Here is a 56,683-nt window from a genome sequence, read left to right as displayed (position 1 = left end):
ACAACTATGCAGTCGCTCTGCGCCTCAGAGATAACAGTGCACTTGGAAGCTGGAGCATATCTCGCGGCATTGGAAAGCGTCTCCTGAAGGAACCGAAAAACGCACAGCTTGTCGGACAATGACAACTCTGGGGCCTGACTACCCAGGAATGATATATCCGGTCGCAACGGGCTGTGTTCAGCGTGATCCTCTACGGCTCTCTTCACGACATCGACGAGCGCCAGGTTGTCGATATCCGGCGCGGACAGCCCTCGCGAAATTGCACGAATTTCAGCCAGAGATTTTTGCAAAGACTGCTGAATTTCCTCTGCCTCTTTAGGCCTTTCGGACTCTTTGGAAAACGCCGCCTCCAGTCTAAGAGCGGCGAGGGACAGGTATTGCGCAGGACCATCATGTAGCTCAGCACCAAGCTTCTTGAGGAACCGATCTGTTTGCGTGGCATATCTTTCTGACGCCTCGACGACACGCGAGCGCAGCCGGGCATTCTGCTCGGCCATCCTCTCACTTTCTGTCAGGCGCTGTTTAAGAAGAGCCCCTTGTCGTCGAATTGTTTTGTCACCAATTGCGACGATGGAATACAGAACAATAGTACTTGCGAGAAATGCGGAACCGACGACCAACCAACTTGTTCGCCTGGCCTTGGCTAAGTCTAACTCAAGCTGATCAGCTCTTTCGTAGAACTCCGCAACTGCGATGATTTCGCCGGACCAGAGTTCGCGGATGGGGCTGTAAACTTCAAGTAGTGGTATCCCCAATGCCGCCTCGGCGGCGCTCTCGGCATGATCGAGCTCTTCGAAAGAGCCGGAGATATCACCGCTCCACGCCCGCCTTAAGTCATCAGTTGGATTGAAACGGTTTCCAATGATGTCTGTATCCGAGGCATGCGCAATCACACCGCCTTGCTTCCAGAATTTGTAGGAGACGATGCGGTCACGCATTGGCTGGGTCATGAAAATCTCGTCCAGCGCTCGGCTTGCCTGCTCAGAAAGATGGTCGCCATGTGCCAATTCCTGGCTGAGCGGGGATACTACGCTTTCCATATACAGCGCTGCGGAATTGGCGGAGTTTTGCACGACGGCGTTCTGAATTCGATTTGACACCCAGACCCCGACTATTGCGGTCGCGGTGCCCATCACAACGATGCTGGTCGCAAGGAAGACTCGCGACAACGACCAATTGCCAATCATCAGGTCAGCTACTTTCGCTCTCATCGTGAAATCGACTATGAACTACAATCTGTTACCGCACCACAGACCTTGGTCTGACGCGATCTGGCTAAATCTCAGACCCTTTGATTCCGCCCAGCGGCCAGAGTCAGATATTGTCCATCGTTCTCAGTCTTTGCAGCATCGGGCATTGAACGTTTCCGCTATCACAATTGGCCGTAAGCTCACTCAAGGCGTGCTCCAGGCGTCTGAGCTCATCAATCTTGCTTCGAACGCTGGCAATGTGTGCCTCGGCCAATTCTTTCACTGACCGGCAGTCTTCCGCACTTCCTTCTGACAGCTCCAAAAGCGCCTTTGCGTCAGATAGAGGAAACCCCAGGTCGCGGCATTTCTTCAAAAACCGAAGTCTACCCACATCGTTTGCGGAATAGAGGCGACGATTGTTCAGAGCTCGTGCGGGTCTTGGTACGATACCTTCGCGTTCGTAATAGCGGATGGTTTCTACTCCGACCCCGGATTGCCGGGAAGCCTCACCTATCGCAATCATGTGAAGTGTCCCCTCTTGATCCTGTAGTAACTACAGGAGTTATACGCTCTGAATGCCGGTGCCTCAACACAATCAAATCGCCTACCCAAGGAGCGAGAGATGAAGAAGTATGTGACATTCAGCTACCTGGGATCGGTTTCCGCTCTGGGGGTGGCGGCATGCTGTGTTCTTCCAATGGCCATGATGTTGTTAGGCTTGGGTGGCAGTTGGTTGGCGGTATTCGGAAGAATAGCGGCGGCAAGCTACTATGTTCTCGCCATCTCAACAGCGCTGGTCGCGGTTTCATGGATCGTAGCGCATCGAAACGGGACGATGGCAAATCTGAAATGGTGGCTTGTTGGAAGCTCAGCGATCACCGCGCTGGCATGGGTCATCGTGTTCAATGAGGCTCAAATCAACGATTATCTAATCATGCAGATGTGAGACAATGACAAAACAAACTGTGGTGCTGGATAGCACTTTGACTTGCCCTGAGTGCGGGCACATTGAAACCGAGAAAATGCCAACCGAAGCGTGCCAGTGGTATTATGATTGCAAGTCGTGCAGGGCAGTCTTGAAGCCTTTAGAAGGCGATTGCTGTGTTTTTTGCTCCTACGCTACCGTTCCGTGTCCTCCTATCCAGTTAGGGGACGGCTGTTGTGGATAGCTTTTCTGTGGGTTGGTTTCTTTGACTGCGGGCAATGCCGAAAGAGTACAAGATCGAATATTTCGGGCCAAACCGGCCGTTCGGCACAGGGTTCTTGAACGACTGATATGGGCCGGACTTCCCACCGTGGGAGGCGAATGCAAAATGAAACGTTGCTGATGGCTGAGAACCATACTAACTGCAAAGCTTCGGGGAACTTGCGCTCGTGATTTTCCGGCCGTAGAACATCAGGCGGACTCCAGCCCAGTATGCCGCGGCTTCACACATGGGACATGGTCGGGAGGATGAGTACATGACCGATCCGGTCAAATCTCGGTGATTAAGGCGTCGCGCGGCATCCCTGATCGCGGCCATTTCAGCGTGGGCCGTGGGGTCTTGATCCAAGATGACCCTGCTCCATGACTGGCCAATAATGACATTGTCGCGCACCACAACTGCGCCATACCCTTGATCTCCATGGTCAATCGCATACTGACGCATCTCGAAGGCGCGCTCCATGAATGAGGCATCTTTGGGATCACTTGGCTGAGGTATAGCGTCGTCCGCACCCGAAGAAGTTTGGCCCAGGACAGAGCCACTCAAGCCGACCGTCAGCGCGCCAAAGCCTGATGCAGCAAGAAAGCTGCGCCTCGCGCAAACAAGCGCGCTGTAGCCGACCTGTTTACTTTTTCCGATCTTGTTCATTTTGCCGTTGTCCTTGGGATGTCTTCATCTTTGTCGCCACTCTACCACGCCGAGACCTTGACCCGAGGTCGGTCATATCCAAGCTGCCATCGGTGCCTGTCCGGTGAAACTCACCGCTTCCGCCTGCCGGACAGGCCTCAATCCTCTGTTCTCAGCCGCTCTGCCATCTCGGAAAATCCGCGAAGTTCGGCGTGTTCGAGTGGGGTAATTCCGTTACGATCGGCAAGCGATCTGTCAGCACCCGCAGCCAATAAGGCATCCAGAACCGCAAGATGATCCGGGCCGCCGTCGCCAAGCACAACGGCTTCGATAACGGCTGTCCAATGAAGATTGTTCACATGGTCCAGAGGCGCGCCGGCGGCGATCAGCCGTCTGACAATCTCGACATGACCGAGATGCGCGGCCGCGATAAGAGCGGTTCCGTCATAAGGGCTGGTCGTGAGGCCGGGATCGTTGCCGAGCTCAATGGCGAGCGTCATCAGTTCCGGATCATTTGCAACGGCCGCAATCGTGACCACGTCGTAGGCCTGATCTTCAAGTGCATTCATGTCGGCGCCAGCCTCAGCCAGTGCACTCAATGCCTCGTCCTCTGAAGCAAACGCGGCCACATGGGCTGGTGTGCGACCCCACGAGTCCCGCGCGTTGACGTTTGCCCCTGCCGCAACGAGTTGCCGGATCATTTCTTCGTTGCCGGTGTGAGCGGCTGCGAAGAGACCGTCGTATTGCGCGACCTCATCAGCCGAAGGCGGTGTCTGCGCCGCACCCGCGTTGGCGGCAAGACCCATCACGAAAGCAAATAGTAGAAAACGAAACATGGCAGATCCTATTACCTACATATTGGTCAGCTATAGTAGTAGCGGATGCATTCGATGTCATTTTCCGTTCAGGATCAGGGTCCTTTCCCGGGAATTGATTTCGCAATGTCATTGGACAGAAGGGCTGAATTGACCGACAATCGCGTCATGGAACTGACAGCAACGACACCTGTCCACCTGATCCATGTGGACCCCGACGTTAACATGGCGCGGTTCTATGGAATAGAGTTGCAGCCGACGTTGTTTGGCGAAGTTTCTGTTCTTCGTACCTGGGGACGTATCGGCACAAACGGGCAAGCCATGTTGGTGACGTACGAAGACGCAGCCCAAGCTAGTGAAGCGCTTCATAACCTTGAAAAGCAAAAGCTCCGACGAGGGTATGTTCCGGTCGGTGAGTGATTTCGGGCTGCGGCCTTTGTCCCTTGGCAAATCCCGAGCCAGCTGGCTCGTGACCGGGCTCTAGGTTTCAGTCGGCATGCCGGCTTCCACCCAGAACACCCCAGAATGATCTCCCTGTCCCAGTAGCCCCTGAACCGTCTCTTGCGAGCCGGGCAGGGGCTTTGGGTCATGGTCGGTCCATGCCGTGGTGATCTGCCCGTTCGGGTGACGATCCCTTTTGCGCTCCCGCAGGATCAAAGATCCTTTGGCTTCTTTTTTGTTGGTCAGGCGGGATTTGGGCAAGCCAAACGCCCCCCCGACGTCAGGGGGAAGGCGCGGCCTCCCCCCTCGGACAAGACAAATAGACAAGACCGTGTCCTCGCGCGTTGCGCTGCGGGCCGCACCACTCTTGTCGATTTGTCCTGTCTCGCCCCTCTCCGCGTTCGCCACGGGGCAGGTTTTAGAGACGACGCCCTTTCAGGGCTCGGCTCAAAACCAGCACCAAAGGGGATCAGCCCCGGAGGTCACACCATGAGAGGAGAGACGGTTTTGAACCTTGAGACGACAAATGACATCGAAAATGACACCAGCCTTCAGGCGGCAGAGATTGCGGTCCAGAATGACCTGTTTCGGAAAGCCCTGATCGATCCGACTACAGCGATTGAGATGCACTCCAACGGCATTCAGGGTCAAGTTCTCGTCACACCCGGCGTGTCAGGCGAAGGGATGGAGTTCCAGACCGCAGCTTTGAAGGCGGTGGCGTCGGATGACCAGTTCGATGAAGGCAATGACCCTTATGGTGATCACACATTCGGGACGGTGATCGTCAGCGGCCAAAAGCTGTTCTGGAAAATCGATCTTTACGACGCGGATTACACATACGGCTCCGACCGCCCGTTTGACCCCGCAGTGACGCGTCGCGTCCTGACCATCATGTGCCCCAGCGAATACTGATCCCAATCCCAAACCAGAAAGGAGGTGAACACCATGAGCAATGAAATCTTGCAGCAGCGTATCGCAGAAGCGTGGGCGCTAATCAGGAAGGGCGATGACTTCGACATCGGACGCCGCTTCCTGATCCAAAACGCAGCCGTTTAAGCGGCCTCGCTCTACCCCCACGAGGGGTAGGGCACCCTTAACACAAAGCAAAACACTCAAACAAGGATTTGCCCCATGAGCAAACTCGAAACATTCACCGCACCGGAAACCATCGAAACCGTCGCTCTGTCTGATCTGTACCTGTCGGACATCAACCCGCGACAGGAGGTTGCCGAAGAAGGCATTGCCTTGTTGGCCGACAGTCTTGTCATGTGCGGCCTGATCCAGAACCTCAGCGGTCTGCGCGACGCAGATGGCAAAGTTGCCATCGTCGCTGGTGGTCGCCGCCTGCGGGCTTTGACCATCGCTGTGACCGAGCGGGCCGATCTGGCACAGGTTCCCGTGAAGATCACAGACAATCCGTTTGTGGCCGAGCAATGGGCCAATGCAGAGAATACTGCCCGCGAAGAACTGGACCCGGTGGACGAGGTCCGCGCCTATGGCAAGATGGCGGAGAAATCCCTGTCTGTTGCCAAGATCAGCAACGCGTTCGGCGTGACCGAAGCCCATGTGCGCCGCCGCCTCGCATTGGCCGGTCTGCCTGCCGCCGTATTGGACGCGCTCAAAGCCGATGAGATCAGCATGGGGCTGGCCAAGGCCATGACAGTCAGCACCGAGGAAGAGAAAATTCTGGAGGTGCTGGAACAGGCCAAAGAGTGTCGGTGGTTTAGTGAGCATGATGTCAAACAGGCCCTGACCTCTGAGGCTGTCAGCAGCACCAACCGCAAGGCTGTGTTTGTCGGGCAGGAGGCTTATGTTGAAGCCGGCGGCACGGTCACCACCGATCTCTTTGCCGATGAGACCCTGTTCAATGAAGGTGAGCTACTGGACCGTCTCTTTGCTGAGAAACTGGCGACAGAAGCAGAAAAGCTGCGCGAAGCGGAAGGCTGGGACTGGGTGGACACCCATGACGAAAGCTACATTCCCTATCGGTTCTCGGGAAGTGAAGGCATGCACCGTCTGGAGATGGTGAGCCGGGACTTCACCGAAGAACAGGCCGAGCGGTATGACGAACTGGCCGAACTCTATGAGGCTGAGGCTCTGGATGAAGATGGCGAAAAGGAGCTTGCAGCGCTCGAAGACTATGCCGCGCCGTTTTACTCCGACGATCAGCGCATGCTGTCCGGTGTGTTTGTCTATGTCGGCAACACTGGCGAGATCAAAACATCCTCGGCCTATGTCGCGGCGGAACATCTCCAGGCCGCCATTGAGGCCGGTATTCTGGCCCCGGTCAAAGAGTCCGAGGCCAAAGAGAAACCAAAACCTGCCTATTCGCAGAAGTTCATCGACGACATGGTGGCGATCCGGCTGGCGGCGGTTCAAACGGCTTTGCTGGACAAGCCTGACTATGTGCTGAGCCTGTTTGCGTTCTTCACCACCCCGGCCTCCGGTCTGACCAGCACCTTGTTTGGCTTTGGCGGCGCTGAACGGAATACGCCGGAAATCGACGACCAGTTCATCCTCGACCCGCGTCTTGGCGGGGAGCGGGATGCGGCAGCAGAGGCAGCCTATGATCAGTTCCACGAAATGGCCGCACAAGGCAACGTAGAGGCGTTCAAAGCGTTTCGCGATCTGGGCAAGAAGACCCGCAATGGAGAGATCACAGCTTTTCTGGCCCGGCGGTTCCTGACCCAACGCCCGGAGTTCATGGGCGAGATCGAGGCTGAGATTGGTGCCGGCATGCGCGCGATCTGGACCCCCTCTGCTGAGAACTGCTTCAAACGGCTGAAAGGCTGGCAACTGGATGATCTCTACAAGGACCTGCTGGACCTGCATGGCGACACGGATATGTTCAAAGCCTTTGCGAAATCCAAGAAAGGCGCGAAGAACGAGGCGATGCACAAGCTGTTCAACGATGCAGAACATCAGGTGGCATTGGGTGTGTCAGAGGCACAGAAAGCGAACATCGACGCTTGGGTGCCGGATTGCTTCTGAACCCAATGGGGCAGGGCGCACAGCGCCCTGCCTATCAATCTCTGGCTGTGTCATCCTCAATGAGGAAAACTCAAAGTGGCATTGCGTGAACACCCCGTCGCGCATAGCTAACAGAGGTCGGTCACCCGGCTCATTCTCAAAAGCGATCACTTGATCAAAACGGATTTGGATAGACCCATGGACACCACTTCGAACAAGCTCGAAAAAGCCGCTCGCCGTGTCTGGAAATCCGCGCAGATGTTTGTCGGGTTTCATACGGATCAGAAGGGCAAACCGCGCGAACAGCCAAAGCTCTGGCCGCCGAAAAACGGGAGCGCGTCGATCCATGGTGACCCCAGCGCGCAAGAGGCCATCGTTGTTGTGAAAGCGGCTGATCCAGAGGCGGCACAGGACGTGCAGATCAAGCTGCATCCGAACCGTATTGTTGTGCGCCGCGATGCGGAAATGTGGTGGCAGGGTGTCGCCGTGGATGAGCATTCTGTGACGGTCCGCATGGCCGACAACACGATCATCGAAATCCGACATGACGGGTCGGTCATACGCCGCTCGGCGGAAGATGAAACCCATGTTGAAGCCGATGGCAGTATCTTCAAGTTCACCGAGTTTGCCGAGGCGCATATGACGGGTGACGGGGTGGAAATGACCCGCCGCACCGAGGATAGGATCGCTACGATATCAGCCGACGGTGTTGTCGATCGCGCGCGCAAGCGTTAGCCTGGTTTCAATACCTCGAGACTTTCCTTCGGTTAAACTTGTGGCCCGCTTCGGTGGGCCTCTTTCTTGCGGGAAAGATTGTCGGCAGAGGCTTGCCGAAGTCGCCTCTATTCCTTCCATATGCCGTTCCAAACCCATGTTGACTGTTGTCGCCAACCTAGCCAATGTCGCGCGTTCGTATCGATGCGTCTGCCTCAGCGTAGATGTGTTGGAGCCGATGAAATCCCACAAGGAAGCGTAAGCAACATGACCGATGACTGGAACGACTATGCGGATGGCTGGGACGACAACAGCGACGTTAGACGCTACGCAAACCACGCTTTTGCCTCGCTCGACGACCACTTGAATCTTCGTGGGAAGGATTGGCGATCAAAACGCGTGCTCGACTTTGGATGTGGTACCGGATTGCTGGCGGAGAAAATTGCACCGCATGTGGCGGAAGTTTTCGCGGTTGATACTTCGGAGAATATGATTGACGTCCTTCAGAACAAACAGCTGCACAATGTCAGGGCCGTTCACGGAGATATGCTGGCTGGAGATGTTCCGGAATTAGGGAATGAGTTTTCAGAATTCGATTTGATCTGCGCGTCTTCCGTTTGCGCCTTTCTTCCAGATTACAGTGGCGCCGTGGCAGTACTGGCGGGTTTGCTCAACAAGGGTGGGCATTTTGTGCAGTGGGATTGGCAAGCGTCAGATGATGACGGCTTTGGATTGACGCTGAACCAAATGAAGGCCGCGCTGGAGGCGGCACGACTAGGCTCCATTCGGGTCGAACAAGTATTCGAAATCAATTCTGATGCGCGGACGATGCCGGTTTTGATGGGAGCGGGCATTCGCAATCCGGAATGAATTTGAGTGTGGATGGGTGACAACCAGTGCGTCCAGTTAGCCGGCCATTGATATTGCTCAAGTGCGTTCAAGACTTTCGGATGAACAGGTACCCTTTCCTTGAAAGCTTCGTGCTCCAGTTCGCCCGATGAGCCTGGACCAGGCAATTCTGCTTCTGGCAGCGAAGCTCAAGTCTGAGTGGTGGCGGAAGTTATTTGGTCAGATTCCACCCCGCCAAATTGAGTCCGGCTGATCACCTGATCCGCGCAAGCGCGGACTAGGGCCGGACCGTCCGGTCTTTGGCCTCCGCCAATTCAACAGGGCGACTTGCACCGCTAGCGGCCCTCCATTCTTTAGGACGAGTGTCATACCGGTTGAGAAAGGACACCCCGCACTCCGCACTCGAAACTGTGCGCCGCGCCTGCGTCGGACCGAAGCAATGTTGCTGCCATAAACTACATCGCTACGTTCAAATGACCCGCGTGCAACGATCCCAGAAATTTTTGCCTTTTCACTTGGCCTGACAGTTTCAAACTCGTTGCCTCAGAAAATCCTAGGCTGCCGTGTTTCTGAAGGGATGAACATAAGCGGGCAGTCGGGGAAGACGCGCGGTGCCCGGTCCGGGCATCGCGCTTCAACAGGGGATTTCCCCTGCGCCTGCGGCGCATTCCGCGCGGACCAAATTCCCTGCTGACGTCCCCTTGATGCCCGCTTTTCCCATGTTCACCGAAACACGTCATAGCGAGGATCAAACAATGGCAACTCAAACTCTGAAACTGAACGTCAAGACCGGTGAAAAAGAAGGCAAAAACTTCTGGGATCGTTGCGGGGTTCTCTTCGTCAACACCGATGAGACTGGCAACATCACCTCGATCCAGGTCAAGCACAGCATGTTCCCCGGCGTCGAGATGGTGGCCTTCCCGAAGCGCACCGATGACGATCCCGTCACCGAATGACATAAGGGCAGGGCGGCACAAGCCGCCCTTTCTTCTGCTCCGGCCAAAACCCGGACCACAGATGCGCCACGTGTGGCGCGCGGTCCAAGGACCGGGCAGGGGCGGTGACCTTCCGCGGTGCGGCAGCTCTCAACCCTGCCACACCCGCCGCGCATGCGGCGGGAAACAGAGCGCGCTGAGGCGCGCGAATAATGCCATACTGACCTTGAACGTGCCGGTATGTGACGGGCGCTGTTCGGGGCAGCCCACGCTTTGCGTGATTGCCCTGCGCCAGTCCACCGGCACCCACGCCTGCTGGCTGGAAAAGGGGCGGGACCCTTTTCCCGGCGTGGAGATTGCCTCCAAGAGCAAAACTGTTCCGAGGGCAATTTTAGAAAATGCGGATTTCTAAAATCACCCCCGGTTTCCTCTTGGAGAGTATGACAGGATAAGGTAGTTGTGTTACAAACTGAAAATACAACCAGAGGTATGCATTGAGCAAGCCCGCCGATACCACTGTCTTTTCCGTACGCTTGCCAGTGGATGCGCTGGAGCGTTTGGAGGCAGCTGTAAGTGTGCTGGGAGCCAAGAGCCGCAATCAGATCATCCAGCGTCTGATCTATCGGTTGATCGGTTATCTCGATCCCGACCCTGCTGTTGTGGATCTCTGGCAGAAGCACTTGCGGCAGGTTCAGGGTGGATACACCAACCTCAATCAGCTTGCGAAATCGGCTAAGCGCGGCACGGTGATCTGGACGGATGACGACCGCCGCGATGTCGAAGATCTCCATCGCGCGATCATCCAGCACCGGCAAGATTTGAAGGCGATGATCACAGCGGCCCGCCGAAACCGAGAGCCAGAATCCGCCATTCGCCGGATCTTGCGCGACGACGATTGGACACCAGAAAAATGAACGCCGCAGCCCACGGTCTGACAGCCGGAGACTTCCTGGAACTTGCCTTCCGTGAGGCTCAGAAGGGTGTCGATCGTTCCAAGCGGATCAATCAGCAACTGCAGACAGCCAAGCGTATGAAGTTCATGGTTTCGCGGGCGTCGTCCATCAAGGCGCGGCTTGGTGCCGTGCTCGGAAAGCCCGAGGCGGTTGTGAAACACGTCCGCAAAGGCGGGGTGAACAACGCGCATGAGCTGCGCCGCCAGATCAACTATCTGACCGTCAGGGCAGAGGGTGTGTTGGACATCCGAGACAATGGCGTTACCCCGCTCGATGCCGATCAGGTCAGTGATTTGATCGAGACTTGGGCAGAGGATTTCAACGGGAAAACCAACTACGGATATACCCGCCATATGATCGTATCCTTCCCGGAAGGGACTTATCCGGATGCGGCTCATGAGGCGGGTCTTGAGTTTGCAGATCGTCTGTTTGGAAGCGGTGATTTTGGCGATACCTGGGACTACCTGACGGTGTTCCACAACGACACTGACAACCCCCATGTCCACATCGTTGTGAACAACCGAGGCGTCGAACGTGGGCAGTGGTTGGCTATGGGAATGAGCAGCGAAATGAACATCGACGTTCAGCGCTCTATCCAGGTCGAGGTCGCTGAGGAATACGGAATTGAGCTGACCGCGACGACCCGCGTTGAACGCGGTTTGCGGCAGGAAGTTGAGACCGACACTTGGAAAGTTCAGGCCGGAATGTCGGTTGTTGAAAGCACTCCGGAAGTCGAAGTTATGGCCCGCGACATGGCCGCCGATGTGATGACTCTATCCATCGCAAGAATGTCGGATCTGTTTGATGAGCGCGCCAACGCCGTCAAAGACCGGATCGAAGAGTACGCCATCATGCTCGTTGAAGGAGAGGAACCTATGGTATCGAGAATGGAACATCTGCTGGATCAGGCCCATCATTTTGATGATTACGGCGAGCCAGGAGACCCGTCTTACGTGTCGCCCGAAGTCATGAGCAACTTGCGGCGACACATCGAATTAGGCGGTTCTGAGTTAACAATAGCACCCGAGCTGAAGGCTAAGGTTGTTGCCCATATCAGCGACGTTCGGGACAACGAACAGAGCCATCCGTATCTGTCTGCCCTTGCTGATATTGTCGATGACAAGGCGTTCCAGGCGTCCGCTGATTATGCCCCGGCAGCACGCCGCTACGAGGTCTATATGCAGGACACCTTGGGTGAGGGGGCCTATGAGGACTTCCAGACTCAGACCAAAGATTTGTTGCAATCCATCGACAAGATGGAAGGGCTGGCCCGTGAGGTTGACGACCCTCATTTGCGTGTCGCTATGGATATTCAGATTGGCGAGCTGAAGGGCGACGTGGCGGATCTGCGCACCAACGATCCGGACCTTCAAGCCTTCATCATCGAGGACCGTAGCTATTCAACGATGATGGGAACGGGCACCGCCGAAATGGATGTCTTGGATTACCCAGAGGCCGACAAGTGGGCGGCGATCCGCAACGAAGTCAGCGACACGGCCAGCAGCTACGGCCTCGATGGTGAGGCGTTCGTTGCCCGTTTTGGCGACCATCAGAACGTCACTTTGGGCACAACAATGGGATGGCGCAGCGACGATATTTCGACCGCCGCAGCCCACTTCCAGGCTCAAGGATTGTCGGACAGCCACGACCGCGCGGAGGCCGTTGTTGACGAGCTGCACCAGCTTGCTTCTTCCAAGATCATCGCAATCTCAGAAGAACTCTCAGAGGTTCACGCCCACGCAACACACCCGCTGTTGCAAGGGCGCGGTGACGATGACGGACACAGTTTATAACACTTCACCCGGTCTGCCTGATGAGCGCGCCAACGCCCCAGGCAGAACCCTCACAGAGTTTTCCATCAGCTCGCCAAGGAACAACTATGGTTTCGCGTACAGACTATCTTTTGAACGAAGTCGAACACTTCGCACCCTATTCCCAATTTGATCAATCCGCCCCGCGCGAGGATCGCGTTTCAGAGCAGATCAACATTATCAAGAAAGAACAGCGGGCGATGGGCTATGATCGTGCCGCCATCGCTTCAAACAGCTTCGACATCGAGGACCAGGCGAGCCGTCGTGTAGATGAACATACGGCGCAACAAGATCTGGTCGAAGAACTGAAAATCGAGTTAGAGCCTGCGGAGCGGTCAGGGGAGCCCGTTGATCTGAGCGATATGCAGGCTTTGGTTTCTCAGCACATGAACGATGCTCAGGAATACGACCTGTTTCACCCCTACTATTCGTCCCTTGCGGATCTGTCCGGCGACAAAGGTTTTCAGGATTCCGACGAATACCAGTCTCCCGGTGATCGCTATGTTCAGTATATGCAATCCGCTCTGGGGCAGGCCGGTTTTGAGAACTACGAACAGCAGACCAAGGATATTGTGAACTCTATCGAGAATATGGAAGCTCTTGCACGAGAGGTCGAAGATCCGCACTTACGTGCCGCCATGGACGTGCAGATCGGCGAGCTAAAGGGCGATGTTGCAGAATTGCGCCCATACGACACTGACCTGCAGGCGTACGCTGTTACTGATGACAGTTACACCACATCCATGAATGCGGCCGAGTTGGACAACCTGGACCCGTCCGACGCCGAAAAATGGCTGGCAGTGCGTGACGACATTGTTGCAACCGCCAACAGCTTCGGACTCGATGGAAACAAGTTCCTGGCTCGCTACAACGATCATGACAGCGTTTCAGTCGGCACAACGGCGACTTGGAAAGGCGCGGACATTTCCACCGCTGCTGCCCACTTCAACAGCCAAGGCGTTCCGGACAGCTACGAGCGCGCCGAGACCGTTGTCGGTGAGCTGCACCAGGTTTCATCCAGCAAGATTGCCGCCGTGGTGCAAGAGATTGCCCATACCCGCGAACAGGCTACCCACGTCCATGAGTATGATGGACACAGTCTGTAATTGCCGAGCAGAAGGTATTTATTGATGCAACAGGGCTAAATTCAGGCTCGGCGCAAAACAGGGCGGGATGGAATCTTCCGTACAGGATTTTTGGAAAACGACCCTTCGCTGCCGTTGACGTGTGCGACCGCAACGCGGACGGAGTTGCCGTTTGCTTTCGCGGATATTACTGACGCAGCATTTGCTCGCACTTGCAGCACGGCCATCTTTGCACTGCAGCCGAGGTCACTAGAGCGGCCATTGTAAACGGGACTGTTGCATTAATCGGCAACTTTGGTGACTTTCAGTGTGTTGGGGTTGCTAATGTCCCGTAAATCGCCATTCAAACACCTCCGCTTCCCGCGTAAGATTATTCTGTGCGCTGTTCGTTGGTATCTTCGGTTTCCACTGTCCTACCAAGACGTTGTCGATCTGCTGGCCGAACGGGGCGTAGACGTTGACAGGTCGACAGTCTTTCGGTGGGTTCAGAAGTTCGGCCCTGACCTGGCCAAACGAACTGAGAAACACCTGCGCCGTGCTAGCGTCGACTGGCACGTAGATAAAACCTACATCCGCGTCGGTGGCAAGTGGCGCTACCTTTGGCGCGCTGTCGACGCCAACGGCCAGATGGTTGACTTCTGGCTCACAGCCCGGCGAGATGCAAAAGCCGCCAAGGCCTTTCTGAACAGGGCCATTGAACGCGTCCGCTTGCACAGGCCCGTGACCATCGTGACTGATAAAGCCCCCGCCTATCGGCGTGTGATTCACGAAATTAATCGTCGTTATGATCCGCGCTTCGACAGCATTCGGCACATTGACCGAAAGTGGCGAAACAATCTGATTGAGAGCGATCATGCGGCACTGAAACGGTTGCTCGAATACCGCCAAAGCTTTCAATCCTTGCGATCAGCAAAGGCGACCCTGAGCGGCAGAGAAACAATACGAACCATCAAACGCGGCCACATCTATTACAAGCAACCAGGCGTCATCGCGGAGATCCAGTTCATCGCGCGGCTGTTTGAGACCGCTTGATCCGAAGGCATTCGACCGCATCAATCCGACCTCGGAAGATTAACGCAACAGTCCCTCGCAGCCTGCTCGCCGAGTTTGGTGTCATCATACCACAAGGAACCGGAGCCGCGGTCAAATACGCCTAAGGTGTTCTCGAAGGAGAGAACCCGGCCCTACCGCAGATCGCAATCGATGTTCTCAGACAACTCAGCCACCAACTGGTTGCGATGCACCTCCGGTTCCGTCGGTACGTGATGCGCATGCGGCTTCACTCAAAACTGGACAAATGGGTTATGCTTCTGCGGACGATCCCAGGCGTTGGGCCTGTCACTGCTTCAGCCATTGTTGCGACAGTCGGCGATGCTAAACAGTTCAAGAATGGTCGACAATTTGCGGCATGGTTTGGTCTGACGCCCTTGAACTTTTCGAGCGGCGGAAAGGAAAGATTAGGGCGCATTACAAAGATGGGCGACCGGTACATCCGGCGCCTTTTGGTGACCGGCATGACCGCGCGATTGCGACAAATGAAAGTGAATCCTGACCGCGTCGATCCATGGGCGATCGGTCTTCTCGAGCGCAAGCCCGCTCGACTGGCGACCGTCGCGATGGCGAACAAGACCGCACGCATTGTCTGGGCGGTGCTGACCAAGAACGAATATTATCGACCTCACGCAGCCTAAGAAAAGTAACACCCGAGACAGAAAGACCTTTGAAATGATGGCGCACAGTCAGCCCGCCAACCAAGACACCCCGTCGAATGTCCGGGACACATTGTTGTTCGATAAGCCGTTTGGGACTTGGCCGCGGAAATCATTAGGGCCAGAGGCTACGAGTGCCGCGCAAACAGGCCGGACACACGTCTGCTTCTGACCAGTGCAAAATTACGTCAAAAATGTCTTGCTATGCAGGAGCTATCCACACAGGCCATTCGGCTTGCCGTGCGGAAGTTTATTTTGCGGGACGGCGCTGGCCTGGGAAAAGCCGCCGTTCAGGTGTCCATGGATAGGGCTGCACCAGCCCAAAAACGACGTTATGTTTCGGCTGGATGCGCGCGTTGTCTGTGTTCGTCGCACAAGCGGAGATACAAAAATCGGCAGATGCATAAACAGGATGCACCATAGAAACGCTGCAAACCTGCCCGAAATGGTTGCCTCACTTTAGGCAGCACACGTATATTTGGGCGTCCGGCAAGTTGGTTGTGCACTAGGTCCACTGCCCATCTTTCAATGCTTTGCGGTGTTTCGGCTCGATCCTTCCAAAGTTTGGCTTTGACCCGGCGCTCCGCGGTCTCCTGTTCTGTCGAAAGTACCACAGGTTCGGACCGCCCCTGACATTCCCAAAATATACCGTCATTGCCTACACCTGAAATCTCGTGCATCAATTGGTTTTGTAGGACACTTGGTTTGGTGGGAGCACCCTTGTTCATGATGTCGCTTGGCCTGAATTTACTTCGCCTACTTAAGGCAATTGGACGCTCTTGGAGCATTCCCGATTTTCGAGCTGGATTTGTGCTCGCATCATTGATTCTTTTTTCAGGCACCGTGTTTTATCGTAGCGTAGAAGGCTGGAGTTGGACGGACTCACTCTATTTCAGCGCCACCACAGTATCCACGGTAGGTCTGGGCGATCTGTCGCCGCAGACTGATCTGGGGAAGATTTTTACCGTCGTTTACATCTTTGTCGGAGTGGGGGTTTTCGTTTTGTTGTTTACACAATTTGCTCGGGCTCTAACCCATGTTGAGAATGAGAGAGTTTTAAAGGATAAGGCCGCAAGCACAGAGGCTTTGAAGCCAGCACACTCGCCTGAATCAGACACTGAGTGATATTGATCTATCCCTCCTTCGCAGTGCCAGAGGCGATGAGCCTCTTTCATTTTGGCCACGCCGAATTGAGAAGTGAGCGATCTACGTATTAAGGGAAAATTTCTCGTTGGCTCATGCAGTCTGGTCCAGACCAATGACTTAACATGCTATTGGGGGATGACGGATCGTGGATAACCCGCGCCGCGAACATCGACTTCTGCTATCTCTATTCGGCCGTTTTGTTGCGCCATCGCAAGTGGATCACCGGTGCAAACAAAGAGGGTTGTGCCATTTTGGCCACCGAGCATACATGCAATTCCACCTTGAGAGATCACAACCTCATCAACCTGCTTACCCGTAGGAGAGATACATCGGACTTTGGCCTCAAGCGGGTTAGCAACCCATATGTTACCAGCTTCGTCTAGACATATTCCGTCTGGAGCGGACTTGCGTGTGAAGGTTGCTTCGAAGTCTTCAATCACGCCGAGGTTATCAAAGGCGACGTGTACATAGTGTTCCAAGAGACTGTTATCAGAGCCAAATTTCAATTGCGACAGGCGGCCTGCGAATGACTCTGCCATGGTCAGCGTTCGCCCGTCGGGCGTGATAGCAAGGCCGTTTGGAAAGGGCAGCTCGTCGCAGAGAACACTTGCGGTTCCGTCTGTTTCCACAACAATAAGTCGCCCTGACTGGTAAGGATCGACACCGACCTGAAAGCCGCTGTCTGCGATGAAAATTCGGTCGCCTGGCCCAACAATCAATTCATTGGGGTAAGCTGCAATGCCGTCAAGATCAAGGAAGGTTGAGAACGCTTCGTCATCAGGGCCGCGCTTGAGGATTTTTCGATCGAACGCAGCAGCTAACACCGCCGTACCATCGGACAGAAAATCCATTCCAGCGGGTCCACCAGAGACCGGGATATGTAGTGTTTGCGTTCCATCTAGAGAGACAGACCTAACTCCAGACTTTTCCGCAAAGGCCTCCGTTATCCAAAGCTCTCCAGCATGCCAGCGCGGGCTTTCAGGCCAAACTAAGCCCTCGCAAATAACTGTTGTCTCGTTTGTCATGTGTTCATCAACGCCTCGTTTTGGGTTTGATTAAGAACCTCAGATGGGAGTTCACCGAACTGTCTGAGAAAACACTCCGCAAAACGCCCTGATTTGGTGAAACCCGTTTCCAGAGCGACTTGCTTCACCGAGTGTGGCGGATTGTCTTTGTCGGTTAATCTTTCGCGTGCGGCGCTCAGCCTGAATGCCATAAGGCATTTGTACGGCGCCAAGCCGTGAACCTCTTGAAAACACTCAAAGAGACGGGTTTGACCGACACGCGTTATCGCGCAGATTTCTGAAAGACTGGGTACGGAACTAGAGTGCGCGAGTGTAAGCTGGCGTGCCTCGGCAACCACATCTACGGCGCGACGGCTTAGTCCTCTTGTTACTGCGTTCGCACTTTCGGCCGAACGGAATTCCATAGCCAAAACATCTATGAAGTCGCGCTCAGCAACTTCAGGCATAAAATGTAATTCTTGGCGAGCCCCTAGTGAACGCTCCACCTCCATCGCGGCGTGGATCTGCCCCGCAACGGCTTGCAACAGGACAGTGCTCGGCTGAATAATAGATGCGCCAAATTCGAAAGAGCTATCACACCCGCCATTCATGGATCGCATTGCTGATTCAATTGCTTCGCGTGTTGCTCCCAAAGTGATGGCGTCACGGTTCTCGCCCGCTGTCGAGTAGCCGTTCAAACAGTCTGCGAGAAAGGCATCGCCCTCGCTGACTTGGTATCCATCAAAAACATAGTCCCCGCTCCACGTAAGAGGGATATGCAGGGTGATCCAATTTGGATCCGGAACATTGTAGGCGGTATAAGCTTGTGGCACATGCATGCGCGTGATCACGCAATTTCGTCCTGCCATCTTGAAAGCGCGCATCGTTGGGCGGCGATTACCCAAAAACACGATACCGCCTTCGACAACCGGCAGCCCGATGTTTTGCTCGCGCATAGTTGAAATTGCGCGCAGGCCCAATGTCCTCCCGAGGTCCGAAGGGGCAAACAAACCAGATTGTGTATCAAAATCACTTATCACAGCAGATCAAAAACCAATCTTTACAGAAATCAACAACAAGCCGAAGAACCTGCGCAATATAGTTGCGCAGATGGCGAAAAAAATTGTGTTTACCAACAATGGAGCATGCCTTGATGTCTGTCACGACAAAAAATCGTGTGAAAATCTCGTGCAGGTTGATTTGATGGGGAGATGATCCTCTTACTTGACCTCCGTAATTGAGCCGCTGCCGGCTTCGAAACGGCGCAGATGATTATTCTGTGCGGTTGGTCGTTTCAGCAGCTGGTGCTCAAAATTCGGCTTAGTGACAAGACGTCATGTTGTTGCTGGATTGACATCAAAACGAGTTTCACCTGAGTTCCAGCTCCGCGTTCAATATTGGTTGCATTGCCGAAGTCCGCACTGCAACGCCTTGTCGGTGCACCTACTTGGCACAATGGGCCTTTCAGTCCCTCGGACACTGCGAATTGCACTCGCGTAACTTAGACGTGCGACACATGAAGTTTTCATATCGGATGGCGAGGTGAAAGATTTGGACCTCGAAATATGGCCCCAAATGCGTGGTTGCCGGTTATCGTTTTTAATTGATGCAAATTTTTTCAGGAGATGGTTGATGTTGAAACTCAATCGCAGAGCCTTCGTTGCCGGGGGTGCCGCAGCATCTGTGTTTCCAAATGCCGGACGCGCGCAGGTCCCTTCAACCAAAGCCACGCTTATCCGCGGTGCAAAAATCTTTGACGGAACATCAGAAGAGTTGATGACCGGGCTCGACGTTTTGGTGCGCGATGGGATGATCGCTGAGGTGGGCGAGGCATTGTCGGACGCTGATGCCACCGTGGTCGATGCCGACGGGCGAACACTAACGCCCGGAATGAGCGACGCACATGTCCACATCATGTGGAACGATACCATTGAAAATCTGATTTACGCGTCCCCGCAAGAATACACGGGGGCCATGGCCGCTCAAAGCGCAGAGCGCATGTTGATGCGCGGTTTCACAACCGTGCGCGACATGGGCGGTCCGTCCTTCGGGCTCAAACAGGCAATTGACAGTGGCGTTGTACCGGGTCCCCGAATACTTCCGTCAGGGTTCTTCATTTCTCAGACATCTGGCCATGGTGACTTCGATCCAAGGATGAATTATCTGTCGCCGCATTTCACCAACCAGATAGACCCCGCATATTTGCGGGGTTGGACGATTGTTGCCGACGGTGTGCCCGAGGTGCAGAAAGCAGCCCGGGAAATACTTAGATATGGCGCGACCCAGATAAAGATCATGGGCTCTGGCTCAATTACTGGTGCACACGACCCTCTAGACGTCACAGAATACACTCAGGAAGAGCTCTCTGCGATCGTTCAGGCTGCCAAAAATTGGGGCACCTATGCAACGATCCACGCCTATACCGATATGGCGATACAAAACGCTATCAAAGCAGGTGTACGATCAATCGAACATGGCCTCTTTGCGTCCGAAGAAACGATGCAAATGATGAAAGACGCCGACATCTTTTTTTCGACCCAGTTTTTGTCTTTCAGCGTGGGGCCTGAACAGGCGGGAATGACTGGGAGTTCCGTTCCAAAATACCTTGAGGCACAGGCAGGAGCGACCAACGGATACGAACGCTCTAAGGCGCTTGGTCTTAAAATGGCCTTTGGGACCGATATTTTGGGAACGATCGACCTTGGTCCGTTCCAGAGTCAGGAGTTTGTGGCGCGTACTGCCTATTACGAGCCAGTCGATATTCTCCGTCAGGCAACCTCTTTGAATGCGGAGCTTTTTGAACGGTCTGGGCGACGCCACCCCTACTTGGACGGACCGCTTGGGGTCATCAAGGAAGGTGCTTACGGCGACCTCCTTTTGGTCAACGGAAATCCGCTCGAAGACATTTCACTTCTGGCTGAACCAGAGAGTGGGCTGGGCTTCATCATGAAGGGCGGCAAAATTTTTAAGGATACTTTATGAATAGCCTCTGCATACAGAAATCCGCGCCGGCTTACTATGCGGTTTCATATACGAACCGCGCAAAGATTGGGCTATTTGCCTCGGTCTTGTTTTGCGGCCTGCCGGTTTCGCTCCATGCTCAGTCGGCCGGCGATGTCCTTGCTGGGCCGGACTCGACGCCATCTTTGCTTGCCTCCGACGATCAGGAAAAGGACGATGTACTGGATGTCGACCTTCAGAAAACCTGGTCGGACAGAAAAGCGACGATTAAAGAGAAGACCGGTCTAGATTTCGGCTTCGACTACAACGCCCTGGGATATACCGCTTCTGCCAGCCTTGGCGAAGACTCGGCTGGCGGTGGCGCATTCCGGCTTTTCGGTTCTTGGGAGCTGGCGGGCCGTGGTTCAGCGAACAGCGGTAGTCTCGTGTTCAAATTCGAGAACCGGCACAAGTTCGGGGATGTTCCCGTGACCGGCTTCGGTGCGGAGCTGGGCTATGCGGGACTGGTGAGTTCGGTCTTCAGTGACCAGGGATGGCGCACAACCCACCTTTACTGGGAGCAGAATTTCGCCCAGGGCCGCGGTGTTGCTTATGTCGGCTGGCTGGACGTGACGGACTACGTGGATGTTTATGCCCTTGCGAGCCCATGGAGCGGGTTCTCCAATCTCGCATTTCAGACCGGATCTGGCACTATTGGCGGGTTGCCGGACGGTTCCCTTGGTGTGGCGGCCGGCTATTTTCTGAACGAAAATGTATATGTGTCGGCGGGCATCGCGGATGCCAATGCGGATGCTTCGGATCCGCTTGCTGGATGGGACACGCTTTTCGGTGAGGGTGAGACCTTTAAGTCAGTCGAGATCGGCTGGACTACGGGCCAAAAAGCGCGCTTCGTCAACAACGCGCACCTGACGTTCTGGCAGATTGATGAACGCAAAAAGGCCGGAACGCCAAAGGGCCATGGTGTGGCGTTCAGTGTCAGCCAGATCGTGGGCGATCATTGGTTCCCATTTCTGCGCGGCGGCTGGTCCGAAGGGGGCGGTAGCCTCTATGAGGCCGCATTGAGTGCTGGATTTGGCTACACGCAGGATCCAAGCCGCAATATTCTTGGTGTTGGTGTTAACTGGAGCCGCCCTAACGAAGACACATTTGGGTCGGGGCTGGACGACCAAATCACGGTTGAGGTCTTTCAGAAGTGGCAGCTGACCGAGGGCATCGAGCTTACGCCGAGCTTCCAGATTATCCATAATCCGGCGTTCAATCCAACCGAAGACACGATCGCGCTGTTGGGTCTGCGTGCGCGCATCGCTTTTTGAAGCGGTGCAGAGTCCGGAAGTTGATTAGTTTTGGGAGCAAGAGAATGACCGGAAAAGCGAGGCAACTGACCGGTTTCTTAGCATTCCCCAAAAAGGTTACATTCGTCGCAGCAACAGTATTTTCGGGCGCCCTGTTGTTTTCGGTTCCCACGTCGGCTCAGGAAGGTGCAAATCTTGATGATATTCAACGACAACTTAGCGACTCGACAGATGCCGAGAATGGGACCAACCCCACCAAGTTGACCACACAGATGGGTCTGCAATATTCGTATAACAAAATAAATCCGAACTTGAACAACGGACTGCTGGAGTTTTTCTACCAACACCCGATCGGGGATGGCTCCAAGGCGTTGAAGTTAACTATTCCTTTTGCGGAAAACCCGAATCTGCGGCAAAACTCCAACCTGTTTGAAGATAATGCTGTCGGGGACGTCAGCCTGACGTTTCTCAATGTCTTTCATCTGACCCCAAAGGCAGGTACCGCCTACTCTGCTGAGCTGTTTTTCGACACGGCAAGCAAAGGTGCCGGTTATGGTCAAATGGTGCTCGAGACTTCACTATTTTATGCGATGTTCCTCGATAACGGCGCAATTTTTGCTCCGGCCTGGGTGCAGACCTTCGGTCTGGAGGGCGGCAATAGTGCTGGACAAAAACTCAACATAACTACGCTGGATTTCTACTACGTGCCCAAGCTGCCCAATCGGAAACTGTTCATGACCTTTGACCCCGCCATTGTCCATAACTGGGAAAGCAACGACACGTTTGGCAGCCTGCAGGTCACCTATGGAATGTTGACGGGTCAGCTTTTTGGCGGGGACAGCCAAGTTTTTATCAAGCCCGGCATAGGAATTGGCAAGGACGCTCCGTTCGACTGGTCGTTTGAAGTCGGCTTCAAAGTTTTGAACTTTTGAGGTGTGCCGCAGTTGGCGCGACACGGAACCCGTCAAGATTTTGACTAGAACAAGTACTGGAAACACTATGCTACGGCACATACTGACTGCGACGATATATTCCGCGTTTGCAACGCTATCCAGCGCACAGACCATTGATGCAATCGATCTGAATGGTCTGATTTCTGACGCTTCCCCAGAAACGGAGGCCGAGAACATCAACGCAGGGGCCGGCACCACTGCTTTTGATGATCTTGTGCGCTCGGCTGCGCTGGACCTTAGCACGATTGGCGCGACGCTGGGAAAAGGCGGTGCTCCCATTCGCAATGGTGTCAGCATCGCTCAAGTGTTCTGTGGCACGCATCAGCGCTTTGAAAGCCGCTTCAATGCTCCAAGCTTTGCAAGTTCGAACACGCCGAAACGCGGATCCTTTGACCCGCTTGCACTGGAATAACCATGAAGTTAGGCAAAAAGGAGAGTTTTTGGATGTCACTTCCCATCAAGAAAATAAGAGGCAAATTTACGGCGTGTTCCGCGTTGGCCCTATCGGCTGGATTGGTTTTCGGCCAACCGGTTTTTGCGCAGGATTATGACTTAGTAATTCTCAATGGCCGCGTGATGGACCCTGAGACGATGCTGGACGCCGTCCTTAACGTTGGTATCACGGATGGTATCATCCAGACGATCACGGCGGACGAGATCACCGGTAGCGAGACGATCTTTGCGCAAGGGCATGTCGTGTCGCCAGGATTCATCGATTTCCACTTTCACGCACTTGACGGTCTTTCGTTGAAGTTGGCTGCGCTGGACGGCGTTACGACGGGTATGGACCTTGAGATCGGTGCAATCAACGTCGCCGAATGGTACAGCGCCAAGGAAGGCGCGTGGCCATTAAACTACGGCACTGGTGTTAGCCAAGAGGGTGCCCGATTGCGGGTGCACGACCCAGAGGTCGAGATCGATGGCTGGTATGATGCGCCGCTTATACTGGGTGGGCTTCGGGCTGAGGCTTGCTCAGACGGGTTCTGCGGTTGGCAGGACGGGCGCAGCGATCTGGATCAGTTGAATCAGGTTTTGTCTCTTATCGATGAAGAGCTTCGTCAAGGCGCACTCAATATTTCTTCCACTGTGGGCTATATGGCCAATGGCCTTACAACCTACGAGATGTTCAAGACGCAAGAGATTGGTGGACACTACGGCCGTTACCTTGGGGCGCATGTTCGTTTCCACGGTAGTCCTGTGACACCTGAAGCGCCTCTGGGCTTTGATGAAATTCTGGCCAACGCCATGGCGCTTGATGCACCGGTTAGCCTGTTGCACAACAATGACTACGGGTGGTGGGAGAACGAGGAAAAGCTGCAAGCCGCGAGAGCCCAAGGGTACAATGTGTGGTCCGAGTATTATCCATACACTGCGGCTTCGACGTCAATTTCCTCTGACTTCTTCAAGCCCGAAGTCTACGCCACATTCGGCGTTCCGTACGAAGACTCGATGTATGATCCCATCGCCGACAAGTTCCTTACGCAGGCGGAATATGAGTCAACGCGAGATTCTGACCCCAGCCGCCTCGTGGTGGTCTTCAGCCCCTCTCGCGAAATATGGCTGCCCTATTGGCTGCGGATGCCGCACATGATTGTCGCCTCTGACTCGATCTACTCTGGCAAAGGTCTCGACAGTTGGGATCTTGATCCGTCTGAGTATCAGGGGCACCCAAGAACGGCTGGCACCCGCGGAACGGTGTTTCGGCTTGGGCGCGAACAGGGTGTTCCACTCATGTTTACTATTGCGCAAATGTCGTATTGGCCGGCGAAACATCTAGGCGATACAGGTCTCCAAGACATGAAGGTGCGTGGTCGAATGCAGGAAGGGATGGTGGCCGATATCACCATATTCGATCCAGAGCGCGTTCGTGACAATGCTACTTACAAAGCTGGTGAACAGGGTAATCCGACAACAGGTATTCCCTACGTCATCGTCAACGGTCAACTGGTGGTCAAGGATGGAGCATTCCGAAAAGTATGGGCCGGCCAACCCATCCGTTTTCCGGTAGAAGATCGCGGCCGATTTGAGCCTATTGTTGTTAAGGAGTGGTTGGAGAATTTCGCGATCAAACCCTTCACCGTCGACCAATCCGGCGCGGACAGCCCGGGAGTGGCTGACTCTAGCGCGTCAGAATGACGTTTAACGTCAGTTATCTTGTCTCTGTTCACGCCGTGGTAAGGAACCTACCACGGCGTGAACAGATCGCTTCTGGTAAAAAGGACCCCTACTGAAAGCCACACGCAAGTACGCTCCTCGGATTAATGTCGGGGAGCTAGTTTATGCGCACCGCTGTTTCACGCTGCCGTCTGACACCTCGCCCATATTAAAACGGCTGCTTCTCCTGATTTCAGTCTGCGCCTGGTGGAGTCCGTGCGAGTGTTTTCGACTGCAAAAGTTCCTGCCATCCATTAAGAGTAACGCTGTTGGCAGATCCAGTGGCCGCAACAACATCCTTTGCATTGAGTTGCCACATACTGTGCATTCGGGTTTCTCCATCTGAGATAAAGATGGTCTCATCGCTGGGTTGCACCCGAAGAGTCCCGGAAACCTGTACCATAACGTAGGGTGTGTTGACTGGAGACAGTTCTTTAAGCTGGACACGGACAAGTTGGTTCGGAGGAGGCGCGGGTTTATGGCTGCACATGCCAATTTCTGGAACGAGATATGCAATCGGGAACCCTGCGTCATTTGATCCCGCCGGAATAAGAAAGCCATTCATTCTGACGTACGAATTCTCAAGCTCGGGGTTCGTCGCGGTGGTGGCACGCTTACGGTTTTCTGCAACTGTCCAACGCTGCGTCAAAAGAGCATCGATATCATGTCCATTGTCCTGAAGCCGTTTTCGGGCATCTTCAAGGCTGGTCATTAGGCGTTCTTGCGCGTCTTCCGGAATGTCGCCTTGCTCAAACCTGGCCTCAAGCCTGACGACGGTCCGAAGCTCCTCAAGCATTTGGAGGCCCATGTCCTGGAACGGGTCTTCGTATATCAGAGCTGCAGGATCCCGCAGCTCTGAAAAAGTGATGGCCTGCGATTCGGCCATGGCCTGTGAACTCATGATCACAACCGCAAAGGCAGCAACGGGATTGTGCATCCAGTTTTTTCCAAACATTTCAGTTCCCACCCTTAGGCGGAATGCCGGGCGCAACATCTGGCATGCCGGTGGAAAACTTGAGATTCCAGGCTTCCTCTGAAACCAGCTCAAACCGTGGTTTGGATTCTGGCTCGAAGCGAATAGGCTGTCCCGCAAATACTTCCAGTAAGTCATCGTCCTGCACTGTGACAGTTCCATTCACGATCACCGCTTTAAAGCCAGTCGACGGGATCGTACCCTGCTCATACGTGGCATTATCGGTCACTGTTGCGGGATCAAAGACCACAATGTCGGCGATCATACCTTCTTGAACGCGTCCGCGTTCCTGCATGGCTTTGAGCCCGGTATCTCCAAGATGCTTTGCAGCATTGTAACTCAGGATGGATAGCAGTTGCATAAGCGGGATGTCATTCTCACGACCCAGACGCAGAGAGATGCTCCGAGCTCCGGCGACACGCGGATGCGTATTGCTGAGTTCGTCGAACGGGGTGTTCCACGGTCCAAAGAGGGGTTCTGCAAACATGGCATCGCTTGCCATGGTTGCACCTTTTAGCGTCAGCCATTTTATCGTGTCTTCTGCGGGCATTTTCCAAAGGAGAATTTCCTTTGTTGGCTCACTCTTAACGCCTTCTTCGTAGGTCGCTTCGGTGTAGAAATTACCAGTGATTGGATCCTGCAAAGTATCTTCGAACTTGTGACCAAGACGCTCGACCCAGTTTTCCGGTTGAATGAATACCGCGTTCAATGCCGTAGAGCCAGCGGCGTAAGGATAGATCTCGCCCCAGATGTTGTGACCCTGTTCCTGAAGTCGTTGGATAATCTCATGGGCCAAACGCCAACCGGGATTGTTGTAGTGGTTAATTGTGGCCGGTGCACCCAGAGCGAGCGCATTGGCGATGATCTCCTGCGCTCCCAGGTTCTCGTGGACTGAATCGTCTGGCGTGAAACGGGTATGAACGGCCGTGTGTCGACCGTATCGCGCGCCAACCTTTTGCACTTCAAACATTTCGCGGGTGGTGACCCCATCCCGCATATACCCAACCGTGCTGCCGATGCCGAGAGCACCATCCTGCAGCCCCTTGTCGATGATCCGCAAAATCTCGTTTCCGCTGTCGAAATCCGCCTTCCCAAGGCTCCAGCCCGAGTCTTTTCGCGTCTCTAAGGCGGCCGCTGGCCCCATCACCAAGACGTCCTCATTGTCGAACCCGTCAATGGCCATGGCACGCGCCTGTTCGTGGCTTGAAGCACAGCCATAGTTGGCTTGGGTGACATCCTTGCGCATCTCGTACCACTTGGCGATGACAGTGCCGGCACAGCCTTCCTCAATGTCCATGCTGCTGGTCAGCCCATCGCGCAAGCCAAGCGCATAGCCGAGCGGCGCCTGCCAATGGAAATGCGTATCGATGAAGCCAGGCGCCACGACATGACCAGTCGCGTCGATCTCGGATGTGCCGGAAAGCGGCTGCTTGGAGATCTTTGCAATCCGACCCTCCTTGATGCCGACATTCGCAACGCCGTCATAGAGGGTTTCGGGGTCCATCACCCGACCGTTGCTGATGACAATGTCAAACTCCTGCGACTGGGCAGAAAATGCACTCAGTGCCAGAACTGACAATGCAAGGGCGAAAGCAGGGCTTTGCTTCATAATCTTCTCCATAAAACCAATTTCTTGGATGCTTCTGGTGATGCCTAGTCCGCGAGAGGACGGCGGATCGGGCGGCCATGAGGGGCATCGAGAACCAATTCTCCGTCGCGTACGACAACGCCGCCGTTCACTATAACAGTCTGCACGCCCGTTGCCGGTTGGTTGGCATTCTCAAACGTCGCGTTGTCAGTAATGGTTGCTGGATCAAAGACAACGATATCGGCATCCATCCCGATCTGGATGCGCCCCTTGTTGCGCATTTGCGGGACGAAATCCTCCAGCGTCTGCGCGGGCATTAGGGACATCTTGCGAATTGCTTCTTCCAGCGACATCAACCCGCGTTCGCGCACGTATTCACGCAAGATCTTTGCAAAGGTGCCCGACGATCTGGGGTGGCTGAACACGTTATCAGGCAAGGGCCATGCATCCCCTTCGTAATTGGATATCCCACCGTTTTCGTCAAAGTAGGACCAGAAAACTGAATCGGATTCGATCAGTATTTCGGGATGCGTGATGGACGCGTCGAGCAGAGCGAGATCCGTCGGGTTTTCCTCATCAAGGAAATGCCATGTGATGAAGGTGCCGGGCTTGTTGGCTTGATAATCTGCCAATTCTTCCTCGGTCATGCGGTCAGCACCCAGTTGAAAATTCTCTGCCGTGGACGACATTCTTTCGCGCCAGTTTTCGCCACTGAACATAGCCGCGCCCACAACTGTGTTTGCAGCTCCATAAGGGTAGGCACCCACAGAAATATTGATACCTTTCGCCTTGGCATCGTCCACCAGTTCGAGAGTTGCGTGAATGTCGGACAGAGACGTGCTGTTGATGTGACAGATGTGCATGTGGGTGCCGGTGAGCGCTGCGTTTGCTATGAGCTCCTTCACTGCCTCAAATGAGCTCTGCGGCTCAAGATTGCTGGCATAGCGCACATGGGTGAAGGTCGCCGCACCGTATTCGCCCGCCAGTTTTGCGAGCGCGTAATACTCCTTCTGGCCATATCCTGGGGCGTATCCGGCATTGATCCCGATCCCCAAGGCGCCCTCGCGCAACCCTTCTTCGACGAGCGCAAGAATGCGGTCGGTTTGCTCAGCGCTTGCTATGTCGAGTTTCCAGTCATCTCGCCCCTGCGCGTCCTGAAAATAGCCCGGCGTGGCCAGCGGATCGGTGTTGGTAAACGTCGCAATGCGCCCAAAGGTCCAGGCTGCCGAAGCGCCAAAGTTGATCGGCAACCCCTTTTCCTCTTGAGTGGCATACCAGTCCTTGATCGGCAGCACCCCGGACTCCAATTCGAGCGCGGTAGTCACGCCCTGCATCGCTTGCATCCTATAGTCGCCAATGTTTTGACCATGAGCGTGCAGATCGATGAAGCCCGCAGAGACGACATGGCCCGAAGCGTCTATCACGGTTTCACCTGTCAACGCGAACTCGCTAATTGCTGTGATTTTGCCATTTTCGATTGCGACATTGCGGACAGCATCTAGGCCGGTTTCAGGATCTATCACCCTGCCATTCAGAATAACGACATCATTTGCAAATGAGGGACTTGCAAGTGCGATAGAGAGCCCCAGTATTCCACAACTTCTTAACATAACCAAAAATCCTAATCTCCGTTTTTTGCACATTAAGGCAAGGGAACTTCGAATTCAAAAATAGTTAGGCCCAAATCTTTCGTTGGCTTTGTCAGGTTGGTGGTGGAGGGTTGGTGATAATCTTCCATCTGATGGAACCTGTTCCCCGAGACTCCCTCATTCATAACGGGAGGTTGCGGGTTTTTCATATTCTTCGTCGTCAGTTTGGCAGCGATCCTCTTCATTTCCTTGCGGATGTCAGGGGCGCCATTGTCGCTCGATCCAATAGCGCGACAATAGCTGGCTCCGGTGGACGATCGCGCCGAACAGATCTTCGGATCGACACCAACGAGCCTGCACGCTCGACGTTGTGAGATATCATGATCCCGCACCGCCCAAAGCACCGCATTCCGTCGGTCTGTTGGTGTCGTCAGCTCTTTACCAGAAAATCCTTTAGAACGACGTTGTCCAGCATCTGATCCGCCAGTTGGCGTTTGAGCTTCGCGTTCTCATCCTCCAGCGCCTTCAGCTTGGTTGCATCCGACACTTCCACTCTCGGGACATCGCTTCGCGATACCCTGCCATGCAGTGCATGCCGCCGTATTTGGATTTGAACATATAGAGTGTGCCCTGACTGGGGTCACTGCATAAAAGTGACATTATTGTCCGGCTCGCGCGAACTTTACGGGAACATCCGCGTTTTCAGTCGGATTTCTGACCTTTGAGAGCATTGTAGAGGCTGGTTTTGCTGATTTTGAGGCGGGCAGCTGCCTCTCGGACGGTCAATCCATCACCGATATGGGCCCTGGCCTGCTCCAGCTTTTTGGGCGTGACGACAGGTTTTCGGCCTCCCTTTCTGCCGCGCGTTGCGGCGGCTTTTAGACCGGCCTGAGTGCGCTCGATGATGAGGTCACGCTCAAACTGGGCAAGTGCGCCGAATAGATGGAACACCAATGTACCGCCGGTGGTAGTTGTGTCCACGCCTTCGGTCAGGGATCTGAAGCCAACACCGCGGTCTCCGAGTTCTGTCACGGTTTCCACAAGGTGCTTCATGGACCGGCCCAGGCGGTCAAGTTTCCAGACCATGAGCGTGTCGCCTTTTCGCAGGAAGGTCAATGCTTCCTGCAGGCCCGGGCGGTCTGCTTTGGCACCGGAGATAACATCTTCAAATACGGTTTCGCAACCCGCAGCTTTGAGCGCATCGACCTGCGGTTCCAGTTTTTGGTCTGTTGACGAAACCCGCACATATCCTATCCGTGCCATGATGACAGCCTTGTCCGTTTTCCCGTCCTTAAATCAACTTGTCCGACTTCCCGTTGTCAAGCCATATTGGCGGACGGAACCGGGAGTTCCGCCAAACGAGCGTTTCACGGACATGCATTTGAGAAGGGTATTTCATGGCACGGCGACAAATATTGACGGCAAGTTTTTGGTCTCGATTGATGGCGCCGCCCTCGGAGGATCGGGAAGTTGCGATGCATTGTACGCTCATCCCGGATGAGATCGAGGCTGTTGCCAGAAAACGAACCGCTGCGGCACGTTTGGGCTATGCCGTGTCATTGGCTTATTTGCGCCATCCCGGGCGGGTTCGTGAGGTTGGAGAACAGCCCAACGACATTATGCTGGCCTTCCTTGCAGATCAGGTTGATGCCAGCGCCTCCGATCTCGCGGTCTATGATCGACGCCCGCAGACGCGACGCGAACATATCGGTCAAATCATGGCTCGCTTCGGATATCAGGCCTTCACAAGATCCCTCGTACGGGAACTTGTTCATTGGCTGACACCATCTGCGGGAGAAGACCCGCGGGCAGAGCCTTTGGCGATCTCGTTGATTGAAGAACTGAGGCGTCGGCGTATCCTGGTCCCGGCGCGCCGTACCGTTGAACTGATTGTCAGGCACGCGATCCGGCGAGCAGAAAATGTCAGGAATTCTGCTCTGACCCAGGACTTGCATCCGGACCACCACAATGCTCTGCGCACTTTGATTGTGCCCACTGAATCGGGCGAGGTATCGACGCTGAGTTGGTTGAAGGCAGCACCCAAATCAGCCTCGGCCAAGTCCATCAAGGCTGTTCTGGATCGCCTGAAGGTGGTTCGAGCGATCGGCTTGCCCACCAGTTTGCGTCAGAACATCTCGACATCGGCGCTCGACAGTCTGGCCGGGGAAGGTTTGCGGATCACGGTGCAAAACCTGCGCCGTATGGCCGTGCCACGGTTGTGGGCAGTTTTGTCGGCCGCCTGCCTGCGGCTGGAAGAACAGCTTACCGATCTTGCGCTGGATATGTTCGACAAATTGTTGGGCCGAAGCTTTCGAAAGGCGGAACAGCAAAGTTCCGACAAGGCGTCCCAGCTCCTGATGGACATCTTCCGCCCCTTGCAGTCTCTCAACGCCTTCTGCCGTGAGGCACTGACGGCCCGCCAGCAAACCGGTGATCTCAACGGGATGCTGGACACGGCCAATTGGGATGAGATCGAGAGTGCCACATCCGCAATTGAAACTGCCCTGGGAGACGGAAAGCCCGACAAATACGCGGAGCTCATCGGAAAATATCAGACCGCACGTCAGTTTGCGCCCCTGATAATAAAGACGTTCTGCTTCAAAGGTGCGGCCAGCGCTGCCAGCCTTCTGCGGGCCGTGGATCTGTTGCGCATCATGTTTGAGGCGAACAAACGCAGCCTGCCGGACAACCCGCCAACCGGGTTCATTCGGAAGGTCTGGCGCCCATTTGTCTTCTCTGCACCAGGGGAGGTCAACCGGCGTGCATACGAGCTGTGCGTCTACTTCGAATTGCGCGATCGGCTTCGGGCAGGGGATGTCTGGGTCGAAGGAAGCCGGCAGCGCCGCAACTTCAATGATCGGCTCATTCCCAAGGCCACCTTCGAGATCTTGCGTACCGAGGGATCGTTGCCGATCGCCGCCGCGGCCGACGCGGAAACCTATCTCGCAGAGCGGCAAAAGCAGATTGAGGAGGCCATAACCATTGTCGCGGCCCGAGCCGAAGCGGAAACACTGCCGGACGTCGCCATTCGCGATGGGAACTTGAGCATTACCCCGATCAAAGACGAAACGCCTGACGCCGCCACGGCCATGAGCCGTCTGGTTTATGGGCAATTGCCACAGATCAAGATCCCCGACCTGCTGACGGAGGTGAACGCCTGGACCGGATTTGCGGAGTGCTTCACTCACTATCGCTCGGGCAGACCGGCGGAAGATCAAAAATCACTGTTCGCCGCCGTTCTGGCCGACGGAGTCAATCTGAGCGTGTCCCGCATGGCAGCTGCAACCCACAATCTGTCTGCCCGGCAAATTGCGTGGGCGCATGATTGGCATTTGCGAGAAGAGACCTATTCAGCCGCCTTGGCCCGTTTGGTCGACATGCACCGCGAACTCCCGCTGGCCAAGCTATGGGGGGACGGCGTGACGTCATCCTCAGATGGACAGTTCTTCCGGGCCGGCGGTCGCGGTGAGGCTTCGGCAGACATCAATGCAAAATATGGGCGCACCCCTGGTCTCAAGTTCTACACCCACATCTCCGATCAATTCAGCCCGTTCCATTCGACGGTTATCACCGCCACCGAAAGCGAAGCGCCCTTCGTTTTGGACGGTCTGCTCCGCCACCAATCGGGTGTCGCAATCGAAGAGCACCATGTGGACACTGGTGGTGCGACGGATCACGTCTTTGCCCTTTGTTATCTCCTAGGCTTCCGCTTTGCGCCGCGCTTGCGAAACTTCAAGGATCGCAAATTGTATCTCTTGCCCGGCATGCAGCCCCCGGCCATCATGACACCCTTCATAGGCGGCGCAATCAAGGTCGGTCACATTATCGACAACTGGCCCGAAATCCTCAGGCTGGCAACCTCCATAAAGGCTGGAACCTCCACCGCATCAGCGATCCTCAAGAGCTTGTCCGCATATCCCAGGCAAAACGGACTCGCAATTGCCTTGCGCGAACTGGGGCGATTGGAGCGAACCCTCTTTGCCCTGGAATGGATGCGTAGCCTGGAATTGCGAAAGAGAACCAGCGCGAGCCTGGCCCGAGGCGAAGCCCGAAACGCCCTCGCACGCGGGGTCTTCTTCAACCAACTCGGTGAAATGCGCGATCGTAGCTATGAGCATCAGATCCACAAAGCGTCGGGCCTCAACTTCCTGGTCGCCGCCATCATCCTGTGGAACACCAAGTATCTGGAAGCCTCAATCACTGATCTCAGGAAAAACGGCGTGGCCATCCCAAATGATATTATCAAACATATCGCGCCGCTCGGATGGGCCCACGTCGGATTGACTGGCGACTACCTATGGAACATGAACCCGCCATTCAGCCCAGATCGCCTCAGGCCACTGCGAAAAAATGATCTTCGCGAAGCCGCATGAGTTCCCCGTTAGTTCGCACGAGCCGGACTATAATGTCACTTTCATGCAGTGACCCCGTTTCCGAGATCAGCGCAACATCAATCGTTCACAAATGTTCTGAATTTTGGCCACTTTTACACGTTAGGGCCCCTTGGGCCTACCTCGGGCAGAAAGTTTTAGTTCGCTGCACTTGCATAGTCACATGCTCTGGCAGATAGAAGCAGACATTCAGAGTGCTACATGCGCTGCCACTCTTGCTGCATACTGCGCCTACGCCAGCAATGTGCAGAAAGCAAACTTTGCAAAGTCCGGCGTGCGGCCCTGACCCTTCTGCGGTTCAGCTTCTGCTTCGTCATACGAAGGTAGATACTACAGTACGTTACCTATGCGCCGTTCGCTTTCCGAAACCAACCGTGCTCGAAATCGCGGCAGCATCTGAAAAAAGACCAAACCGAACGCTGTTATTGGGTTGGAAGCAGTATTCCTTTCTAAATCGTAATCAATGATAGAAAATCTATTCCGCGTTCGAAAGTCCACCAACTTGCGATAGCTGCACATACGATTGCAATCGAAACTCTCAACGACATTTCGGGTGTCGGACCTAGTTTCGCGAAGAAGTGCAGCAATGGCCAGATCACAAGAACAATAGCGAGCTGACCAACTTCAACACCAACATTAAATGCCAGTAGGCTCTGCCAGATGTTAGGCGACGTCACCTGAAGTATTTCATGTAGAACGAAACTGAAGCCCAAGCCATGAAGAAGACCCATAAATACCGTTACGACAAAGACCTTTATATTAGAGTTCCTTTCCAACTTGTCCCGCCTAACGGCCAGAAGGGCCGCGCAGACGATGGACAAGGCAATCCCGGTTTCGACAAATGGCACAAACCAGGCTCCTGACGGCACATACCCGAAAAACCCAAGTGACAGAGTTACGCTATGGCCTACCGTAAAGCCGGTGACTCGCCACAGCAGTGCGCTTAAACCGGGGGCACCTATCACCAGGCAGACAACAAATAGCACGTGGTCGATGCCTTCCAGGATGTGTCGCAGGCCTTCCCAAACGAAAGTTACGATCCCTGAGAACCGGGACCTGGAAACCTGCACCGGTTCTTCCATCAGGCCTCGGGTTCGAAAGACTAGCGGATCGCTTGATCCATAGTCCAGAATGAGATTGGCGGTCATTTCCTGATCGGGCAGGCCTGGGTCCAAAGAACTGGAGATGGCATAGGAGATCGGCGCATTTCCCAATTCATACCAGAGCGTGACATCCACAATAACGTCACCAACATAAACTGGCGGGTCATCCTGTATGGTCGTTCCCGCTGACACAGATTGCTGGGCTTCGCTCAGCGTCGCAAAACCCGGCTCTTCACCTACTTTGTGAATGGTCACGGATTCAACGTCGCCCAGAACGCGCGTACCCGTGATTTCGATGATCGTACCGGTTTCCGCGATGCGCCCAAGGCCAAGCGGCTTTTCAGCGATTTGTGAGGAGTCGACAAAATGAACCACCTGACCAACCTCAAGCGCATTTGTCGTGAAAGGAGCCGCTTCAGGAAGGCCGTCCTCACCCTTTTTGCCGATTTTGTCCGCCACTAGATAAGGCATGGGCGTTCGCAAATAGATGCGCAGACCGTCGCTTGTGTGTTCTACGTGAAAAATACGAACATTGAGGTTCAGCAGAAAATGCGCCTGGCTGGCGACCGCAGCCAAGATCAAACTGGTCGTTATCCAAATCAACAACACCTTGTTCAGTCGGTTAAACATCCGGTGCGCGCGCCTCCATTACAGTGATACCCGTAAGCTTCCAAACGCCTCTTTCGGGACGGAACTCGACCCTTGCCCGATACTCCACCCGACGACGATGATCATGGCCCCAGTGACCTGCTCGGGCGTCTGCAATCCACTTGGCAACCCCTTCGAAAGCACCGGTTATCTTAATGTCGCCTTCCACGATTGCGACATCGGTCACTTCGGCGATCTGCGCGCGACTTCCGCCAGGCACACGAATGGCAAGGTTTGTTTCGAGCTCAGCAGCGACGTCTGTGAGGGCCGTGTTCCTGACAATTGGCTCTAGCGCTTTGCGACGTGCTTCTGGTGAGACCTCAAGCGCGGCCACATACGAGTTCGCCAAAAGTAGGGAAAAAGTTTCAGAAGCCATCTGTTCTCTGGATGGGCCCGCTATTGGATTTTGAAACGGAATTTGCATTTCGTGCCGAAAGGCAACCCCTGCAACTAAACTGCCAGCCGCCAGCAGGACGAACCCGATCCGTCGGCTTTTTTGGGGCGACAAGAGCGCGCCCACGCCTGCACCAAGCGCAACAGCGACAGCCAGTACAGTCCAAATCGGCAGAAAGAAAACTCCCGTTGCCTGTACCGGCGTAACTTCAGGGTCGACGTAGCGTTTCAAATGGTTGATCCAGCTTACCTCTGGATCTTCAGGGGTAGCCCAATCCAGGAAAGGACCGGCAACATCTGTCAACGTCACAGGCACATGCTGAATGGATTGATCGAACATATCCCATGTGACAGTCGCCTCTGCGGGCAGTGTCGAAATTGGGTAGGACAATATCAAACCTGCAAATGCCGTGTCGGTCAGAAGCGTCGCAGAGCTCTCAACGACTTGAACTCCTGTTTCGCCCAGCGTCAGAAATGCGCCCCTGACAGAGGTGGGCTGAACCGGCTCCCCCGCGATGGTGACCGGATTACGAGTTTCGAACGCTTCCAGCGCAGCGTCGAGTATTGTTTCCTGCTGAGATAGGTCCAGTTTGGAGCCCGTGCCAATATCCATGCCTATCCAGGGCGCAAGTTCCCGCAGCCGGATAAGGATCTCGTGGCGAACCTCGCGTGGCGCAACGTACAGAAAAGACGTTGTGCCGCTTTGAGCTGACCGATTGAGATTCGCGTTGGTGAACGCGGTGAGCCATGGGTCGGACCAATCAATCTCAAGTCGCGCGTCACTATCGAAGTAACTGAATTTGGTGACAGGGACGGCGCGATCAAAAACCATGAAACCGATTGATGTGGCAGGCTTATCCTCCTGGGGTGTCGGAGGGCGAAAGATCAGGGTCTCGGGGCGCGCGCCGTCAAAACCGAAGAAAGCTTCGATGTAGATAACTTTCGAATCTTCAGGAGGAGCAGGAATTATGCGCCCGGTAATGGGATCGGTTCTTCCAGCCAAGGGTGATGCGCGGTCAATTCTCTCACGGTTCTCGGCAGTCACAAATTCGAACGTCAAAGGTGGTCCTTCGGCGCGGCTTACCGAAATGCCTTCGGATTCGCTGACAAACGCAGCTTGATGTGTAGCCACTGTCGGGTGGAGATCCTGCAATACCTCGGTCGGCAAAAACAACGCAAAACCTTCAAAATCCTCGGGATAGACTTCCAGCTCAAGTCGAACGCCGTCGTTTTCCACTCGAAAGACTGCGATGTTTCTGGCGACCTCCGCCCCGCTATACGGAATGACGTCACCTATTGCAGAGCTGCCTATCACCAAAGCGGCGAACAACGTCAGAAGGCATCGGATTTGGATCAACAACTTGGCCAGCGTCCTTCGCGGCGTCAAACTAAGTACAAAAACTGTGTCATTTCCGTCTTGTGCAGCTCATTATCGAGCCGCACCAAAACGTGTCATTACGTCAGTTTTGATCCGGCATAGGCGGTGGCGTGTAACCATCCCATTTACCTGCTTGGACCTTGTCCGACGGTTCTTTTTCCTTTGAACGCTGTGCATCGATGTATTCGTCGCTTACTGCGGGCGGCAACGCATAGTCATCCACGCTCGCCTCGCGTACGACGATCTGGTCTTTGGTTACGTTGATCACCTGAAGATCACGTGCCAGCGTGAGTGGCCCATCGTAAGTCGACCGCACACCCTCCAGAATCGCCTGGTAGTTTTCTGGTGAAAGCACGGAATGATACCCCAAAGCCATACGCGGTTGGACGGCAGACATGACCTTTCCGAATGCCGCTGGCTCGGAATGGACGCGCGTGGCGACATATGTCGCTTGCGTCATGTCCCAGCCAAAATACGGTGCCAGCGCATCAGGTGGCAGGAAAGCCTCGTGGGAAGCAAGATCGGCTCCTTTGGCATATTCGACATACCACTTGTTCGGGTAGGTATCTCCGCCAAAAACGTATTTCAGCCCATTCCACTCAAGGGAATAGCTGACGGAACCGTCGAGACTATGGATCGCAGGCCAGGAACGAATGGTGACACCGTTGTCTTGATAAACGATCTCGTTTTCCTGCATGTAGTCGAACTCGGTGACTTCGAGCTTGGCGCCCTCATCCGGCAACGCGCCCGTTCGCGTAGCAAGGTCCCACGCATAGGCTTTTGACATACCCTCAACGTAGGCTTTTGTTCCAAGTTCATCTTCTGATCCCGTGGGGCCATAGATGTGAAGCGGTGTATAACGACCTGATAACCATCCACCAACGTGCAGCCCCATAAAGTCCCCAACATGATCAACATGCAGGTGGCTGAAGAAAACTTTGTCGATCTTCGAAAAATCCGGGCGCAGCGAGAACAAGTTACCCGTTGATCCGGTGCCGACGTCGAACAGAAAGACATCACCGTTGCCCAATTCCACATAAAACGAAATTGAAACGGCGGCCTTTGTCTGGTTTGGCATACCTGTCCCTAACGCGGTTATCCGCATCTCATCTTCGCCAAGTATTTCAGTATTGGGGAAATAGGATGCCGGATAAACACCATCTTCAATGGGGGCAGCCGTTCGACCCGTGGGCAACATATTCTGCGCTGTGGCGGTTCCAGCTACCGCGATCCCCATTGCAAAAACCAAAGCCGTTGCGGAATTGAGCAAGCTATTCATAGTTCCCCCTCCATTCTGAAATAGTCATTCAGCACACAAACTCGTGAGCTCCCCATTCTCCGTAGACATCTCTACGGTAGGTCCATAGACTGCTCTATGTCAATAGAGGTGCCTATGGAAGCTGAGCCAAGGATAATTGAAAAACGGGAAAAGGCGTCACGGGAAGATTGGCTGCTTGCGACACTGGACGTTCTGAGGGAGCGGGGAATCGAAGGTGTGAAAGTTGTTGCAATTGCCCGCAGGCTTGGCCTGACCAGTGGAAGTTTCTATTGGCATTTTCGGAACTTAAAGGATCTTCTCGACTCGGTTCTGCTATTTTGGGAAGACGCTCTAACTGGTCATATCATCGAAGACGCACTTCAGTTCCAGGGACCGCCGGAAGAGCGGATAAGGGTATTGATGCATCAGGTTATCCGCGAAGACGCTTCCAGGCCGGATGGAGCTATCGCGGTCTGGGCAAAATCCGATGCCGATGCCGCACAATGCTATAAGCGTGCTATTAAACGACGATTTGAATTTTCTACATGGCTGTTCCAAGAGCTCGGTTTTGCACCCCCTGATGCTGAGATTCGAGGCCGGATGATGGTCATGACCCTGATGGGTGAGACAACGAACGATCTGAAACTGCAAGAAAACTGGCCGAGTGTAATTGACCGGCACTGGCGAGTTTTGGTGGACAAATAGCTTCCCACCGATTGGGTTGAACAACGCCATTTTCGATCAATTTTGCAGCTTTTGTCTCCGAGCTGATTGAAGCGTTGATTTTGTACACATTGGTGTCACACGCTGGGCTCCTGCGGGTCCGTTCCGTGTCCAATGGCTATCGATTTCGGGCTGATGGTAATTCGTAGTATCCTTATCGAAATCAAAAATTTTGGGGGGGGACTAAGTGTGCGATTGAATCTATTATCAACTCTAGGCTTGGCATTTGCTTCGATATGCTCAACTGCGGCTTCTGACAGTGCGCTGGAGGCGCGAAAGTTCTATTATCCGAATACTGAACCACTTGGTGAAGCGGAGATGCGCGTTGTCTCGTTGGGTACTGGAACGCCCAATTTTCGACACTCCCAGGCGTCTGCATCATGGTTGGTCGAACTTGGGAACGGCGATAAATTTCTATTCGATGTCGGGACTGGTTCGTTAGCCAATTTGGCAGCCTTGGAGATTCCGTACACGTATCTCGACAAAGTGTTCATCAGTCACCTGCACGTAGATCATATCGGAGACCTGGATGCGCTTTTTGTCGGCGGATGGGTTTCCAACCGGACTGTGCCATTACAGGTCTGGGGGCCAAGTGGACTGGAACCAGAGTATGGAACCGCGGCGGCAATGGACGGGCTTCAAAAAATGCTAGCGTGGGACGTGGCTGGACGTCGCGGAAACATGCCCTCCGCGGGAGGCCATCTAAAGGTAACTGAGTTCGACTATTCGAAGACGCAGGTGGTTTATGAGAACGATGGTGTGGTCATACGCTCCTGGCCCGCGATACACGGCATTGACGGTTCCGTGTCATACAGCGTGGAATGGAACGGGCTTAAGTTCGTCTATTCGGGTGACACCAACCCAAACAAGTGGTTCGTAGAAAACGCCAAAGAGGCTGATCTCGTCATCCATGAATGTTACCTAACGGTACAACAATTTATCGATATAAAGAACTACGATCCCGAACGTGCTCGTTTGGTTGCAACGGTAGTTCACACACCACCGGATGCGTGCGGCAAGCTATTTTCGGCTATCGAGCCTCGGCACGCGATTGCCTATCATACATTTGCCGATTTCGACATCGCCCCCGATACAATTGCGGCAATTCGAATGACCTATGATGGGCCGCTTACCTTGGCTCAAGATATGCTCGTCTGGAACATTTCGGCGGAGTCAGTAACCGTTCGAGAAGTTATAGGGTCAGACAATCCGTTGCCAGTTGCCCCCCCGACACCCGCCGGGCCACCTGACCCAAGTGAACGAACAGAATTGTCAGATTGGCTCAACGCAGGCCGACTCGACCTTGGCCAGGAGTAACCTGCGAGAAGCAATTCTTGCCAAACTGGGTTTGAGAAATCGGCAAAGCCCACATACTTGTGGTGAAAACCTTTTGCCGATCATTCGGCAAGGGTCCGCGTTATCTGCTCTTGGATTGTAGGGCCAGATCGCGGCGGAAGACTGGCTTGGATTTAGCCGAAGTCCGCTGGATTAAACGACCGGCCTGGGAAAATCTGCCGCCCGCCGAATGATCGCAAGCGCAAGCGCAAAGGTTTTCTGTGTGAGAGAAAGCTGCGTGGGTAACAAACCCAAAGGAATTTGGCTCACCAGGTCAGCTTCGACAATCAGACATGGATCATGAAGGCAGACACAATTGGGTTTTCTCTGCGCACTGTCTCCATGGCGGCGTGCTTTTGTAATGTTTACCTTATTGGTCTGACTCTATTTTTCAGTTTCCCAATTCACCGTATTTCACTGCGCCATCCATGAGAGTCAGAACAACTTTCGCCTTATGGATTTTGTTAGTCTCCAATTCAAAGATATTCTGATCCAAGACGATCAAGTCAGCACGCTTCCCGACTTCGAGAGTGCCGATTTTCTCATCAAGCCCAAGGAGTTTCGCGCCGTTGATTGTGTAGGAGAGTACCGCATCTTCGACGGACAATACTTCGGCGGCATTCAGGGGTTCCGTTGACGGATCCGCGCCAATGGGGCGGCGAGTGTCCGTAATCAGGGATTTTGGGACAGATGGCAGCCTGAGCTAAGAGAGGATCTGGCGCATCTGATTGGTTTGATTATGCGGCGGATTTGCGGTGAAGCAAGCGCCGGGTTTCGATTGTCTTCTGTTTGATCCTTTCTCGTTGTTTCAGAATGGTCTGGCCGCGCCCGAAGTAGACATCGGCCGGTGTGAGGTTTTGCAGGCTCTCGTGATAGCGCCGGTGGTTGTAGTGATCGACAAAGGCATCGATCTTCTGCCTGAGATCACCGGGCAGGTAGTAGTTTTCCAGCAAGATGCGGTTCTTCAAGGTCTGATGCCAGCGCTCGATCTTTCCCTGAGTTTGCGGATGGTATGGTGCCCCTCGGACATGATCGATTTCCTGATCTTCCAGCCATTCGGCAAGTTCACCAGAGATGTAGCTGGACCCGTTGTCGCTGAGCAGCCGTGGCTTGTGGAAGACGGTCGCCTGGGCACAGCTCGAAGCCTGCAAAGCCAGGTCCAGCGTATCGGTGACATCACTGGCCTTCATCGTCGTGCAGAGCTTCCAGGCGATGATATGGCGGCTGTAATCATCGAGGATGGTCGACAGATAGAACCAGCCCCAGCCGATGACCTTCAGGTAAGTGAAGTCGGTCTGCCAGAGTTGGTTCGGCCGAGTGGTTTTATCCCGGAACTCGTCAGCCGCCGATAGAACCACATAGGCCGGGCTGGTGATCAGGTCGTAAGACTTGAGGATCCGATAGACCGAAGCCTCTGACACAAAATACTTTTCCGTGTCGGTGAATTGCACGGCCAGTTCGCGCGGGGAAAGCTCACTTTCCTTCAGGGCCAGATCCTTGATTTTCTCGCGCACTGGCGTGGGAATGCGGTTCCAGACCCGTGTTGGCTTGGGACTACGATCCTCAAGCGCTTCAGGACCACCCGACAGATACTGGTCATACCAGCGATAGAAGGTGGTCTTCGGGATGCCCAGCTTTTCCAAAGTGCGCTTGGTCGGGAGATGCGAACCTTCGACGAGGCGGATGATCTCCAGCTTTTCAGATGCAGGATACCTCATTCGTCGTCGTCCCCATCCGCGATCATGCTTTTTTTGAGCAACCGCAGTTCAAGAGCCTGTTCGGCAACCACTTCCTTCAGATCGCGCGCCTCGCGGCGCAGATCTTTGACCTCGGTCGATGTCGCGGCACGCGCGGTGTCACCGGCAAGGCGTTTCTTACCAGCTTCAAGGAACTCCTTGGACCAACTGTAGTAGAGGCTCTGGGCAATGCCTTCACGGCGGCACAACTCTGCAATGCTGTCCTCGCCCTTAAGGCCGTCCAGCACAATCCTGATCTTCTCTTCCGCGGAATACTGTTTGCGGGTCGCACGGCGAATGTCCTTTACGACTTTCTCACCGTAGCTCTGCTTGGTTCCGGGTTTCTTTCTCATCTCCACTCCTTGGCGGTTACGATGAGCCAGAAACCCTCCCTTATCAAATCGACTTAAACTGTCCCATTGGCGCTGACGTCAGACAGACGCGGCCGAATGTCCACGCATCTATTGGCCGCTGGTTTCAAAATTCTGAGTGAAGCGGACTGAACTTTGGAAAGTCACAGCTGGCTCAAGGAAAGAGCCGAAGCACCGAAGTCTGACAAACGACTTCTGGTGACGATCCAGCTATTGTTCGGAGCCGTTCGCGGGGAAATGACAAAGAACCAACTCCGGGGCTTCATGAATGCCGGATGCTAACCTGTTCCTTAATTTGTGAAGCCTAATCAACCGTTTCCGCATTGTCTGTTTCTCAGAAACTGAAAAACCTGCTGGTGAATATCCTGCGTGGATGGCTCCTGCATAGCCAGACATTGATCCACGTGGTCATTGCGTCCACGCTTCAATGGCGTAGTCTCTTTTCACCCGAATTGGCGTAGTTGTCCCATGATAGACAATCATCAAAGCCTGCCCCAAGAGCCCGCCGATAGAATAACAAAACCCTTCGCACGCTTCCTAGAGATCCAAGCGGCCGCGAGTGGGCTCCTGTTCCTGGCTGTTCTGCTGGCTTTGGCGCTGGCAAACTCGCCTTGGCAAGAAGGCTTCCTGGGCTTCTGGAAGACCCCTATTGGCCTGACATTCGGTTCGTTCGATTTCACCCGCTCGCTGCGACACTGGATCAACGACGGGCTGATGACCCTCTTCTTTTTCGTGCTTTCTCTGGAGCTCAAGCGCGAGATCGTACTGGGCGAATTGCAAAACCCGCGACAGGCCGCCCTGCCGTTCGCGGGCGCTTTGGGCGGCATGGTGGTGCCGGTCGCGCTCTATCATTTGTTGATGTCCGGGCAGCCCGGGGCGCACGGCTGGGGAACCGTGATGGCAACCGATACGGCGTTCGTGATTGGGTGCCTGGCGCTTTTCGGAAGGCGGATCCCGTCCACCTTGCGTCTGTTCCTTCTTTCTCTGGCCATTTTTGACGATATCGGCGCAATTCTCGTAGTCGCCTTCGGTTACGGGGAAGCGTTGAACTGGTCGGCGCTCGGTTTGGGTCTGCTGGGAATTGGTATCGTCGCAGGCGCCTCGCGCGTCGGGATCAGAAGTGTCCCGGTTTATTTTCTGCTCGGTGCGGCAGTCTGGCTATGCATCGACGCCTCCGGCGTTCACGCGACCATCGCAGGGGTCATTCTGGGCCTTATGACGCCGACGCGCATATGGGTAAGCGATGCCCGGCTGCATGCAATCCTTGGGCGCCTACGCGCCGTTCCGGCCGGCTATCGGCAGCAGGGAGGTACCGCAACCCGCCATAACCTGCGTCAAGCAAGCAGAGCGGTCACGGAGGCACTCTCGCCAGTCGAACGGCTCGAGACAATGCTGCACCCTTGGGTCGGCTTTGCAATCATGCCGATCTTCGCGCTGGCAAATGCCGGCATCACGGTTCAGGGTGCCGATTTCGAACAACCGGTCTCCTTAGCGATAATTGTCGGCCTGGTGTTAGGAAAACCGATCGGCGTCTTCGGGTTCAGCTGGCTAGCTGTCCGATTGGGCCTGGCAGTGTTAGCGCCGGGCCTGTCGGGGCCGTTAATTCTGGCCGGCTCGTTTCTAACTGGTATCGGTTTCACGATGTCGCTGTTCATAGCGGGTTTGGCCTTCGATCCGGCGACGCTGAATGCCGCAAAGCTTGGAATTCTCTCAGGATCAGCTATTGCCGCAACGGTCGGGATCCTCATGCTGCTCCTGCTGACAATTCATGCAGCGCGCGCAAAATGCGCTACAAGTACCGCAGATCAAGACCGGATACCCTAGAATGGGAAGAATACCGGGATCACCCCGACCACGGCTGCGCCGACGATAAGATTCATCGGAACGCCGATCCTGAGGAAGTCGGAAAACCTGTAGTTCCCTGCGCCATATACCAATGTGTTGGTCTGATAGCCGACCGGAGTGGCGAAACTTGCACTTGCGCCAAACATCACAGCGACGACGAACGGCTTTGCGTCGACACCGAGTTGTTCCGCAACACCGATCGCGAGAGGTGTAACGACGACGGCAACGGCGTTGTTGGTAACCGCCTCGGTGAGCGCCGAAGACAGTATGTAGATCGCAGCGAGCGTAACAATTAGGGGCAACTCTACGAGAGTCGGCACCAATGTCTCCACGATCAGGTTGACAGCTCCTGCATTCTGCATACCGCTTCCGACGATTAGCATGGAAAAGATCAGCACAAGGACGCTGGCGTCGATGGACGCCCAGGCTTCGCCGCTGTCGATGCACCGGAGCACGAGGATGGCAGCGACCGCGACAAGGGCAAGCACGCTGATCTCGGCGAACCCGGCTGCGGCGAGCGCCACAACCGCGAAAAGCGCGAACAGAGCTAGCGGCGCTTTCCCGCGGCGGAAGGCGCGCCCCCCGGCATCTGTGATCGCGGCAAGATCGCCCGCCTCGGTCATTCGGGCAAAGCCTTCAGGCGTTCCTTCCAAAAGCAGTGTATCGGCGGGGCGCAAAAGCGCCGTCGACAGGTCGGGTCCAAGCACTTCCCCATGTCGGTGGGCGCCAAGAACACGCATGCCGTATCGGTGCCCCATGGCAAGCTGGGCAATGCGCACTCCGCGGCTTCGGCGTGAAAGCGTCACGATAGCTTCGGCGACGATCAGCTCCGAGGTGTTTTCGGCCTCTGGCCCCTGGCGCAACCCGACTTCGATCCCTTCAAGTTTCCTGAGGGTGAGCAGTTCTGATGTCGCAACCTTGGCAATGATCCTGTCGCCCGGTTCGAGTATGTGTTCACTCAATCCCTCTCTCTTGACTCCAGACCGCGCACGGATGCCGACGATTTCAACACCTCTTCGGCTGAGGGCGGCGATTTCATGAATCGTTCGACCAATATTCGGGTAGTCCTCTTGCGGGCGTACCTCGGTCAAAAAAGTCGCTTTATCGTCGCCGCCCTGTTCCGCAATATCCTTTCGGTCCGGCAGTAGGACAGGTCCAAGCAGGAGGAGCGCCACACCGCCTGTGGCCGCGGCCACCAGACCGACCGGTGTGATCTCGAAAATTGAAAACGGTTCCAAGCCAGACGCCTGGGAAACGCCGTCCACCAGAAGGTTGGTCGACGTGCCGATTAGAGTACACGTCCCGCCCAGGACGGACATGTAGGAAAGCGGAATCAACAGGCGTGTCGCGGCAAAGCCCAGGCTCTGCGCCAAACGAATGGCCACCGGTATGAGGACGATGACGACCGGCGTGTTGTTAATCAGACCCGAGGCGACTAGCGTCGCGATGAGAAACGCCGCTATACCGGCGACCGGGCGCTTGCTCCCTGCGGCGACAACCTTGTTCGCAAGTGCGTCGAGAAACCCGGTTCGGACCAGCGCGCCGCTGATTACGAACATCGCGGCGATCGTTATGGGTGCAGGGTTCGAAAACACTGCCAGAACTTCATTCGTGGGGACAAACCCCAATACGACAAACAGCGCGGCGGCCCCCGCAGCGGTTACGTCCGGTTCGAAGCGCTCGGAAAGAAATGCTGCGAACAGAAGGACGACAACTGCGAGCGCAAGATAGGGTTCATAGTCGGCGATGAGATCAATCAGTCCGCCCTCCTTCATTCATACCTTTGCTGCTGACGATATGGCGGTCACAGCATCCACCTTCCTGACTAGAGCGACAACTGAATAATCAGCCCAATTGTCCCGACAATACTGGCTCAGAAAGAAACCCTACTGGCACAGATGTGGCCGTCCGTGGAGCAACAAATGTCCTAATGAGGTGCTCCCAGTTTCCTATCCAACGCACCAATTCACTGACCAGTGGCAATATTACGCAAGGCTCAGGTGGGAAGTGCCCGGGCCTCTGCAAACGACAGCAATCTGCGGCTTTTCTCATCCCAAAGGTGCAGTCGCGCGCAGCGGAAGCTTTCCCAAAGCGTAATGCGTCTGGTCTGTGCCAGGACGTCGTGATCCTTGACTACGTCGTGTAAACGGTAAAACGGGATGCGGCTGGCCAGGTGATGCACATGGTGGACTCCGATGTTCCCGGTGATCCAGCGCAGGATGCCGGGCAGAGCGTAGTGCGAACTGCCGTGAAGGGACGCGTCCCGGATGTTCCAGTCTTCCTCGTGCCGCCAGCTGGTTTCCTCAAACTGATGCTGCACGTAGAAAAACCACATGCCGGCTATTGCGGCCAGAAGCATCGTCGGCAGGAAGACGAACAGCATTACCTCCCAACCGCCCAGCAAGACAATCACTGTCAGAGTGAGGCCTATGGCAGCGTTTGTCGCCATCGCACTCAACCAGTAGCGCCAGCCGGACCGCATCAGGTGTACTGGCAGCCGGTTGTGCAGGAAGAACGTGTAGAACGGCACCACCCCGAACAGGAAAACCGGATGGCGTAACAGGCGGTAAAGCGTACGGCCCGGCCATCCCTTCCCGCGGTACTCCCTGACTGTCAGCACCGGCAGGTCTCCGATGCCCCGCCGGTCCAGGTTTCCGCTCGTGGCGTGGTGGATCGCGTGGGTCTTGCGCCAGACGTCGTAGGGTGTCAGCGTGATAACGCCGATCACGCGACCGATCCAATCGCACAGACGCCGGTCGCGGAACAGGGAACCATGCCCGCAGTCGTGCTGGATTATGAACAGCCGGAGCAGGAAGGCTGCATTCGCCAACGCGAGAGCCAGTGCCAACGCGGTGCTGATCGAGAGCACCCACCAGGCAACCGCCCATATTGCCACGAAAGGCGCGAGCGTGACCGTCAGTTCGAAAATACTGCGAGAGGGGATTGGCTGCCGGTACTTCATCAGGGTTCGTGTCCAGTCTGATGCGGTCAGCCGCGCCTCTTCCTGTCTTGGACCGGTTACACCGGAGGGGTATCCCGCGCTGGGTGCCCCGCCCGTGACGGGCAAGGGTCCTGGCTGGACCCGCGCTTGCCGCGCGGTCGAGGCAGATCCGGCAGTCTGCATGTCGGTTTGGATGCTACCGTCTTGGTGGCCCATGCTACCCGGCATGTCCTGCTGGTCGGGCTGTTGGCCCCGTGCGTTATTCGAGTTGGACGAAAACGGCATGGGCGATATCTATCTCGCTGAAATTATGTGTCATCCCGGCGGCCTCCGAACGGAGTTCCCGCTAGCAATGATCCGGTTGATGAGAACCGCCACGGACCGATGCGCCTCTATCTCTCCATCAGTTACAGCCGCGGTTTCATGCGTCTTTGCAGCATCGCGAAGGATACCCATGATCTCACGTTCTGCGAGAAGCTTGTGATCGTTCATCGCCAGCAGCATCGACTCGCAGATTGCGAGGGCCGCCATTCCCGAGAAGTCCTGTTCGCTACGCATTTTGTGACTTCCTTCCAGGTAACTGTTAAAGTAACGCGCGACCGGGCGGCCTCGCTTATCACAAGCATCTTCGCAGAAAAAAGGCTATGTTGGGCTAACCGAAAGCAGTCTCTGCACGATTGCGCCTGGAGCTTTTCCGGCTTGTGAGGCCCCGATGACGGATATCTTTGAAAGCCCGCTGACACGGAAGCTGCAAGTCTTCGTCGCCTTGTCTGACGATGAATTGGACGTTTTGAAGCGTTTGCATCTGCGCCGCCGGTCCTTCACGGCGGGGCGTGATCTTGTACATCAGGGGCAATCTGATCAGGCCGCTTACATTCTGGCCGCCGGCTGGGTGTGTTCCTACAAGCTTCAGCCGGACGGAACCCGACAGATCGTAGACTTCCAGATACCAGGGGATTTTCTTGGATTGCGCAGCGTCCTTCTGCGCACCTCCGACCACAGTTTCGAGCCGGTCACGGACATTCAGGCGGTGGAGGTTCTGGGGGGCGACCTTCTGGAAGCATTCGAGAAAACGCCTCGCCTGGCGGCAGCCGTTCTCTGGGCAGCATCACGGGACGAAGCCATGGTCGTCGAACACCTCGTTGGGGTTGGCCGACGCGCCGCAGATTCGCGCATGGCGCATTTCTTCTTGGAACTGGCGGAACGGCTGAGGCTGGTCGGAATGGGGAGCAAGAAAGGATTCGCTTGCCCTTTGACGCAGTACCATCTTGCTGATGCACTCGGCTTAAGCGCCATCCATGTGAACCGTGTTTTGAGGCAGCTTCGCGAAAAACGGCTGCTGACCTTTCGGGACGGCCGCGTGATGTTCGACGACTATGACGGATTGGTGGCCATTTCAGGTTTCGATACGGCGTATCTGGATCAGACCGGCCCACGTTTGAAATGAAGGAGGCCGCCCTTCGCTAAACTTGGGCGACCTGATTTTCTTCTAAGACGAGATAAGTCAGTAATAAGACGAGATAAGTCAGATAATCTCTTCTGCAGCCGCGTTGAGTTCCCTGTCCGTCTCGTCGTAGTTATTCGCCTCGTGCGCTTTCTCGGCAGCCTGGTAGTGTTCCAGCGCCCGATCCTTTCTGGGACCGGCAGGTGCTTTGTCACAAGCTGCTTTGACCGAGGTCATCTTCTCGGTGACATTGGTTTGTTCAGGCGTCATTAGAATGTCCTTTCCTGGACATTCCGAGAATAGGAAACGCTGGGCAATGCGGCTCGTTTCAAGAACCGCACGCTTCACGCGCTTCTATTTTGCTCGGAAATGAGTGCCGCCGGAGATTCGGCAGGCACGAAGCCATGTACTCATCTTCTCCGCCCCGCAACACTGACGCAGGTTAGCTTGGGATAAAGCCACACCGCGTGGGTAATGATCTGAGGGGGAAATCGGTGACGCTTGTAGCTGATGGATGTTGAATTCATCGATGTCACCTACGTCCAAATCATATCATCGGCAACCGAACGACGGTTAACGTGACGACACCGTTCAGACCTACCGGATTTTCATGATTTCTTGGGGTCAGACTTGACCTGTTCCGGGCCGATGAAGGCAGGTTTGAGTTTGGGTTCGACTTCTGAGTCTTCAGCAGCCTTCGAATTCAGCAACGCTGCCGCTCTGATCGTCAGATCCTTGAAAGACATGCTTTTTCCTTTGATTGCCAACAAGTATTTCGAACTCGCGATGGAACATAAAATCACTTGTGGCTAGTGCACATATAGGTGTTGGAGACCCGATTTACTATGGGCTACCAAGAGATCGGTTCCTCTATCGTGATTTGATGCTGCCTCAATTTGAGCTCATCGGCCTATATCACCGTTGGATGCACACGATCCGGTTCTATCACAGCTCCGTTCCAAGTTGTTTCACTGACAAAGACCTTTTCGACATCGGTCGCGTTCATCGCCCTCATGAGCGCACCGTAGTTCAACTGACACCTGATTTCGGCCCCAACCTGCAAAGCGCATTTGGAGGTTTCAGTGACAGTGTGATCACTCGTCGCGCCGACAAATGTGATGTCCGTAGGAAAGCTCAGCCCGCCAACATTCGTGTCCTGCAGCCCGACAGCAAGAACCGAACGGGACTTGCTGGAACTATCCTGCACAAGACGCAACGCCAAAAGAGCCGGATCAATCAGACGCAAGGGAAAGGGCCTTGTCTTGAACTTTGTTTCGATCACCTCGACCACAAGAGTGAACGCATCTGTATGAAGCCCATCTATCTGCTCGCCGGAAACGGGATCGGTGCCCAACAGGATCGCCTCGCCCAGGCGCAGTTCGTTGATACGCCCCTTTGTCGGTAGATCCAAAGCCCAAGGTAAATTGGCGGAACTGCCTCCTGATACGGTCTCAAGAAATGGGCCGCAAGCGCCCTCGATTTCGTATGCGAGCGTCGTTACGACATCCATTGCATCAGCGTTCGGAGCAATGTTGCCCAGGCAGGCGAAGTTGGCACCAATACCTTTGAGAGCTACGCCAGGCATCTTCATCACCAATGTCGCGATACGCTCAAGATCTTCTGGCATTATCCCATCGCGCATATCTCCCATCTCAATCATCAAGATAACGCCATGCACCTCGCCATTGCGTAGCGCGACTGCGGAAAGTTCCGCGATAACGTCTATCTCTGTATTGTAACTGGTTTCACAGGTCTCGATGATTTGATCGATTTCGCTCAGCATAGGAGAGCGGATCATGGATATTGGGCAGATGATGCCGGCGCAACGCATGCGCTTTACGTTCGCGACCCGGGCATCGGCCAACTGGGAAACGCCGCTTTCTAGCATGGCATGGGCGACGGCTGGGTCACCGCAAACAGCCTTTGTCACGCCTGTCACACTGATCCCGTGCGAAGCAAGACGGTCCACCAGAAAGCGCGTATTCTGGCGGATCTTGCACAAGTCGATTTCGATCCGCGGCGTCGTCATTCGGCAACCACACGCGGCAATGGCCGCAATTGGGGATAGGCAGAAAGAACCAACTCTGCCAAGTGCGCCGCTGGTCGGAGCAGAGCGTCAGTCACTGGGAGACAGAAGTTGCGTGAAAAGCCCCTGATGGCTGTTTCCACCTCGGTGTTCGTCATTCCTTCATGATTGAGCGTGACACCAATCACTTTCGTTTTGGCGAAAGCTTCGATAAGTTTTATCTCGACGCGCGGATCGGGCATCGGCATGTTGGGAAAATCGCAACGGTGGGTCCGTTTGGGGGCGTGTTGCAGAATGACGGCGTGTGGCTGGCTACCGCGAAGAATGAATGCTGATGTGCAGAAAGCCGGATGGCTGAGCGCGCCTTGGCCTTCAATTAGGATGACATCTGGTTGTTCCTTTTCGGATGCCGCAACAATGACACGCTCAAGCTCGCCACAGCAGAACTGAGGCGGCACTGCATCCAAGGCAATACCATACTTGGCTCCCTGCATCACGCCGGTCTGACCGGTTCCGACCAAAACCGTCTTGATCCCCCGTTCATTCAGGGCATTCGCCAGCAAAGTTGCCGTGGTCCGCTTTCCGATTGCGCAATCAGTGCCCAACACAGCGATACGGATCGCTTCAACATCTGCAACGCAGCCGTCAAACAGACGCATGTTCTTGCTAGGTTGCGGCTTCCGAATGTCCCGAATGGTAACACATCCAAACTGGGCGGCTGAGCCAATTTCGAGATCGTCGCCGAGATATTCGTGTAGCCCACTGACGATATTCATGCCTGACGAAATCGCGTCCAGAACAACGCCTCTGTCTGCCGTGGACAATGTACCACTGGACGGTGCCATTCCATAGATCAGAGTGTCTGGGGCTACCGCTTCGTGAGCGATGGCCGCGCTAAGATCGCCATGCACTGGAATGCCGTTGTCGATACCATCGAGAACCTCGCCGCTGTCACGCCCTTCTAGAGTGCTGTCAATTACTGACAGAACACGAAAGACCTGCGAAAACCGGACTAGACCGTTTGCAGTCTTGCCGTCAGTCTTGCCGAAATTCCCTTCACAATAGACGGTGGCGGTTGGAGCGTCATAAGAGATTATCTTAGGAGGGTTATCTGGACAAATTGAGAGATCCATCGGCGGCGCCTGTGCTGCTCTTGCGACCGGTCTCTTCATTTGCGCTAAATGATCTTCCGTTTTCATGTCTGTTCCTTTCTATGTCGAGCCAAACCCGGGACAATGAAGCCACCAGGGTCAACGAAGTGACGCCTGATTTGGGATCAGCAGGCTTCGCGTTAGTTGTTCAGAACGCAAACGCCCTTTGATCGCTGGAAATTTCGGTGGCACTCCCAGCGGTTTCCGGCCCTGTCCAAGTGGGCGTTGGCCGGTAAGTCTATGAAAACGCATCCACTGGCAGTTTCCGCATACCCGCGGTCACATTTCCAACCTTGTCCATGGGAGGCATCGTCAAAGTAAGCGTTCTCGGGAACAATAACCGGTTCACAAGCGCCAACTCGCTGGAAGTACCCGCGCTCGCATGTCCAGGGTTGCCCATAAGACGATCCATTCAGAAAGGCATTGGCTGGTACCATGATTGGGGCACATATCTCACCTTCGGCCCGATAGCCCCGATTGCAAACCCAAACATCACCATAAGACTCGCCCGACAGGTACCCGTTGTCAGGTACTGCAACTTCCAGGCAAGTCTCGTCAATTTTCACGTAGCCGCGCAGGCACCGCCAACTTTTTCCTGAAGAGGCGAGATATCCGCCTTCGGGTACGGGTACTTCGACACAAGCCAGGCCATTTTCTTCTAGAAATCCATGCAAACAATCCCAGCCCCTGCCATAGGTCCTGTTTGTTGCGTAAGCATTCTGAGGGACTATAATGGCGACGCAAAGGTCGTCTTCGACCCGGTAGGATCGGTCGCATTCCCATCCGTCCCCGTAACTCCTGGAGTGTGCATTCTCAGGCATGAGGGCGTCTGCAGATTGTGCGAACACAGGGAATGCGAATGACGCGAAGATACCAGCCAGAATGTACATTCTTACCGAAAGCCGTTCTGACGGTTTCTTTTTGGGCAATTTTCTAGGTGTCATAACTGGCTCCCTTCTGACCTAATGGCATCGGCTTTTATTCTTGGGTTTCAGTTGCCCTGTTAAGGTCGTGTTGGGTGCGCCACGACTCAGGCCGTTCGTCTCGTAGTGGTGGCACGTCTTCGTTCTCGATAGTTTGGATAGGGTGTCCCGTCAGTTCCGCTGATTGAACGGCCATCGTCATCACAAAAGACAGCTTCTGCAGCGCCTTTTCAGCCAACGGTTTTGGTGTGGCATGTTTCATCCCTTTTCCACCGTGTTTTCCGCGCGTTCCGGCGGCTTGTCGACGTCAAGGCCGGCAAGACAAGCTTGAGCGATGTCACGGTCCGGAACATCCGTGCCCGGAATGGTTGCCCAGCCTGTCTCCATGACGGCATCGCGGCGTTTGTAGGTTGTGGCTTTTCGAATAGTGTCAATATGTGCAACCCGATCCGGATCCACGCGTGCCATATCGAGGCAGACCGGCACCATCGCCGCTATGACTTGGTTTCGAGCCATCGCCGTCGCTCTGGTATCTGCGGTTCCGCCAGTCACCCAACCGCCCCATGAAAATCCAACCACACCGACAAAGACCGCACCGATCACGGCCCCATAGATGCTAGGTTTCAGCCATTCAGGAGTGTTCATTTCGAATCCTCCAGCGGAGAAAGCGCCGCCTCGCTATCATTTTTTAGTCTGGGTCAATGCGCCGGTCCCGGCACAGCGCCGTTTCTAGGTCTTTCTCGGTGATTGGACGCTGTTCGGTGCGACCAATCTGGCTCCCTTTCCCATGGACGACCAAGTAGGTCGCAGTCCGGCGAAAGGCCTCAAAGCTGAGGCTTTGCAAAAGCTCTTCTTCGACGACGATTTCATATTCGCCTGCGGCCAGCTCGTCCGAGTAGCCCGGCAATACAAACGCATTGGCAAAAGTCACCATCGATCTCGACGATCGTGTGCTCATCCCCGACCTCCAGACTGTCTGCGGGTCTTTCCCGCGCCATTGTCACTCACCACCAGATTCCAGGGGCTACATGGTCGAACGAACTCCCTCCTTGTATCTCATGATCATTCGACGGGTGCTGACGCATGTTAGTCTCGGCTACCGGAATGCAATCTACCGAAGGCCCCTGGACCGCCAACTGGACTGACCTGTGTAAGGGCACCGCGACGAGCGATCGCGTAAAATTGGTTAAATCTGAAAATGCTCCACCTGTGTGCGTCCAGAACTTCGTTTTGCCCGGTGCGTACTGGTCAAGAGCTGACCGTCAATAAAAGAGGAGAATAAAGATGTCTGAAAACAAAGCACTGGGTACTCGCCCACCTGAATTCGAACGCTTTCTCTATGCACCTGTCGGCGAAGACCGGAACGGATATGTCGTGACGGTTCTCTCGGCGCTTGCACGTCTTGGCCTCGATCCCTGGAACGAAACCGCCGAACTCGTGAAGTTGCGGCGGGAAGAAGCCTGCGCGCGGCTTGAGATCCTCCTTTCGAAATTCAGGGACGTTCCCGAGCTAAAGCAGGACCACAATGCCGTCGCGCAGGAATTGAGCCTGTTGCTTCCGGAAAGCCCACGAGTAACTCCTCTGACGCGGGTGAGCTCGACAGTTGCCAATGGTCGCTTGGTGTCCAGCGGTGCAATCTGGACGATACTCGCGATCGTCTTCGTCCTGATACAAATGCTATTCATCAATTCGCCAGGATCAGACGAATGACCTCTGCCCATCAAGCGCCCGTGGACCACCGGCGATCGATTGTGAAACCTGAGGTCACGTCGGCGATCGAAGACGCGTTCCTTTGGAGCCTTGAGGAGAGGTTCTGGACTAGTGGTCTAGATAGCGCGCGCGCGACGACTGCACAGAACGCCGTCATGATCTTTCCCTTTCCGCCCGGCATCCTTCAAGGCGAACAGGTCTGGGACCACTTGCAACGGAATACAGGCTGGCGATCTGTTGTGATGACCGACCGCAATACGACGCTTCGCGGCAGCATTGCAATGCTCGCGTATCGCGTTTCGGCCGAGAAGGCCGGCGTGCCGATCTATGAGGCACTCTGCGCGTCCACATATTTGCAAGATGAGGACAATTGGCTTAGGATTTCGCACCAGCAAACACCCGTGATCCCGACTGAGTTGCTCACCAAATTCGTTTGGTCCTGATTCGTCCAATCCGCGGGCTGAAACAAGGTTTGCAGATCGGCGACAGTTGATAGAGATGAAGAAAATAACTGCTGGTACGACCTGTGCAGATATTAAATGCCTTGTCATGTTCGAGCACCGGCGCAGTGCAATCTGTGGGCGTCGATCTCGCAGATTTCGGGCATGTCCTCCTCCTTTCCTGAAGGAGTGTGTTTGCATCGGGTCCAAAGCACCAGCCACTGCGCATTGTGAAAGGAAAAACCAATATGTTGATACTCGATTTCCTTTCGGTCTTTCTGATAGCTGCCCAAATATTGGCTTTGTACCTAATCGCCTCAGATTTGATGATGAACAACACGCCGGTCGTCATTGTCTTAATCCCGGTGGCCATTCGATTGGCGCGAAGCCTCATTTTTTGCCGCAACACGCCTGCTGATCCCGCAATCATACATGGCGGTTCTTGGAGGAACTTGCACACTTATCGGGAATACAACCAATTTGCTGGTTGATGGTGTGCCGCAGGCATCGGGAATCGAGCCCCTTTCAATTTTCGAAATTATTCCGGTCGGTTTGGTTGCGGCAGCCACGGGTGGTTTGGCATTACTCATGCTCGGGCCTTTTCTTTTGCCCGATCGCGGGGATATTGCACGACTGGGCGCAGACAATGAAACAGCCTTCTTCACAGAGCTTCGTCCGTGGGAGGATTATCTGGGCGTGGGTCAGCGCATGGGCGGAATTTTTGACCTGAACCGGCGAGGCATGGAGATCATTGGTGTCCGGTCGCGATCCGGGGTAAAGCGCGATCGCCTGAATGAGCACGTTCTCGAGCCAAGTGACAAGATCATTGCCAAGGTGACGACATCGGAACTCCTCACCCTCCGTAGGATCGAAAGTAGCGAAGTTAGTTTGCGTCAAGGACCAGTCCCCGAGACCGTCACCGACCTGATAGTCGCTGAGGCTATCGTTACCCTTTCCCGTCGAAGTCGTGGTGTGCGAATTTGCCCAGCTCGCTATGGCATGCGCGTCATTGGCGCCCACCAGCACGGGGAAACAATTGGACCTGACTTGTCAACGGCACTCCTGCGTCCGGCTGATACGCTGCTTTTGGAGGGAACACTTGAAGGCTTTGCGCAGATGACCGAGGCTGGCGATCTCGCAGCGATCACGGATGCCGGAGGCCGCGCTTTCCGCCGCGAGAAAGCGCCGCTCGCTCTCCTGGCGCGGTGTGTGGTCGTGGTGCTTGCAGCCGCTAGGATAGCCGAGGTCAGTGTGCTTGCTCTCATCGCCATTGCGACCATCCTCGTATTGCGGTGCATCGACAGCAACGAGGCCTGGAGTTCCATCGACGCAGGTGTTCTTGTCCTGATCTTCTCAATGTTGATTGTGGGGATAGGTCTTCAAAACTCTGGGGCCGTTGGCCTGATCGTCAAAAGCGTAACCCCGGCACTAGACGGAATGCCTCCAATTGTAACGCTTGCTGCGGTCTACCTATTGTCCTCGGTGCTGACCGAAGCAGTCACCAATAACGCTGTTGCCGTCGTGGTGACCCCGTTCGCAATCGGCCTTGCCGAATAGTACGGCATTGACCTGCGGCCCTTTGTTGTTGCGGTGATACTTGGGGCGAGTACAAACTTTGCTACGCCTGTTGGCTACCAGACTAATACCTTGGTATAGTGTTTCAATGTCGTCGCCTTTTTGGACCTTCAGGCGCTTTGTCCCAAGCGGCCTTGACGGAGGCCATGTGCTTGACGGTGTGGTTTTCCAGACTCTGGTCTTCATCATTCTTTGGAATGTCCTTTCCTGGACGGTCCGAGAATAAGAAGCACGAGACTCATACAGCCCTTTTGGGGAGCTCCATGTTCCCCGCGCCCCTCAGGTACTCAAAAAAAATGCCAACCAAATACACAGCGGACACATGTCA

Annotated in this window: 52 protein-coding genes and 2 pseudogenes (1 of these 54 cut by a window edge); 27 read left to right on the top strand and 27 right to left on the bottom strand. The window is 54.8% G+C overall.

Annotated elements, in window-relative coordinates:
* Both AC2FD9_RS21710 and AC2FD9_RS21705 read right to left on the bottom strand, forming a co-directional pair.
* Window positions 1-1,211, bottom strand: the 5' portion of a protein-coding gene (locus AC2FD9_RS21710; RefSeq protein ID WP_282121169.1) for a sensor histidine kinase. The gene continues 193 nt to the left of window position 1, outside the view; 1,211 of the gene's 1,404 nt are visible here — the first part of the coding sequence; its start codon is at window positions 1,209-1,211; the stop codon falls past the left edge of the window.
* A 103-nt stretch (window positions 1,212-1,314) separates the two neighbouring features.
* The gene (locus tag AC2FD9_RS21705; RefSeq protein WP_282121168.1) at window positions 1,315-1,713 is read right to left on the bottom strand and encodes a MerR family transcriptional regulator; all 399 of its coding nucleotides are present in this window, start codon (window positions 1,711-1,713) and stop codon (window positions 1,315-1,317) included.
* Window positions 1,714-1,812: 99 nt separating this feature from the next.
* On the opposite strand from AC2FD9_RS21705, the gene AC2FD9_RS21700 reads away from it, so the two are divergent.
* Window positions 1,813-2,136, top strand: coding sequence for a hypothetical protein (locus tag AC2FD9_RS21700; protein WP_282121167.1), 324 nt, complete (start codon window positions 1,813-1,815; stop codon window positions 2,134-2,136).
* 4 nt (window positions 2,137-2,140) lie between these two features.
* Window positions 2,141-2,359: a GDCCVxC domain-containing (seleno)protein gene (locus AC2FD9_RS21695; protein WP_282121166.1), complete on the top strand. Its 219-nt coding sequence runs from the start codon at window positions 2,141-2,143 to the stop codon at window positions 2,357-2,359.
* Window positions 2,360-2,533: 174 nt separating this feature from the next.
* On the opposite strand, the gene AC2FD9_RS21690 is transcribed toward AC2FD9_RS21695, so the two are convergent.
* Together AC2FD9_RS21690 and AC2FD9_RS21685 are read right to left on the bottom strand one after the other, a co-directional pair.
* Window positions 2,534-3,043 carry a nucleoside deaminase gene (locus tag AC2FD9_RS21690; RefSeq protein ID WP_142638752.1) on the bottom strand — a complete coding sequence of 170 codons (510 nt, stop codon included), beginning with the start codon at window positions 3,041-3,043 and terminating at the stop codon, window positions 2,534-2,536.
* A gap of 137 nt (window positions 3,044-3,180) precedes the next feature.
* Window positions 3,181-3,858, bottom strand: coding sequence for an ankyrin repeat domain-containing protein (locus AC2FD9_RS21685; protein ID WP_142638754.1), 678 nt, complete (start codon window positions 3,856-3,858; stop codon window positions 3,181-3,183).
* Window positions 3,859-4,005: 147 nt separating this feature from the next.
* Between AC2FD9_RS21685 and AC2FD9_RS21680 the strand changes: the two genes are divergently transcribed.
* Complete coding sequence (locus AC2FD9_RS21680; RefSeq protein WP_142638756.1) at window positions 4,006-4,257, top strand: WGR domain-containing protein; 252 nt, start codon at window positions 4,006-4,008, stop codon at window positions 4,255-4,257.
* 60 nt (window positions 4,258-4,317) lie between these two features.
* Here AC2FD9_RS21680 and AC2FD9_RS21675 read toward each other — a convergent pair whose 3' ends face one another.
* Window positions 4,318-4,539 carry a hypothetical protein gene (locus AC2FD9_RS21675; RefSeq protein WP_185956720.1) on the bottom strand — a complete coding sequence of 74 codons (222 nt, stop codon included), beginning with the start codon at window positions 4,537-4,539 and terminating at the stop codon, window positions 4,318-4,320.
* A gap of 228 nt (window positions 4,540-4,767) precedes the next feature.
* Here AC2FD9_RS21675 and AC2FD9_RS21670 point away from each other — a divergent pair, with 228 nt between their 5' ends.
* The 11 genes and pseudogenes from AC2FD9_RS21670 to AC2FD9_RS21620 all read left to right on the top strand — a co-directional run bounded on the left by AC2FD9_RS21670 (window position 4,768) and on the right by AC2FD9_RS21620 (window position 16,429).
* Window positions 4,768-5,190, top strand: a complete 423-nt coding sequence (locus tag AC2FD9_RS21670) for a DUF3768 domain-containing protein (protein WP_282121164.1) — start codon at window positions 4,768-4,770, stop codon at window positions 5,188-5,190.
* A gap of 219 nt (window positions 5,191-5,409) precedes the next feature.
* A complete protein-coding gene (locus AC2FD9_RS21665) occupies window positions 5,410-7,269 on the top strand; it encodes a ParB/RepB/Spo0J family partition protein (protein ID WP_282121163.1) in 1,860 nt (619 codons plus the stop codon).
* A gap of 177 nt (window positions 7,270-7,446) precedes the next feature.
* Window positions 7,447-7,983 carry a hypothetical protein gene (locus AC2FD9_RS21660; RefSeq protein WP_282121162.1) on the top strand — a complete coding sequence of 179 codons (537 nt, stop codon included), beginning with the start codon at window positions 7,447-7,449 and terminating at the stop codon, window positions 7,981-7,983.
* Between the two features lie 120 nt (window positions 7,984-8,103).
* On the top strand, window positions 8,104-8,832 hold the full coding sequence (locus tag AC2FD9_RS21655) for a class I SAM-dependent DNA methyltransferase (protein WP_496838815.1): 729 nt from the start codon (window positions 8,104-8,106) through the stop codon (window positions 8,830-8,832).
* A 698-nt stretch (window positions 8,833-9,530) separates the two neighbouring features.
* Window positions 9,531-9,767 (top strand): hypothetical protein, encoded by a 237-nt coding sequence (locus AC2FD9_RS21650; protein ID WP_496838814.1) that lies wholly within the window; start codon window positions 9,531-9,533, stop codon window positions 9,765-9,767.
* A 473-nt stretch (window positions 9,768-10,240) separates the two neighbouring features.
* Entirely contained in the window at window positions 10,241-10,660 is a 420-nt protein-coding gene (locus AC2FD9_RS21645) for a hypothetical protein (RefSeq protein ID WP_282121161.1), read from the top strand.
* On the top strand, window positions 10,657-12,492 hold the full coding sequence (locus tag AC2FD9_RS21640) for a relaxase/mobilization nuclease domain-containing protein (RefSeq protein WP_496727245.1): 1,836 nt from the start codon (window positions 10,657-10,659) through the stop codon (window positions 12,490-12,492). Before AC2FD9_RS21645 ends, AC2FD9_RS21640 begins: the two co-directional genes overlap by 4 nt.
* 86 nt (window positions 12,493-12,578) lie before the next feature.
* Window positions 12,579-13,616, top strand: coding sequence for a hypothetical protein (locus AC2FD9_RS21635; RefSeq protein ID WP_282121159.1), 1,038 nt, complete (start codon window positions 12,579-12,581; stop codon window positions 13,614-13,616).
* A gap of 303 nt (window positions 13,617-13,919) precedes the next feature.
* Complete coding sequence (locus AC2FD9_RS21630; RefSeq protein WP_282121158.1) at window positions 13,920-14,627, top strand: IS6 family transposase; 708 nt, start codon at window positions 13,920-13,922, stop codon at window positions 14,625-14,627.
* Between the two features lie 53 nt (window positions 14,628-14,680).
* A pseudogene (locus AC2FD9_RS21625) lies at window positions 14,681-15,286 on the top strand (IS110 family RNA-guided transposase); the annotation flags it as partial.
* A gap of 744 nt (window positions 15,287-16,030) precedes the next feature.
* Window positions 16,031-16,429 (top strand): potassium channel family protein, encoded by a 399-nt coding sequence (locus AC2FD9_RS21620; protein WP_282121157.1) that lies wholly within the window; start codon window positions 16,031-16,033, stop codon window positions 16,427-16,429.
* Window positions 16,430-16,575: 146 nt separating this feature from the next.
* On the opposite strand, the gene AC2FD9_RS21615 is transcribed toward AC2FD9_RS21620, so the two are convergent.
* Together AC2FD9_RS21615 and AC2FD9_RS21610 are read right to left on the bottom strand one after the other, a co-directional pair.
* A complete protein-coding gene (locus AC2FD9_RS21615) occupies window positions 16,576-17,475 on the bottom strand; it encodes an SMP-30/gluconolactonase/LRE family protein (protein ID WP_282121156.1) in 900 nt (299 codons plus the stop codon).
* On the bottom strand, window positions 17,472-18,410 hold the full coding sequence (locus tag AC2FD9_RS21610) for an AraC family transcriptional regulator (RefSeq protein WP_282121155.1): 939 nt from the start codon (window positions 18,408-18,410) through the stop codon (window positions 17,472-17,474). Before AC2FD9_RS21610 ends, AC2FD9_RS21615 begins: the two co-directional genes overlap by 4 nt.
* Window positions 18,411-19,086: 676 nt before the next feature.
* Between AC2FD9_RS21610 and AC2FD9_RS21605 the strand changes: the two genes are divergently transcribed.
* The 5 genes from AC2FD9_RS21605 (at window position 19,087) to AC2FD9_RS21585 (ending at window position 24,796) form a co-directional block, all read left to right on the top strand.
* Complete coding sequence (locus AC2FD9_RS21605; protein WP_282121154.1) at window positions 19,087-20,436, top strand: metal-dependent hydrolase family protein; 1,350 nt, start codon at window positions 19,087-19,089, stop codon at window positions 20,434-20,436.
* Between the two features lie 86 nt (window positions 20,437-20,522).
* Window positions 20,523-21,728 (top strand): carbohydrate porin, encoded by a 1,206-nt coding sequence (locus AC2FD9_RS21600; protein WP_299642398.1) that lies wholly within the window; start codon window positions 20,523-20,525, stop codon window positions 21,726-21,728.
* Between the two features lie 44 nt (window positions 21,729-21,772).
* Window positions 21,773-22,639: a hypothetical protein gene (locus tag AC2FD9_RS21595; RefSeq protein ID WP_282121152.1), complete on the top strand. Its 867-nt coding sequence runs from the start codon at window positions 21,773-21,775 to the stop codon at window positions 22,637-22,639.
* Between the two features lie 67 nt (window positions 22,640-22,706).
* Window positions 22,707-23,072 (top strand): hypothetical protein, encoded by a 366-nt coding sequence (locus AC2FD9_RS21590; RefSeq protein WP_282121151.1) that lies wholly within the window; start codon window positions 22,707-22,709, stop codon window positions 23,070-23,072.
* A gap of 32 nt (window positions 23,073-23,104) precedes the next feature.
* Window positions 23,105-24,796, top strand: a complete 1,692-nt coding sequence (locus AC2FD9_RS21585; RefSeq protein WP_282121150.1) for an amidohydrolase family protein — start codon at window positions 23,105-23,107, stop codon at window positions 24,794-24,796.
* A gap of 211 nt (window positions 24,797-25,007) precedes the next feature.
* Here the strand turns inward: AC2FD9_RS21585 and AC2FD9_RS21580 are convergent, their stop codons facing one another.
* The 5 genes and pseudogenes from AC2FD9_RS21580 to AC2FD9_RS21560 form a co-directional block, all read right to left on the bottom strand.
* Entirely contained in the window at window positions 25,008-25,769 is a 762-nt protein-coding gene (locus AC2FD9_RS21580) for a DUF3299 domain-containing protein (protein WP_282121149.1), read from the bottom strand.
* A gap of 1 nt (window position 25,770) precedes the next feature.
* Window positions 25,771-27,396, bottom strand: coding sequence for an amidohydrolase family protein (locus AC2FD9_RS21575; RefSeq protein ID WP_282121148.1), 1,626 nt, complete (start codon window positions 27,394-27,396; stop codon window positions 25,771-25,773).
* A 44-nt stretch (window positions 27,397-27,440) separates the two neighbouring features.
* A complete protein-coding gene (locus tag AC2FD9_RS21570; protein ID WP_282121147.1) occupies window positions 27,441-28,985 on the bottom strand; it encodes an amidohydrolase family protein in 1,545 nt (514 codons plus the stop codon).
* Window positions 28,986-29,268: 283 nt separating this feature from the next.
* Window positions 29,269-29,600, bottom strand: a pseudogene (locus AC2FD9_RS21565) (hypothetical protein); the annotation flags it as partial.
* Between the two features lie 66 nt (window positions 29,601-29,666).
* Complete coding sequence (locus AC2FD9_RS21560) at window positions 29,667-30,227, bottom strand: recombinase family protein (RefSeq protein WP_282121146.1); 561 nt, start codon at window positions 30,225-30,227, stop codon at window positions 29,667-29,669.
* Between the two features lie 134 nt (window positions 30,228-30,361).
* On the opposite strand from AC2FD9_RS21560, the gene AC2FD9_RS21555 reads away from it, so the two are divergent.
* Entirely contained in the window at window positions 30,362-33,337 is a 2,976-nt protein-coding gene (locus tag AC2FD9_RS21555; RefSeq protein ID WP_282121145.1) for a Tn3 family transposase, read from the top strand.
* A gap of 467 nt (window positions 33,338-33,804) precedes the next feature.
* Here the strand turns inward: AC2FD9_RS21555 and AC2FD9_RS21550 are convergent, their stop codons facing one another.
* The 3 genes from AC2FD9_RS21550 to gntH (AC2FD9_RS21540) form a co-directional block, all read right to left on the bottom strand.
* On the bottom strand, window positions 33,805-35,088 hold the full coding sequence (locus AC2FD9_RS21550; protein ID WP_496838813.1) for a HupE/UreJ family protein: 1,284 nt from the start codon (window positions 35,086-35,088) through the stop codon (window positions 33,805-33,807).
* Complete coding sequence (locus AC2FD9_RS21545) at window positions 35,081-36,856, bottom strand: hypothetical protein (RefSeq protein WP_496838812.1); 1,776 nt, start codon at window positions 36,854-36,856, stop codon at window positions 35,081-35,083. Before AC2FD9_RS21545 ends, AC2FD9_RS21550 begins: the two co-directional genes overlap by 8 nt.
* A 103-nt stretch (window positions 36,857-36,959) precedes the next feature.
* Window positions 36,960-38,156, bottom strand: a complete 1,197-nt coding sequence (gene gntH, locus AC2FD9_RS21540) for a guanitoxin biosynthesis MBL fold metallo-hydrolase GntH (RefSeq protein WP_282170937.1) — start codon at window positions 38,154-38,156, stop codon at window positions 36,960-36,962.
* A gap of 114 nt (window positions 38,157-38,270) precedes the next feature.
* Here gntH (AC2FD9_RS21540) and AC2FD9_RS21535 point away from each other — a divergent pair, with 114 nt between their 5' ends.
* Window positions 38,271-38,840: a TetR/AcrR family transcriptional regulator gene (locus AC2FD9_RS21535; protein WP_481669049.1), complete on the top strand. Its 570-nt coding sequence runs from the start codon at window positions 38,271-38,273 to the stop codon at window positions 38,838-38,840.
* A 132-nt stretch (window positions 38,841-38,972) separates the two neighbouring features.
* Window positions 38,973-40,175 carry a guanitoxin biosynthesis MBL fold metallo-hydrolase GntH gene (gene gntH / locus AC2FD9_RS21530; protein ID WP_282121143.1) on the top strand — a complete coding sequence of 401 codons (1,203 nt, stop codon included), beginning with the start codon at window positions 38,973-38,975 and terminating at the stop codon, window positions 40,173-40,175.
* 409 nt (window positions 40,176-40,584) lie between these two features.
* On the opposite strand, the gene AC2FD9_RS21525 is transcribed toward gntH (AC2FD9_RS21530), so the two are convergent.
* Both AC2FD9_RS21525 and AC2FD9_RS21520 read right to left on the bottom strand, forming a co-directional pair.
* Window positions 40,585-40,800: an amidohydrolase family protein gene (locus tag AC2FD9_RS21525; protein WP_282121142.1), complete on the bottom strand. Its 216-nt coding sequence runs from the start codon at window positions 40,798-40,800 to the stop codon at window positions 40,585-40,587.
* A 130-nt stretch (window positions 40,801-40,930) separates the two neighbouring features.
* Window positions 40,931-42,282, bottom strand: a protein-coding gene (locus AC2FD9_RS21520; RefSeq protein WP_496838811.1) for an IS3 family transposase whose coding sequence is annotated in 2 segments (ribosomal slippage) — window positions 40,931-41,946 and window positions 41,946-42,282 — 1,353 coding nt in all. Because the reading frame shifts where the segments join, the coding sequence is not laid out codon by codon here.
* A gap of 486 nt (window positions 42,283-42,768) precedes the next feature.
* Here AC2FD9_RS21520 and nhaA point away from each other — a divergent pair.
* Window positions 42,769-44,124 carry a Na+/H+ antiporter NhaA gene (nhaA, locus tag AC2FD9_RS21515; protein ID WP_282121140.1) on the top strand — a complete coding sequence of 452 codons (1,356 nt, stop codon included), beginning with the start codon at window positions 42,769-42,771 and terminating at the stop codon, window positions 44,122-44,124.
* On the opposite strand, the gene AC2FD9_RS21510 is transcribed toward nhaA, so the two are convergent.
* The 3 genes from AC2FD9_RS21510 to AC2FD9_RS21500 form a co-directional block, all read right to left on the bottom strand.
* On the bottom strand, window positions 44,121-45,920 hold the full coding sequence (locus AC2FD9_RS21510) for an SLC13 family permease (RefSeq protein ID WP_282121139.1): 1,800 nt from the start codon (window positions 45,918-45,920) through the stop codon (window positions 44,121-44,123). The genes nhaA and AC2FD9_RS21510 overlap by 4 nt on opposite strands.
* 221 nt (window positions 45,921-46,141) lie before the next feature.
* A complete protein-coding gene (locus AC2FD9_RS21505; protein WP_282121200.1) occupies window positions 46,142-47,107 on the bottom strand; it encodes a fatty acid desaturase in 966 nt (321 codons plus the stop codon).
* 294 nt (window positions 47,108-47,401) lie between these two features.
* Entirely contained in the window at window positions 47,402-47,644 is a 243-nt protein-coding gene (locus tag AC2FD9_RS21500; protein ID WP_282121138.1) for a hypothetical protein, read from the bottom strand.
* 154 nt (window positions 47,645-47,798) lie between these two features.
* Between AC2FD9_RS21500 and AC2FD9_RS21495 the strand changes: the two genes are divergently transcribed.
* Window positions 47,799-48,533 carry a Crp/Fnr family transcriptional regulator gene (locus tag AC2FD9_RS21495; RefSeq protein ID WP_496838810.1) on the top strand — a complete coding sequence of 245 codons (735 nt, stop codon included), beginning with the start codon at window positions 47,799-47,801 and terminating at the stop codon, window positions 48,531-48,533.
* A 78-nt stretch (window positions 48,534-48,611) separates the two neighbouring features.
* Here the strand turns inward: AC2FD9_RS21495 and AC2FD9_RS21490 are convergent, their stop codons facing one another.
* The 7 genes from AC2FD9_RS21490 to AC2FD9_RS21460 form a co-directional block, all read right to left on the bottom strand.
* Complete coding sequence (locus tag AC2FD9_RS21490) at window positions 48,612-48,800, bottom strand: hypothetical protein (RefSeq protein WP_113788272.1); 189 nt, start codon at window positions 48,798-48,800, stop codon at window positions 48,612-48,614.
* A gap of 338 nt (window positions 48,801-49,138) precedes the next feature.
* On the bottom strand, window positions 49,139-49,276 hold the full coding sequence (locus tag AC2FD9_RS21485; RefSeq protein ID WP_299986016.1) for a hypothetical protein: 138 nt from the start codon (window positions 49,274-49,276) through the stop codon (window positions 49,139-49,141).
* A gap of 164 nt (window positions 49,277-49,440) precedes the next feature.
* Window positions 49,441-50,559, bottom strand: coding sequence for an alanine/ornithine racemase family PLP-dependent enzyme (locus AC2FD9_RS21480; RefSeq protein ID WP_282121135.1), 1,119 nt, complete (start codon window positions 50,557-50,559; stop codon window positions 49,441-49,443).
* A complete protein-coding gene (locus AC2FD9_RS21475; protein WP_282121134.1) occupies window positions 50,556-51,689 on the bottom strand; it encodes an N-acetyltransferase DgcN family protein in 1,134 nt (377 codons plus the stop codon). Before AC2FD9_RS21475 ends, AC2FD9_RS21480 begins: the two co-directional genes overlap by 4 nt.
* Window positions 51,690-52,685: 996 nt before the next feature.
* Window positions 52,686-52,892, bottom strand: a complete 207-nt coding sequence (locus AC2FD9_RS21470; protein WP_282121133.1) for a hypothetical protein — start codon at window positions 52,890-52,892, stop codon at window positions 52,686-52,688.
* On the bottom strand, window positions 52,889-53,275 hold the full coding sequence (locus AC2FD9_RS21465) for a hypothetical protein (RefSeq protein ID WP_282121132.1): 387 nt from the start codon (window positions 53,273-53,275) through the stop codon (window positions 52,889-52,891). The genes AC2FD9_RS21470 and AC2FD9_RS21465 overlap by 4 nt, the downstream gene beginning before the upstream one ends.
* Window positions 53,276-53,318: 43 nt before the next feature.
* Entirely contained in the window at window positions 53,319-53,588 is a 270-nt protein-coding gene (locus tag AC2FD9_RS21460; RefSeq protein ID WP_282121131.1) for a hypothetical protein, read from the bottom strand.
* A 326-nt stretch (window positions 53,589-53,914) separates the two neighbouring features.
* On the opposite strand from AC2FD9_RS21460, the gene AC2FD9_RS21455 reads away from it, so the two are divergent.
* From AC2FD9_RS21455 to AC2FD9_RS21445, 3 genes are all read left to right on the top strand, one after another.
* Window positions 53,915-54,340 (top strand): hypothetical protein, encoded by a 426-nt coding sequence (locus tag AC2FD9_RS21455; protein ID WP_299665509.1) that lies wholly within the window; start codon window positions 53,915-53,917, stop codon window positions 54,338-54,340.
* The gene (locus AC2FD9_RS21450; RefSeq protein WP_298854940.1) at window positions 54,337-54,783 is read left to right on the top strand and encodes a hypothetical protein; all 447 of its coding nucleotides are present in this window, start codon (window positions 54,337-54,339) and stop codon (window positions 54,781-54,783) included. Before AC2FD9_RS21455 ends, AC2FD9_RS21450 begins: the two co-directional genes overlap by 4 nt.
* A 429-nt stretch (window positions 54,784-55,212) precedes the next feature.
* Entirely contained in the window at window positions 55,213-56,337 is a 1,125-nt protein-coding gene (locus AC2FD9_RS21445) for an SLC13 family permease (RefSeq protein ID WP_496838809.1), read from the top strand.
* Window positions 56,338-56,683 lie beyond the last annotated feature (346 nt).

This window comes from Ruegeria sp. YTSC230, assembly GCF_059609665.1.
Note: the sequence above shows the minus strand (reverse complement) of the source record. Positions and strands in the feature narration are given on the sequence as shown.

What these genes read in the sequence shown, in the direction of transcription:
- AC2FD9_RS21475 (WP_282121134.1), bottom strand. Translation starts at nt 51,689, where the DNA reads ATGGATCTCTCAATTTGTCCAGATAACCCTCCTAAGATAATCTCTTAT.
- AC2FD9_RS21695 (WP_282121166.1), top strand. Translation starts at nt 2,141, where the DNA reads ATGACAAAACAAACTGTGGTGCTGGATAGCACTTTGACTTGCCCTGAG.
- AC2FD9_RS21705 (WP_282121168.1), bottom strand. Translation starts at nt 1,713, where the DNA reads ATGATTGCGATAGGTGAGGCTTCCCGGCAATCCGGGGTCGGAGTAGAA.
- gntH (WP_282121143.1), top strand. Translation starts at nt 38,973, where the DNA reads ATGGCTATCGATTTCGGGCTGATGGTAATTCGTAGTATCCTTATCGAA.
- AC2FD9_RS21640 (WP_496727245.1), top strand. Translation starts at nt 10,657, where the DNA reads ATGAACGCCGCAGCCCACGGTCTGACAGCCGGAGACTTCCTGGAACTT.
- AC2FD9_RS21655 (WP_496838815.1), top strand. Translation starts at nt 8,104, where the DNA reads ATGCCGTTCCAAACCCATGTTGACTGTTGTCGCCAACCTAGCCAATGT.
- AC2FD9_RS21700 (WP_282121167.1), top strand. Translation starts at nt 1,813, where the DNA reads ATGAAGAAGTATGTGACATTCAGCTACCTGGGATCGGTTTCCGCTCTG.
- AC2FD9_RS21555 (WP_282121145.1), top strand. Translation starts at nt 30,362, where the DNA reads ATGGCACGGCGACAAATATTGACGGCAAGTTTTTGGTCTCGATTGATG.
- AC2FD9_RS21465 (WP_282121132.1), bottom strand. Translation starts at nt 53,275, where the DNA reads ATGAACACTCCTGAATGGCTGAAACCTAGCATCTATGGGGCCGTGATC.
- AC2FD9_RS21620 (WP_282121157.1), top strand. Translation starts at nt 16,031, where the DNA reads ATGATGTCGCTTGGCCTGAATTTACTTCGCCTACTTAAGGCAATTGGA.
- AC2FD9_RS21470 (WP_282121133.1), bottom strand. Translation starts at nt 52,892, where the DNA reads ATGAAACATGCCACACCAAAACCGTTGGCTGAAAAGGCGCTGCAGAAG.
- AC2FD9_RS21495 (WP_496838810.1), top strand. Translation starts at nt 47,799, where the DNA reads ATGACGGATATCTTTGAAAGCCCGCTGACACGGAAGCTGCAAGTCTTC.
- gntH (WP_282170937.1), bottom strand. Translation starts at nt 38,156, where the DNA reads ATGAATAGCTTGCTCAATTCCGCAACGGCTTTGGTTTTTGCAATGGGG.
- AC2FD9_RS21510 (WP_282121139.1), bottom strand. Translation starts at nt 45,920, where the DNA reads ATGAAGGAGGGCGGACTGATTGATCTCATCGCCGACTATGAACCCTAT.
- nhaA (WP_282121140.1), top strand. Translation starts at nt 42,769, where the DNA reads ATGATAGACAATCATCAAAGCCTGCCCCAAGAGCCCGCCGATAGAATA.
- AC2FD9_RS21685 (WP_142638754.1), bottom strand. Translation starts at nt 3,858, where the DNA reads ATGTTTCGTTTTCTACTATTTGCTTTCGTGATGGGTCTTGCCGCCAAC.
- AC2FD9_RS21485 (WP_299986016.1), bottom strand. Translation starts at nt 49,276, where the DNA reads ATGTCTTTCAAGGATCTGACGATCAGAGCGGCAGCGTTGCTGAATTCG.
- AC2FD9_RS21500 (WP_282121138.1), bottom strand. Translation starts at nt 47,644, where the DNA reads ATGCGTAGCGAACAGGACTTCTCGGGAATGGCGGCCCTCGCAATCTGC.
- AC2FD9_RS21660 (WP_282121162.1), top strand. Translation starts at nt 7,447, where the DNA reads ATGGACACCACTTCGAACAAGCTCGAAAAAGCCGCTCGCCGTGTCTGG.
- AC2FD9_RS21560 (WP_282121146.1), bottom strand. Translation starts at nt 30,227, where the DNA reads ATGGCACGGATAGGATATGTGCGGGTTTCGTCAACAGACCAAAAACTG.
- AC2FD9_RS21550 (WP_496838813.1), bottom strand. Translation starts at nt 35,088, where the DNA reads ATGTTTAACCGACTGAACAAGGTGTTGTTGATTTGGATAACGACCAGT.
- AC2FD9_RS21580 (WP_282121149.1), bottom strand. Translation starts at nt 25,769, where the DNA reads ATGTTTGGAAAAAACTGGATGCACAATCCCGTTGCTGCCTTTGCGGTT.
- AC2FD9_RS21455 (WP_299665509.1), top strand. Translation starts at nt 53,915, where the DNA reads ATGTCTGAAAACAAAGCACTGGGTACTCGCCCACCTGAATTCGAACGC.
- AC2FD9_RS21575 (WP_282121148.1), bottom strand. Translation starts at nt 27,396, where the DNA reads ATGAAGCAAAGCCCTGCTTTCGCCCTTGCATTGTCAGTTCTGGCACTG.
- AC2FD9_RS21445 (WP_496838809.1), top strand. Translation starts at nt 55,213, where the DNA reads ATGGCGGTTCTTGGAGGAACTTGCACACTTATCGGGAATACAACCAAT.
- AC2FD9_RS21670 (WP_282121164.1), top strand. Translation starts at nt 4,768, where the DNA reads ATGAGAGGAGAGACGGTTTTGAACCTTGAGACGACAAATGACATCGAA.
- AC2FD9_RS21680 (WP_142638756.1), top strand. Translation starts at nt 4,006, where the DNA reads ATGGAACTGACAGCAACGACACCTGTCCACCTGATCCATGTGGACCCC.
- AC2FD9_RS21635 (WP_282121159.1), top strand. Translation starts at nt 12,579, where the DNA reads ATGGTTTCGCGTACAGACTATCTTTTGAACGAAGTCGAACACTTCGCA.
- AC2FD9_RS21610 (WP_282121155.1), bottom strand. Translation starts at nt 18,410, where the DNA reads ATGCGCGAGCAAAACATCGGGCTGCCGGTTGTCGAAGGCGGTATCGTG.
- AC2FD9_RS21605 (WP_282121154.1), top strand. Translation starts at nt 19,087, where the DNA reads ATGTTGAAACTCAATCGCAGAGCCTTCGTTGCCGGGGGTGCCGCAGCA.
- AC2FD9_RS21615 (WP_282121156.1), bottom strand. Translation starts at nt 17,475, where the DNA reads ATGACAAACGAGACAACAGTTATTTGCGAGGGCTTAGTTTGGCCTGAA.
- AC2FD9_RS21630 (WP_282121158.1), top strand. Translation starts at nt 13,920, where the DNA reads ATGTCCCGTAAATCGCCATTCAAACACCTCCGCTTCCCGCGTAAGATT.
- AC2FD9_RS21535 (WP_481669049.1), top strand. Translation starts at nt 38,271, where the DNA reads ATGGAAGCTGAGCCAAGGATAATTGAAAAACGGGAAAAGGCGTCACGG.
- AC2FD9_RS21460 (WP_282121131.1), bottom strand. Translation starts at nt 53,588, where the DNA reads ATGAGCACACGATCGTCGAGATCGATGGTGACTTTTGCCAATGCGTTT.
- AC2FD9_RS21690 (WP_142638752.1), bottom strand. Translation starts at nt 3,043, where the DNA reads ATGAACAAGATCGGAAAAAGTAAACAGGTCGGCTACAGCGCGCTTGTT.
- AC2FD9_RS21505 (WP_282121200.1), bottom strand. Translation starts at nt 47,107, where the DNA reads ATGAAGTACCGGCAGCCAATCCCCTCTCGCAGTATTTTCGAACTGACG.
- AC2FD9_RS21570 (WP_282121147.1), bottom strand. Translation starts at nt 28,985, where the DNA reads ATGTTAAGAAGTTGTGGAATACTGGGGCTCTCTATCGCACTTGCAAGT.
- AC2FD9_RS21665 (WP_282121163.1), top strand. Translation starts at nt 5,410, where the DNA reads ATGAGCAAACTCGAAACATTCACCGCACCGGAAACCATCGAAACCGTC.
- AC2FD9_RS21590 (WP_282121151.1), top strand. Translation starts at nt 22,707, where the DNA reads ATGCTACGGCACATACTGACTGCGACGATATATTCCGCGTTTGCAACG.
- AC2FD9_RS21490 (WP_113788272.1), bottom strand. Translation starts at nt 48,800, where the DNA reads ATGACGCCTGAACAAACCAATGTCACCGAGAAGATGACCTCGGTCAAA.
- AC2FD9_RS21585 (WP_282121150.1), top strand. Translation starts at nt 23,105, where the DNA reads ATGTCACTTCCCATCAAGAAAATAAGAGGCAAATTTACGGCGTGTTCC.
- AC2FD9_RS21450 (WP_298854940.1), top strand. Translation starts at nt 54,337, where the DNA reads ATGACCTCTGCCCATCAAGCGCCCGTGGACCACCGGCGATCGATTGTG.
- AC2FD9_RS21595 (WP_282121152.1), top strand. Translation starts at nt 21,773, where the DNA reads ATGACCGGAAAAGCGAGGCAACTGACCGGTTTCTTAGCATTCCCCAAA.
- AC2FD9_RS21650 (WP_496838814.1), top strand. Translation starts at nt 9,531, where the DNA reads ATGTTCACCGAAACACGTCATAGCGAGGATCAAACAATGGCAACTCAA.
- AC2FD9_RS21480 (WP_282121135.1), bottom strand. Translation starts at nt 50,559, where the DNA reads ATGACGACGCCGCGGATCGAAATCGACTTGTGCAAGATCCGCCAGAAT.